Genomic DNA, 57,671 nt, shown 5'->3' with positions numbered 1-57,671 from the left:
GGCCAGCGTTCCGAGGTCGTCGGTCGGACTGGTGCTCTCGCTCATCTGCGCCTTTGCTGTCGTTCGGCCCCGGGCATGGGACTCTCAGTAATCCATAATGCCTTGTATGGGGGTCCCGAGCAGACTAGGACGTTACGTCGTACGCCGACGCCTGGGCTCGGGCGGTTTCGCTACGGTATGGCTCGCTCACGATGAGCAACTGGACGCCGAAGTCGCGATCAAGGTGCTGGCCGACAACTGGGCCCACGATGACTCCGTCCGGCGTCGGTTCCTCGAGGAGGGCCGATTCCTGCGCCGGGTCGAGTCCGAGCACGTGGTCCAGGTCCACGACGTCGGCGAACTCGAGGACGGCCGCCCGTTCCTGGTGCTCACGTACGCCGACCGCGGCACGCTGGCGGACCGGCTGAAGCAGGAACCGCTCCCGCTGGCCGAGGCGGTCAACGTCGTCGTCCAGGTCGGCCGCGGCCTCGAGGCACTGCATCGCCGGGGACTGCTGCACCGCGACGTGAAGCCGGCGAACGTCCTGTTCCGGAGCACCGACGAGGGCGAGCGCGCCGTACTGTCGGATCTCGGCCTCGGGAAGTCGCTGGACGAGGTGTCGCGAATCACAATGCCCGGCGGCACTCCGTCGTACGTCGCCCCTGAACAGGCGATGGGTGAGCGGCTGGATGCGCGCGCCGACCAGTACTCGCTCGGAGCCGTCGCGTACGCCGCTCTGACCGGACGTTCACCGCATCAGGTCGACGGGCTTGGCGCGGCCAGCCGGGTCGAGGTGGCGCCGCCGCCAAGCTCGCTCGGGTTCGACCTGCCGGACAAGATCGACGCGGCGATCGTCCGCGCCCTCGACCCGGACCGCGAGAAGCGCTGGCCGGACGTCCAGACCTTCACCAAGGAACTCGTCGGCGCCCTCGACGAAACCACCCATGACTTCGCTCCGCCGAAGTTCGCGCCGCTCGTCGCGACGACGGACGACGGCGAGAAGACCGCGCTCAGCGACGCCAACAAGCCGACGATCGTCGGGGCCGAGCCTGCTTCGGTCGAACCAGAGCCAGAGCCGGCAGCGCCTCCCAAGCGCCGCCGTGGCCGCTGGGCGATCGCCGCCGTACTGGCGCTGATCGTCAGCGGAGGCGGCGGCTACGCGGCCCAGCGGTATCAGGCGGCCCAGGAGGTGACGACCTTCGCGTACGGCGGGATCTCGGTAGAACTTCCGCGCGGTTGGGCAAAGTCGGTGGCCGAGTCCACCTGGCAGCCGCCGGGCAGCGCCAACTCGTACCAGGCGCTCCGGATCAGCCGCGGTGGCTGGCCGGCCACGACCGCCGGCGTGTTCGTCGGTACGACGGACTCGCGCGTAGCGAAGCTGGCGCTCGGGAAGGGCACGGACCTCGGCTGCAAGCACGACGGGGACGTGAAGGCCGTCCCGCGCACAGACGGCACCAAGGTGACGGAGCGCTACTCCCAGGACTGCGGCAGTGATGGCAGTAGTACTCTCCTCCAGCGGGTTGTGGACACGGGGACCACGAACTCGCAGCTCATCCAGGTCCTGGTGCCCGGCGACGACGAAGGCCGCGCCGCCGATATCGCTGACTCGGTGAAAACCAACGCCGGCTGAGCACCCCCTGCCCAGTTGTCCAGCATGTTTGAGGAAGTTCTGGTGCGTATCCCGACGGAACGGCTCCGGCCGTCTCCTGCCCTGATCCAGTCCACCCGCCGCCGGTTCTACCGCCTGCGGTCCACCATCTTCCGAACCATCTGGCCGATCGACTAGCCGACCGTCAGCCAGGTGATGGCGAGGCCCAGCACCCACAGGCCGCTGCCGACCCAGGCCAGCGTGTGGAGTCCGGCGACCATGCCTGCTGGTTGCCCGACCACAGCGCCGTACACAGCAATGCCGACGGCTCCGACCGCCTGGCGGCACGTGTTGTTCACACCGCTGGCCAGCCCGGCGCGGTCCGGCGGCAACGACGCGACAGCCGCGCTGACCACCGCAGCCGTCAGCAAGCCCATCCCGACGCCGAGTCCGATCTCCACCGGTACTACGGCCGCATAGCCACTGCCATCCCGCACGGCGAGCAGCGACACGGACCCGGCTGCGCCCAGCGCCAGTCCGACGGTCATCGGCAGTCGAGGGCCGTAGCGAGCGGTGATCCGCCCGGAGATCGGTCCGAGAACGGCCAGCGGCAGGAACAGCGGCAAGAGCTCCAGGCCAGCCAGTAGAGCGTCATGGCCGAGGTGTTCCTGGAGGTAGAGCGTCATCACGAGCACTGTGCCAAGGCCGACCAAGTTCATCAGGCCGGCGGTGACGTTCGCGCCGATGAAGTCTGCTCCGATCCTGAGCCTGGTACGCGCGGTCTGGTGAGCAGGCTGGTGTCGCGGAACCAGCCGCCACGCCAGCGGTAGCCCGACGGCGATGATCGGCAGGTTGATGAGGAACACCGCACGCCACCCGAAGCCGCTGACCAGCGCACCACCCAGCAGCGGGCCGGACGGTAGAGCTAGCGCCCCTGCGCCTGACCAGATCCCGACCGCACGTGCTCTCGCCGCGTTGTCGTCGTACAGGTCGGTGATGACGGCCAGGGTGCCGGGGAGGAGCAGTGCGGCGCCGATGCCTTGTACTGCGCGTGCTGCCACGAGTAGCTCGATGGTTGGAGCTGCGCCGCAGGCCAACGATGCGAGGCCGAAGACAGTGAGCCCTGTGAGCAACACGCGCCTGTGGCCGATGCGGTCGCCCATTGCGCCGCAGACGAGCAGCAGGGCAGCGAGCGTGATCATGTACGCGTCCACAACCCACTGCTGACCGGCCAGGGTGGTGTCGAGGTCCACGCGGATGGTCGGCAGCGCCACGTTGACCACCGTCACGTCCAGCTGAACCAGGAAGATCCCGACGCAGAGCAGTGCGAGCAACATGAGTTCCACGTTCCCACCGGAAAACCTCGGCTTGTGTCGAAGTGCGCCGTAGACCTGACTCCGGCCGGTCGGCAAGCTCTGGCGGACCTGCTTGCTTAGAGAGGGCTGTCTTCGCGGACGACGCTGCTGGTGGCGTGGTCGAGCACGTCGATCAGAGCCTTGGCGTCCTGAGGCAGGCCGGTGGAGCCCATCTCGACCGCGCAGTTGCCGGTGGCATCGGCGACCCAGCGCACGATGACATAGCGCAGTACCGCCTCAGGCGCCTGCGACTCCGGCGGCACGTAGGAGTAGATCAGTGTGGCGTAGTTGTCCTCGGTGACGCTGGAGATGATCGTCAGCATCTGGCTCGGATCGAGCTTGTCGAGTTGCTCGATCCGCTCTGCCATCGAGTCGGCCGGTGGGCGCCGGATGGTGAAGCCGGCCTCGATCCGGATCCAGCGCTTCGAGGTCGGATCGGTGAAGCGGGCGTTGATCGGCGGATCGGGCTGGGTCATCCGCCAATCGCCGGGCACGCGGACCGTGACGCGCGACTTGTACACGTACTTCACGGTGAACGAGCGGGTCTTGTAGCTGAGGCCGCCCGGGTCGAGGGCCGGTGCGTTGTCGCGCTTCACCGGCCTCGGTGTTGCGGTCGGTGCCGAGGGGGTCGGCGTGACTGGTTTCACCGTGCCGAGCGGAGCCGCCGTACCGAAAGCTGTCGAGGACCCCTCGACCTCGGTCAGCAGTCCCACGCCGTATCCGCCCGCGGCGCCGAGTGCCGTGATCGCCAGTAGACCCGATCCCAGCAGCGCACCCACAGTCCCCCGACCAGCCACGCCTGCCCCACCTCCCCAGAGTTTCCCTACTCCCGCAAAAGACACCGTAGAGCGCCGAAAGGTTGCATCAGCCGCGTAACAATTTCACTTCCGGGCAGCTGACAGGCGGCTGTCAGTCCTCCGGAGTCACCGATTTGGCGGCCTGGTCGGCGATGTAGTTCAGCGCCTTGGCGTCCTGCGGGAGACCGGTGATGGACATCTCCACGTTCGCCAGGTTGTCGCCCCCGGTGGCGACCCAGCGGACCATCACGTAGCGGGTGGTCTCGTTCGGGATGTAGGTGTAAATGAGCGTGGACGTCATCCGGCTCTGGCCGTCGGAGCCGGTGATCTCGGCGTCGGACTGGTCGAGGATCTTGAAGTAGTCCTCGTACGGGATGCTCGACTCGAGTTGCCGGATCAGGTTCTCCCGCTGCTGCGCCGTGGTCAGCTCGACCTTGAACCCGGATTCGACCCGGACGCCGCGTTCCCGCAGCGAGTCGAGGAACTTCACCTCACCGGGCGCCTTCTTGTTGACCGACTTCTGCCACTCGTCCGGCACCCGGATCGACAGCCGCACCGAGTAATCCTCGTGCACGGTGAAGGTCTGCGTCCGGAAGTCGAGGTCGCCCACCAGCAGCGGCTCCAGGTCGCTCGGAACCGGCGTCTTCCGCGGCAACGGTTGCCCGGGCGTGGACTCACCGAGCGGTGCCGCCGAACCGGTCGCCACCGGCTGCCCAGGCTCCAACCGGTCGCCGGCCAGATAGCCACCGGCAACCCCGAGGAGAGCGATCAGCAGCACACCGCTGACCAGAACCGGACGTTTCACCCGCGCACCACGAATCTGCCCGCCATCCCGTCGTACGACGGACTAGGCGGAAGGCGGCGGATGGTCACGTGCACGCGGCCATCTTCTCAGGACACCCGGGCACCGACCCAAAAATCGACTTGCCGGCCGCTCGGACTGAATCCTTTCAACGAGGTCTTGACACCCTCTCGGGCCGTCCGTAGCGTCCCGCGTGAAGTAGTTAACACGATTTTCCGCTCAGTTCACAGTGACAAGCGGTAACTAGGGGCGGCGTTCGCCTCAGGGCTCAGGAGGAACTCATGGCACTCGATCAGTCCGTCAGCAGAAGGCGTCTCCTGCAGCTGATGGGCGGGGCCGCCGCCGTCGGCACGCTAGCGGCCTGCGGTGGCAACAGCGGCTCGTCGTCGTCATCCGGCGGCCAGCTGAAGGTGATCGGCGTCGGCGACCAGGAGGCCGGTCTGCGGAAGGCGCTGGACGAGTACAAGAAGGCGCACTCCGACTTCGACTTCAACCTCTCGTTCGCGCCCGCCGACCAGGTGCAGACCGCACTCCGGACCCAGCTCGCGGGCGGCAACGCACCCGACATCCACGTGGTCTACCCAGGCAACGGCAGCGCGATGTCGATGGCTCAGCTGAGCAAGGCCAACCTGCTCACCGACCTCAGTGACCAGTCCTGGACCCAGAAGATCCCGACGGGCTTCAAGGGTGCGTTCCAGAACGACGGCAAGACGTACATCTTCTCGCCCGGCTCGAGCATGCTCGGTGCGATCTACAACAAGAAGGCGTTCGCCACCGCCGGCGTCGAGCCGCCGACCACCTGGTCGGAGCTGCTCGCCGTCTGCGAGAAGCTGAAGGCGAAGGGCATCGTCCCGATCGCCCTCGGCGCCCAGACGCCGTGGATCACCCAGCTGATCCCGTACGCGCTCGTCCCCGGCACGGTCTACGCGAAGACGCCCGACTTCGACGACAAGATGATCGCCGGCCAGGCGTCGTTTGCCGACTCCGGCTGGGTCGACGCGATGGACAAGTACCTCGAGCTGCAGAAGAAGGGCTTCTTCAACGCCAACCCGAACGGTACGACGTACGAGCAGGCCACCTCGCTGGTCGGCACCGGCAAGGCCGGGATGGCCGTGCAGGTGTCCGCCGTACTGCCGGCCTTCCGCAAGGCGTCACCGTCGCCGGACGACCTCGGCATGTTCCCGTTCCCGGCCACGGATGTTGCCGCCGACAACTGGATTCCCGGTGGCGTTGTCGTCGGCATCGCGATCAGTGCCAAGAGCAAGAAAGCCGATCAGGCCCGCAAGTTCTTCGAGTACTGCGGCCAGCCGGACACCCTGAGCGCCTGGGCCGAAGCGGTCGCGTGCGTACCGTTGTACTCCGACGGCGAGCCGAAGGTGGACCCGGTGCTCAAGCCGTTCCTGCCCTACCTCAAGGACAACAAGGCGGTCCCGTTCATGGATCAGCGCTGGCCGAACGCCGAGGTCCAGCCGACCCACTTCGCCGTCGTCCAGGAGCTCCTCGGTGGCAAGACCACGGTCCAGGACGCCTTGAAGAAGATGGACGAGGCCTACCGGAAGACGGCATGACAACAGTTACTGCTGCGGTTGGGCGGGGTGCGGCGAAGGCGACGCGGCGTCGCGGCGGCATTGCGCCGCCGTGGTACTTCGCCGCGCCGGCGCTGATCGTCTATGCGCTGGTGATGCTGTACCCGGCGATCGCGGGTGCCGGATCGGCCTTCACGGACTGGTCCGGCGTCGGCGATCAGCGGTCGTTCGTCGGGCTGGAGAACTTCAAGCAGCTCTTTTCCGACGATCAGGCGATCGGTGCCTTGCGCAACACTCTGTTCCTGACGGTGGCGATCGTCGTCGTACAGAACGGGATCGGTCTGCTGCTCGCGCTCGGCGTGCATACGACCATCAAGAGCCGGATGGCGCTGCGGGTGGTCTTCTTCGCTCCCGTCGTGGTCAGCCCGGTGATGGTCTCGTTCCTGTGGAAGTACGTCTACAACCCCGCGCCGGATGCGGGACTGAATGCCGCACTCAACGCGATCGGGCTCGGGTCGCTCCGGCAGGACTGGCTCGGCAATCCGTCGCTGGCGATCTGGTCGGTCGCGTTCACGGTGATCTGGCAGTGCGCCGGGTACTCGATGGTGATCTTCCTGGCCGGCCTGGAAGGTGTGCCGCAGGAGCTGCACGAGTCCGCGATGGTCGACGGCGCCGGCACGGTCGCGCGGTTCCGGCACATCACCTGGCCGCTGCTCGCGCCCGCGGTGACGATCAACGTGATGCTGTCGACGGTCGGCGGCCTGACCTTGTTCACCCAGATCATCGCGATGACGAACGGCGGTCCCGGCTACGCCACGGACACGTTGTCGACCGTGCTGTACAAGCAGGCCTTCGTGTACGGGAAGTTCGGCTACAGCACCGCGGTCGCGCTCGTCCTGGCGATCTTCGTCGCGGCGGTGTCGTTCATCCAGATCGGCTACCTACGTTCCAGGGAGACGACCGCATGAGGACCGGCTACCGTCCCCGGACGTTCGTTCGCGAGCTCGTCATGATCGTGGTCGCGATCGCGTTCCTGTTCCCGGTCTATGCCCTGGTGACACTGGCCTTCAAGGACTCGACGCAGGTCGCCAACAAGCCGCTGTCGCTGCCGGATCCGCCGTCGGTCAGCAACTTCGGCGAAGCGTGGCAGTCGGCGTCACTCGGATCCGCGTTGCTGAACAGCACGGTGATCACGGTGTCGAGTGTGGTGATCCTGATCGTGCTCGGCTCGCTGGCGGCGTACTTCCTCGCGCGTACGGCGTCCCGGTTGAGCTACAGCCTCTACATCCTGTTCCTGGTCGGCATCATCCTGCCCTTCCAGCTCGGGATGATCCCGCTCTACCAGCTGGTCAACGATCTGGGTCTGCTCGGCACGTACCAGGGGATGATCCTGTTCTACAGCGGGATCCAGTTGCCGTTCACGGTGTTCCTCTACACCGGGTTCATCCGCTCGCTGCCGGCCGACTACACGAACGCAGCGCTGATCGACGGCGCTTCGCATCTGCAGGCGTTCGGGTATGTGATCTTCCCGCTGCTGCGGCCGATCACCGGCACGGTGCTGATTCTCAACGCGGTGTTCATCTGGAACGACTTCTTCACCCCGCTGCTCTATCTGGGCGGCTCGGGCCATGAGACCGTGCCGGTCCGGGTGTTTGCCTTTGTCAACGAATACACCTCGAACTACGGCCTCGTCGCGGCCGGGCTGGTGCTCGCGGCGCTTCCCATCCTGCTGGTTTTCCTGATCCTCCAGCGCTACGTCATTCGCGGCTTCTCCAGTGGCCTGAAGGGATAACCGTGGCTCTCCCCGAGCGCCTGGCGTCGGTACTTGCCGATCCGCCCAGGGCCTTCTCGCCCGTGCCCATCTGGTGGTGGAGCGGGGAACCGCTCGACCCTGCTCGGTTGCGGTGGCAGCTGGAGCGGTTCGTCGAAGGCGGCGTGTACCAGCTCGTCGTACTGAATCTGGCGCCGGCCGGGTCGGATCATGGGTGTGATGCGGATGATCCGCCGTTCTTTTCGGAGCAGTGGTGGTCGATCTTCCTGGGCGTGTGTGATGACGCTGCCGAGCTTGGGGTCTCGCTGTGGTTCTATGACCAGCTCGGGTTCTCGGGTGCGGACATTCAGGCGCGGTTGGTGGCTCGCCAGCCGGTGTTCGCCGGTCGGCGTCTCGAGCGGGTGACGGTCTCGGGTACAGGTCGGCTGGTGCTGCGGTGTCCGGCTGGTGGTCGCGCGGTCGCAGCGCTGCTGGAGCCTGTGGATGGTGGCTTCCAGTCCGTGACTGTGCTGGGTGACGGTGCTGAGTGCGAGGCGCCGATGGAGTCGCGGCTGTCGTTGTTCTACGAGGTGGATCATGGGTTCGACTACCTGAGCTCTGCGGCGTGTACGGCGTTGCTGGACCAGGTGCATGGTGAATTCGAGCGACGGCTTGGTGATCGGCTCGGTCGCGTGGTCGTCGGGTCTTTCCAGGATGAGCTGCCGTCGGTGCCGACCTGGTCAGCTGACTTCGCATCACGCTTTCTTGCTCGGTACGGGTACGACATCCGCGATCGACTGGGTGCGTTGTGGGATTCCGCCGTACCTTCGGCGGCTTCTGTGCGGCGGGATTACCACGCTTTGCGGGCTGCGCTGGCAGAGGAGGCGTTCTTCCAGCCGCTGCATGCGTGGCATGAGAAGCATGGGTTGATCGTGGGCTGCGACCAGCAGGATCCGGCGCGGGCCGGGCAACCTGTCGAGGGCGTTCAGTTGTACGCCGACTACGCGCGTACGCACCGGTGGTTCAGTGCGCCGGGGTCGGATCATCATGGTGATGCGCGGATTCATTCGTCGCTGGCGCATTTGTACGAGCGACCGCGGACGTGGATCGAGGCGTTCCACTCCACTGGGTGGGGTGGGACGTTGGAGGAGACGTTCGACTGGTTGTTGCCTTGGTTGCGGACCGGGGCGACGCTTTACAACCCGCACGCGGTCTACTACACGACGCGCGCCGGGTGGTGGGAGTGGGCGCCGCCGTCGACGGACTGGCGGCAGCCGTACTGGCGGCATCACAAGCTCTTCGCAGATGCTGTGGCTCGGTTGTGTGCCGCGTTGTCGTTGGGGCGGCATGTGTGCGAGGTCGCCGTACTGTTCCCTTCAACGACTGCGCAGGCCTCGACCGGGCTGGACGGTCCTGGGCCTGAGGCTCTCCGTGCGCAGGAGGTCTATCGGGAGCTGATCGGGGATGCGACGTGGTTCGCGCCGGTGCTGGGGGTGCTGGATCGGGCGCGGATCGACGCGGATGTGATCGACGACGATTCACTGGCCGGGGCGGAGGTGGGGGACGGGCCGCGGTTGTACATCGCCTCCGAGGAGTACGCGGCCGTTGTGTTGCCAGCGGCAACTGTTCTGGAAGATGCGGTGGTCGAGAGGCTGAACGAGTTTGTTGCCGCAGGCGGCTTGTTGGTTGCTGTGGGCGCCATTCCGGCCGGGTTGGAGGGCTCGGTGGTGTATGTTGCCGAGGCCTCCGATGTGCCGGCCGCTCTGGGCCGATTGGAGCGTCGAGTCGAGGCTGACGTACCTGTGCTGACGCGCGAGGTCGACGATTCGCTGGTCGTTTTCGTGACTCCGACCGATTGGAGCGCCACAGAAATCGCGGGGGATGAGGCGGTGGAGCGGGGGATCAGCCACGCTTGGGCGAGTGTGGGATATTCGTTTGATCCGTCGCGCTATCGATCGTCGGTGACGCTGCGGGTCCGGGATGTGCCTGGGCCGCCGGTGCTGGTGGATCCGTTCGGTGGCTCCCCTCGGCCCCTTGGCTATGAGACTTCTGGAGATGTTGTCTCAGTCGAGGTGCCGTTCGACGCCGGCCCGGCTGCTTTGGTAGTGTTTGCTGTGGGCAACGATGCTGCTCCGTCTGCGGTGTCTCCGGAATGGCGAGTTTCGAGCCTGGATGGTGACTGGGAGACGGAGCTGATCCCGACCCTCGACAACACCTGGGGCGACTTCGCCTGGCCCGCCTCGGCGCCGTCTTCGGAGGTGGTGGTTGAACGCTGGGCTCTCGACCACCGCGTCGAGGGCTCGGACGAGTGGCGCCCGGCGCACGCCACCTTCGGGCCGCACGGCCTCATCGACGGTCAGCCGATGGAGTACTCGGAGCGCCTCGGCATCCACAAGGACCCGATCCACCACCACGCCCTCGGTCCCAAGGGACACGTTCCAGAGGACTTCCTCGATTTCGGTACGGTCGCTGCCGGTCAGACCGTCACCTTCACCGCTACCTTCACCCTCGCCGCTTCGCTCGATGCAACGGTTGTGGTTGGCGCTCCCGCGGCCAAGGAACTGCTGATCGACAATGCACCGCTACCGCTTGTGGACGCGGGTGGCACCTTCGGTTCCGCTCCGGTGATGCTCGAGGCCGGTACGCATCAGCTCGAGCTTCGGCTCACACCGTCCGAGGAACTGGACCTCCGCGCCCATGTGGCCTTCGTTCGCGACCTGGCGTCGTACCGGCGTCCCGAATGGATCGCGGCCGACTCTGGCACCGCGATTCGCTACAGCACGACCGTCGTACCAGGTGATTGCACCGAGCTCACGCTGACCGCATGGGGATCAGCACGGCTGTACGTGAACGGCCACGAAGTCGGTCGGCAAGGCGGCTTCATGCCGTACGAGCGTCCGACTCCGCGCGTACGCCGGTACGACGCAGCCGCTGCGCTACGAGCCGGTGTCGAGAACGAGATCGTCGTGGAGGTGACCCAGCCGACGCCGATCCTGGTCGACGGCCTGGCGATCTCCGACCACGACTGGCAGGCGACGGCCGACGGCTCGGCGGTGCCCGTCTCGCGACGCCGACCGTGGCATCGCGCCCTGGCCGACCTGTACCTCACCCGCCGGCCGCATCCCCTTCCGGCCGCAGCTTGGCTCGACGGCACCTCTTCTACCGCGGTCGAGCCGGTCACCTTCGCGGTGCCTCGCCCGACGTCGGAGCGCATCGAACACCTACGATTTGATCTACCCCCAGGGACTGTGCAGCTCGACATCGACCTGGTGGGCGAGGCCGTGTTGGCGGTCGACGGCGAGCAACTCGCAACCGGCTCGGGTCACATAACTGCCGCCATCCCTGCCGACGCGAAGACCGCCGTGCTCACCGTGATGACCACCCCCGGCCACGAGGCCGGCGCCGCCCTCACCGCCCCCATCCGCGCGACCGTAGGCCCCGGCCGCCTTCCCCTGGGCAAGTGGGAAGACCACGGCCTGGCCGAATACAGCGGCGGCATCCGCTACACCCGCGAACTCGACGTCCCCGCCGCCCAGGCACTCCAACTGGACCTAGGCCAAGTCCGAGGCACCGCCGAAGTCTTCATCGACGGCACCCCCCAAGGCGCCCGCTTCTGCTCCCCTTACACCTTCAACCTCACCACCACCCCCGGCCCCCACACCCTCACCATAGAAATCTTCAACACCGCCGCCCCCCACCTGAACGCCACCAGCCCCACCCACTTCATCTTCCCCGGCCAAACCACCTCAGGCCTCTTCGGCCCGGTAACCCTCAAGACCTCCTGAACCCTCCACTTTGTGCATGAGATCCGTATGCCACGGGTCGCGACGTACAGATCTCATGCACAAAGTCGAGATCGGGGGAAGGAGGTCATAGACCTCGATGCGGTCGAGGCGCCAGCTCACCCACGCCAGATACGGCGCCCATCTCGCCCACCCCGGCGGCGCGTGTACAGGCCGGTTGCGCTTGCTTCGAATATTGCGGATACTTCACTTGTTGGTCACCGATGAACGTCGGGTGGCCACCGGGAGGAGTGACCATGAGCAACGCAGATTTTGCCGGCGTGCGTCCTGACGCCGCTGAAGTCCGCACGGCTGATGTCGCCCTGCGCCGCGTCAAGCGCTACCTGGCCGATCACCTCGAAGAACGCGACATCCAGGTGGTGGTGGGTGGCGACCCTGATGACACCTTGGCGATCCCGCGAAGCGCCGTGGAGCTTTTGGCGCGCGTGCTCGCGCATATGGCCGCAGGGCAGGCAGTCTCGGTCGTTCCAGCTCATGCGGAGCTGACGACGCAGCAGGCGGCCGACCTTCTCAACGTTTCGAGGCCGTACCTCATCGGTCTGCTCGATCACGGCAAGATCGAGTACCGGCGGGTTGGAAAGCATCGTCGGGTGCGTGCGGATTCGCTGATGGACTACAAACGCCAGGACGATCAGAAGCGCCGTGAAACGGCAGACGAGCTGACCCAGCTCGACCGGGAGATGGGCCTGTACTGACGTGCCCTTCATCGTTGTCTACGACGCAAACGTGCTCTACTCCAACAACGTACGAGACCTTCTGATCCGAGTCGCGCAGGCAGATCTCGTCCAGGCGAAGTGGACCGAGAAGATCCTCGATGAGACATTCCACAATCTCAAGACCAACCGCCCCGATCTCGATCCGGTCAGGCTCGATCGCACCCGCGCGTTGATGAACGGGGCGATTGCAGACGTTCTCTCGTCACCGGCTACGAACCTTTGATCGAAGGCCTGTGCCTTCCTGATCCCGACGACAGGCATGTTCTGGCTGCCGCTATCAAGGCGCATGCACAGGTCATCGTCACCGAGAATACGAAGGACTTCCCGGAAGCGATGCTGTCGGACTGGAGCATCGAAGCTCAGTCGGCGGACGACTTCGTGCGCGATCTGATCGACCTGAACCGGCAGGCGGTTTACGCACAGGTGCAGCGCATGGCAGACACCTGGCAAAACCCACCCGGAACTGTCGAGGACGTCCTCAACGGCCTTGAACACAACGGCCTGATGGGAAGCGTGGCAGCACTGCGAGGCTGAAACGAAACGGCGATGAGGTTGAGTCGAGCGACTGCCCGGCGACGATGCGCTTGACGGGAGTCGCTCGGCGCTGTCAATGAAGCGGGCGATAGCACGCACACGGTTGTCCGTCGTCTTTGCCAATGTTGTAAAGCCCTCATGCCGGGATCCCCGGAACCGGCGGTTTGCAGGGGGCGTCGTAGGGGGCGTGAAGCTCAAGGTGCGCGTCGTGCACTACCGGCACGACTGCTGGTACGCCGATATCGACGACGCCGAGGATCGGCAGCCGGACGACCCGTACTGGTACGCCGACGGCTGCGGCTCGCAGGCCGAGGCGATCACCCTCGCGTGCGCGCAGTTGGCCGCGCTGGACCAGGCCGTTGCCGCCGGCACCCGGCTCACCCGGATCAGTGAGGTCCTGCCACTGGCCGGGTGATCCGGCCGACCGGCATCATAGGGCGATGCTCGGGGAATCGGACGGCACCAAAGGCGACGCCACGATCGAGCAGATCGGCCGGCGCCGTACGTTCACCAGGACACTCCAACTGGCTGTGATACTCGCGGTCGTCCAATGGCCGATGCGCGACGCGGTCCACGACGCGGCCGGTCTTGCGGCAGACTGCGAAGTGCCGGGCCGGTTGTCGCTGCTGCTCGACGCGATGTTCATCATGGCCTACGTCTACGCGGCGTATCGCGCGTACAAGTACGTCAAGTTCCTCAACCGGCAGTCGTGGACGCGGGTCGCGGCGATCGGGTCCTGGCTCGTCTGCGTCGCGGCGGTGCTCGACGTGGTCGAGGACATCCGGCTGTGGCGGGACTTCGGCACGGGGCCTTGCGCCGATCTGTCGACCGGGTGGTTCAGCTGGCTGATGCGAGCCGTCGCGCTGATCGGCGTACTGATTCTGGCTGGCTGCTACTTCGCGACCAGCCGCTACGGACAGCGGAAGTTGTACGGCGTTCAGCTCGAGCAGCCGGCGACCTTCCGGCGGATCCTGGACGACGGCAAGGACTCCGGCCGGCTCGTGATCACGTGCTCGGGCGGCGGCATCCGGTCGGCGTCGTTCTGCCTCGGTGCGCTGCAACTCCTGCGGGAGAAGGGTTTGTACGACAAGGCGTCGACGGTGATCGGTGTCAGCGGCGGTGGCTACATGGCCGCCGCGTTCCACGTCTTGCGTCGTACGTGCGCTGACCCGTTCTCACCGGGATCGCCCGAGCTCGCGAGGCTGCGGCGTCAGACTCGATACCTGCTGCAAGGCGGCCGGGCGATGTTCCGCGCGGCGTTGTCGGTGCTGTTCGGCTTGGTCGTCAACCTGCTGCTGATCGGGATCGTGCTGCGGGCGATCGCGTGGGTGCTCGGCTGGTTCCTCGCCGACCAAGGCGTGATCCTGCCCGGCGACCAGGACATCCAGGTCGACTGGCGACCGAACGGCTCGTGGTTCTTCGTCGGCTTGTCGGTGTTCCTGATCGCGGTCAGCGCGGCAATGTTCCTGCTCGAGAAGGTCTGGGATCGCTGGGCGCGAATGCCCGACGGCGTGCGCAAGGTCCTCACCACGATCGGGAACGCGAGTCTCCTGTACGGCGTCCCCGTCGCCGTACTGCTGCTCGGCGTACCAGGAGGCCTTTATCTATTGGGCCAACTGCCCGGTGACTCGTCCGATCAGCCAAGTCTTCCGTCGGCCTTGCTGGCGTTGGTCGACCCCACGAAACAAGGTGTCGCCTCCTTCGGCGCGCTGGTCGTCGTACTGATCGGGCTCGGCAAGTCGGTGTGGAACGGGCTCGCGGTCGAGGGCAAGGAGGCGACCGGTCTGCGGGCACGGTTGCTTGCGTTCGGCCGGACCAAGCTCGCGCCGTGGGCGGCCAGTGCGATCATCGTGATCGCGGCCGTCATCGTCCTGCTCCGCTGGACCGGCGGCTATGCGACCGACCGCTCGTACCAGGAAGACTGGAACGTCGCGCTGGTGCTCGCGCTGATCGCGGTCGCCATCAAGGTGCTCACCGATGCGAACCGTACGTCGTTGCACTCCTTCTACCGCGAGCGGTTGTCACGGGCGTTCCTGGTCAAGCGGCAGGACAACGGAGCCGCGGTCGCGCTGGACTACCACCTGCGGCTGCGGTACTCCGACTGGGCGAAGCCAGTGGACGGCGGGCCGCAGTTGGTCATCGCGGGGGTGGCGAATGTCGACGATGCGGACTTCGTGCCGACCCAGCGCGGCTGCGTGCCGTTTGTCTTCGACGCCGAGCAGATCGGGATCGTCGGCGACCGGTCGCTGCCGGACGGCGGACGTCGTACGACTGACGATTACGAGCGCGAGGCCGACGTACTCAAGCGTGAGGTGACGGTGCCGGCAGCGATGGCGATCAGCGGGGCCGCGCTCAGTCCGCTGACCGGCCGGGTGAACTCGCGGACCAGGCCGGTGCGGCTGCTGCTCGCCGTCCTGAACGCCCGCCTCGGCGTGTGGCTGCCGAACCCATACTGGAACAACCGTCCGGAGCCGGCGTTCCCCGAGGTGCGTGGCTTCTTCCCGCGCGTACGGCGGTACGTCGGCAGCGTGATCGACAAGCCCGGGCCGTACCGGCTGCTGCGGGAGGCGATCGGATCGCCGTCGATGTACGACCGGCGGATCTACGTCACCGACGGCGGGCACTACGACAACCTCGGCCTGGCCGAGGCGCTCCGGCGGGAGCCGGCCCAGGTGATCGTAATCGACGCGTCGAACGACGCCGAGGACCGGTTTACCGCGCTGGCCGAGGCGATCGCCACCGCCCGGATGGACCACGGGATCCGGATCGACATCGACCCGTCCCCGATGGTCCGCGGCGCCAAGCCCCGGGCCGACCGGGCCTGGGCGTACGGGATCGCGACCCATCCGCTGAAGGACGGCGAGGAGAAGCCGTACAAGACCGAGATCTTCTTCGTAAAGGCGGTGCTGGCGGGTCACCTCGGCTGGGACATCGAGCAGTACGCCGTGCAGCACCCGGACTTCCCGCGTCGTACCACCGGAGACCAGTTCTACGACGAGTGGGACTTCGAGGCGTACCGCGCGCTCGGCTACTCGCTGGCTGAATCGCTCACCGAGCATCACCGGGTCCGGCATCGGCTCGCGGATTTGTAACACTCAGTCACGGTTACCGGATGTAACCAGTGAGGGAGGGGGACCTCATGGCTACCTTCAATTCACCGCCGGGCTGGCCTGAACCGCTGGAGCCCGACTGGGAACCGCCACCGGACTGGCTGCCGGATCAGTCCTGGCCGGCCGCGCCACCTGGCTGGGCCTTCTGGCTGAACTCGCGCGGCACCCGGTCCCGCGGCCCGAGCGGCGGGTACGGCGCCGAGCCGCCACTCAAGCTGGTCGCCGGCTGCGTCGCGGGCGGGATCGCCTTCATCGTGCTGCTGACCGCGATCAGCGGGGGCGACAACAGCGGCGCGACCTTCGCATCGGTGCCCGGGTCAACCATCACGACCACGGTCACCGTGCCTGGGCCGACGGCAACAATCACAGTGACCGAACCCGTGGGTGAACCTGTGGATAACCGGCCCTGCCTGTGGATAGGTCTGGGTTGTCTGTGGACAAGGCAACCAATTCCGATGCCGATGCACGTGCAGTCCGCCTGGTGAGCGGATGGTTGCCTCCCCCTCCGATGCCTGGTGGGATGGGTGACCGCGCTGGAATCTTTACAAAGATTTAGTCGTGACGTCCGGCGCGTCAGATCGTTGATCTGTCAGACAGTTCGCGATCAGCGGATCGCTGGGGAATCCGGAGAGGTGTGCCTGTGCATCGATTCAACCCGCCGCCCAGTTGGCCCGAGCCGCCGAGCGACACCTGGCGCCCGCCGCCCGGCTGGGAGCCTGACCCCGAATGGCCGGACGCCCCGGCCGGCTGGGGCTTCTGGCTCAACCGCCACGGTCGCCCCGCCACCGGCCCCATCGGAGCGTACGGCGCCCTCGCCGCGGGCCGCGTCGAGTTCGCCACCGTCGATCCGTCCCTGGTCCTGATGCACAGCTAGTACTCTCCCCCGAACCACCTGCCGCCAGGCGCAGTGGCGGGCGGCACCCGGCTCCCGAGGCTCCCAGCCCCGGGAGCCGAGTCGCGTCTAGCGCCCGCCTCGGTGGACCTCTGCCACTCACCAAGCCGTCCGCGGTTTGGATCCCCACGCTCAGTGTCAGGCCTGGGTCGTCCGCCGGTGGGGCTTGATGAGTGGCGCAGGTCCGCGCACGGTGAGAGATGGCCGGGTTCGGCCGAAGGCTGGCATTTTCTTACCGTCTTCTGGTGTTATGTTACCAACACAGATAACACACCCTCGCTCCGCTCGGGTGGGGAGGAACTTCCTCGCTCCGCTCGGGCGGGGGAGGACTGACCTGGGAGGCGTTACGTGGGAGGACCGGCCTGGATCGGCGTCGACCTCGGCACGCAGAGTGTGCGCGCCGTTCTCGCCGATGCCGATGGCGCCGTCCTTGCCCGCGCCGCCCGCCCGCTGACCAGCCACCGCGACGGTCCACGCCACGAGCAGGACCCGCAGAGCTGGCTCGACGCCGTCGACGCTGTCCTCGCCGAGGTCACCACCGGCGACATCGCGGGCATCGCGATCTGTTCCACCTCCGGCACCTTCCTCCTCACCGACCCGCAAGGCCGCCCGGTCACCACGGCCCTGATGTACGACGACGCCCGCGCGGCCGAACAGCGCGATCGGATCGTGGACGCCGACCCCGACCGCTGGTCGACCGCAATGCAGCCGACCTGGGCCCTCCCCAAGATCCTCTGGCTGGCCGCGGAGGGAATCCGCCTCGAGGATCACCGCGTCGTCCACAGCGCCGACTTCGTCGCGGCCCACCTCGTCGGCCACCCCGTCGCGACCGATACCAGCCACGCCCTCAAAACCGGCTACGACCTCCAGGCCGACACCTGGCCCCAAGCCTTCGGCAAACTCGATCTGCCCCCAACAGCCTTCCCCGACGTCGTCCTCCCCGGCGCCGAACTCGGCCGCACCCCATCCGGCCTCCCTGTCTACGCCGGCATGACCGACGGCTGCGCCGCCCAACTCGCCGCCGGCGCCCTCACCCCAGGCGCCTGGAACTCAGTCCTCGGTACGACGCTCGTACTCAAAGGCGTCAGCAAAGAGCTCCTCCACGACCCCACCGGAGCCGTCTACAGCCACCGTCACCCCGACGGCGGCTGGCTGCCCGGCGGCGCGTCCAGCACCGGCGCCGGCGTACTCACCGAACTGCTTCCGAACGCAGACCTGGATGCCCTGGACAAGGCGGCCGGTCCGATCGACGCAGTCATCTACCCGCTCACCAAAACCGGTGAGCGCTTCCCCTTCGTCGCGCCCCAGGCTGAGCGCTTCACCCTCGGCAAGCCGGCGACAGACCTGGAAACGTACGCCGCCGTCCTCCAAGGCGTCGCATTCATCGAGCGACTCGCCTTCGAGCACCTGGTCAGCCTCGGCGCCGACCCGGTCCGATCCGTCTCCCTCACCGGCGGTGCCGTCCGCAGCGGCTACTGGAACCAGCTCCGCTCCGACGTCCTCGGCGTACCAGTGGAACTCCCGGCTGCACCGGACCCGGCGTACGGAATGGCGGTACTCGCGGCGTCGGCCGGAGGCTCGCTGACTGAGACGGCGCGCAGGATGGTCAAGACGGACCGCATCCTCGAGCCGCGACCGCATCCGCTCGAGGACCTGTACGGCGAGTTCGTCGCCGAACTGGATCGCAGGGGGTACCGCGGATGAAGACCACGATCGTGCTGGCCCGGCACGGCCGGACCGAGTGGCATGACGGCAACCGCTACACCGGCTCGACCGACCTCCCGATCGACGAGGTCGGCGTACAGCAGGCGCTGCAACTCAAAGAGTGGGCAGCCGGCTATGCGCCCGACGCGCTCTGGTGCTCCCCGATGCTCCGGGCGCGGCAGACCATCACGCCGACCGCGGAAGCGCTCGACCTGACACCGACTCTCGACGCGCGGTTGCGGGAGGTCGACTTCGGCTCGGCCGAGGGCAAGATGCTCAGCGAACTCCCGCCGGCGGTGGCCAAGGCCTTCCAGCTGGATCCGGTGCGCGACCACTTCCCAGGGGGTGAGGATCCGGCCGCCGCCGCGGACCGGGTGCACGAGGTCTTCCAGGAGATCGGGCAACGGCATCAGGGCCAGAAGGTGCTCGTCGTCGCTCACAACACGCTCATCCGGCTGCTCGTCTGCCGGGTGCTCGGACTGCGGCTGAACGACTACCGCAGACTGCTACCTGCTCTCGGTCCCGCGGCGTTGGTGCGTTTCCGCTGGCAGAACGGCACAGTGGGTCTCGAGGCGTACAACCTTCCCGCAGTCCGAATGGAGACCCTGGCATGACATCCGACGTCGACGGTGACACCACCGAACTGAGTCGCCCGGCCCGGCGGCAGGCCGAGATCGCGGCGTACGTCGTCGAGCACGGCTCGGTCTCGGCCAACGATCTGGTCGAGGCGTTCGGCGTGAGTGTGATGACGGTGCACCGCGACCTGGACGAGCTCGAGCGGCAGGGCGTGGTGCGCAAGTACCGCGGCGGGGTCAGCGCGCAGCCGACCAGCGTGTTCGAGAGCAACGTCGCGTACCGGCTGAACACCGCGCAGACCGAGAAGGCCGCGCTGGCCCGGCACGCCCGGGCGATGATCGAGCCCGGCATGTCGGTGATGCTCGACGACTCCACCAGCGCGCTCGCCCTGGTCGACCTGTTCGAGGACATCACCCCGTTGACGGTGGCAACGAACTTCCTGCCCGCGATCACCAAGCTGGCCGCGCTGCGTGACATCACCCTGCTTGCCCTCGGCGGGATCTACTCCGCGACGCACGACTCGTTCGGCGGGATGCCGTGCGCCGAGGCGGTCGAGGCGCTGCACACCGACCTGCTGTTCTGCTCGGTGTCCGCGGTGTCGCCGACGCACGCGTTCCACCAGGAGGAGGAGATCGTCCTGGTGAAGCGGGCGATGCTGCGGGCCGCGAAGACCAAGGTGCTGCTGGTCGACCACGGCAAACTGCAGCGCACCGCCCTGCACCGGCTCGCCCCACTGACCGACTTCGACGTCGTAGTGGTGGACGAGAAGACCCCGAATGACTTGATTCAGCCGCTCCGTGACCACGGCGCGACCGTGGAGGTAGCCAAACTCTGAGTGGCCCCGGTCGCCGGGGCCGATAGGAGGGGAGTATGGACGTCGGCGTCGATGTCGGCACCACCGTCACCAAGGCCGTCGCGTTCGACGAGGCGGGGCGGCAGGTGGCCGAGGCGTCCCGGCCGACCAGGCTGGTCCGGCCGTCGATCGGGCGGTTCGAGCACGAGACTGCCGAGATCGTTGCTTCGGTCAACGAGGTGGTCGGTGAGCTGGCCGGCACGGTTGGGGACCGGCCGGACGTCCTGGCGATCACTGCCCAAGGCGACGGCCTCTGGCTCGTCGACGACGGCGGTGCCGCGGTCCGTCCGGCGATCTCCTGGCTGGACGCCCGTAGCAGCGCGATCCTCGAGCGCTGGACCACCGACGGCGTTGCCGAGAGCGTCTTCCGGCGCTCCGGCAACCGGATGTTCCCCGGTGCCTCCGGTCCGCTGCTGGCCGCCGTACTCGCGGAGGAGCCCGACGTAATCGCGCGCGCCGGAACAGCGGCGTACTGCAAGGACGTGGTGATGCAGCGGCTCACCGGCGTACGTGCGACGGACGTGTCGGACGCGTCCGCGCCGTTCCTCGACCCGCGGACGAACCAGTACGACGACGAGGCGCTGGCGACGACCGGCCTGTCGGAGCTGCGGCATCTGCTGGCTCCGGTGGAAGCAGCCGGGCCAGTGGGTGAACTCCGCGACGACTCGACCGGGATGGCCCCCGGCACCAGAGTCTCCGCCGGTCCTTACGACCTCCCGGCAGCCGCCGCCGGCGCGGGTGTCTCGGAGGTCGGCGACGCATTACTTACTGTCGGTACGACGCTCGCCTGCCAGGTGGTGACGCGGGAGCTGCCGGTGGACGGCGAGCCGGCCGGGTTGTTCCTCGGAACTTGGACACCGGGTGTCTGGCTGCGCGCGATGCCCGCGATGGTCGGCACGGCCGCGCTGGACCGGGTGCTGGCGCTCGTCGGTGTGGGAACCGATCGCCTGCCGGCGTTGCTCGCGGAAAGCCCGGTCGGCGCGCAAGGCGTCACCGTCCTGCCCTACCTGTCGGAGGCGGGCGAACGCGCGCCGTTCGTGGATACTCGGGCCCGCGGAACCATCGATGGGATCTCGTTGTCCACGACGACGGCCGACGTGGTTCGCGCGACCTGTGAGGGGATCGCGTACGCCGCCCGCCACTGCCTCGAGGCAGCCGGGTGGTCCGGCCGAGTGACCGTCTGCGGTGGCGGTGCCCGCAGCAAGGAATGGACGCAGATCCTCGCGGACGTGCTGAACGCACCGCTGCACACCACCGATGCGGAACAGGTCGCCGCGCGAGGTGCGGTGATCTGCGCGCGGCGTGCGGTCGATCCGGACAGCGCTGGACCCGAGTGGATCGCCGAGACCCGCCAGGTCGACCCCGACCCGGCCCGTGCAGCCTTCTATGCCGAGGGATACGCCCATTACCTGCGCCGGATCGAGTCGGCTCGGCCGCGCTGGTCCGACCCCGCACCGACCTTCGACCAGCCGCGCTGACCCGCGCTCCACCGTTGAAACAGGAGTTCGATGAGAACCGTCAAGACTCTGCTCGCCGGCGACCACTTCGTCCGCAACGACCTACTCGCCAGGGCCTTGTCCTCGATCAAGGGCGTGGAGTTCGACCTCCGTGAGGTCACGCTGCCGTGGCCGTTGACGCCGTACGGGCGGGTGGCCGAGGTGGATGAGGCGAGCGATGCCGAGGATCAGTTGGTCGAGGCGCTGCCCGGCGTCGAGGTGGCGTTGACCCAGATGGGCCCGTTCACCGAGCGGGTGCTCGACGCGGCGCCGGACCTGCGCTTCCTGGTCGTCTGCCGCGGCGGCCCGGTCAACGTGAATGTGCCGGCGGCAATCAAGCGCGGCATCATCGTTGCCTCCACCCCCGGTCGCAATGCCGTCGCCGCCGCCGAGCACACAGTCGCCCTGATGATGGGTGCCCTACGCAACCTCCCACGCTTGCAACGCACCCTGGAGCACGGCGAGTGGCGCAGCGACCTCTACGCGTACGACGAATGCGGCCTGGAACTGGACGGGTCGACAGTCGGCCTGATCGGATACGGCGCGATCGGGCAACGAGTGGCGCGGGTGATGCTTGCCTTCGGCGCCCAAGTGCTGGTTGTCGACCCCTTCATCGAGCAAGCTCCTGCAGGCATCGAACTGGTTGAGCTCGACGAGCTGCTGCGCCGGTCGGACGTGGTCAGCCTGCACGCCCGGCTGACTGACCAGACCCGCGGCATGATCGGCGCCGACCAGCTCGCTCTGATGCCACGAGGCGCCGTACTGGTGAACACCGCACGCGGCGGGCTGCTCGACTATGACGCAACCGTCGACGCCCTGGAGTCCGGTCACCTGGGCGCGGCCGCCTTCGACGTCTTCCCCGAGGAGCCGGTCCCCGCGGGTGCGCGCCTACTCACCGCCCCCAACGTCGTCATGACTCCCCACCTGGCCGGCGCAACCCGCCAAACCGCCCTCCGAGCCGGCACCATCGCCGCTGAGGCCGTCGCCGCGTACCTGGCCGGGAAAGACCCCGCAGGCCTGGTCTCGGCGTAGATCCTCCAACCGCCCGCCAGCCCTAGCCCGCATCGGACCGCTTCCGGACGACCTTGAGCACGCACCAACCACGGTCGACGTCGCGAAATGGTTGGCGGGTGCTCAAGGTGGGCTTGGGGGCAGGTGGGCGACAGGTTCCAACGTCTGAATATGTTCTTTCGCAGAAGATAAATGTGTGATTGCCTAGTCGGCATGAGCTTGAGCATCGGTGTGGTTGGAGCTGGTCAGTTCGCGCCTTCGTTCCTGCGGCTGTGGTCGGCGCACCCGGACGTGTCCGACGTACGGCTGACCGACGTACTGCCGGAACGGACGGCCGCGATGGCCGCGCAGCAGGGGATCTCGATCACCTATCAGTCGTTCGAGGAGATGCTGACGTCCGACGTGGACGCGATGGCGATCTTCACTCAGCGCTGGTTGCACGGCGAGATGGCGATCAAGGCGCTCGAGGCCGGCAAACACGTGTACTCGACGGTGCCGATGGCGATCGAGGCGGACCAGATCGCCCGGATCATCGAGCTGGTCAAGGAGACCGGCCTGACGTACATGATGGGCGAGACGAGCTACTACTACCCGTCGTCGGTGTACTGCCGGCAGAAGCTTGCCGCCGGTGAGTTCGGCCGGATCTTCTACAGCGAGGGCGACTACGTCCACGACATGGACCTCGGCTTCTACGCCGCGTACCAGTACAGCGGCGGCGAGGAGTGGAAGAAGACGGCCTCGTTCCCGCCGATGCTGTACCCGACGCATGCCGTGGGCAACGTTCTGTCGGTGACCGGGCAGCACGCCACGCACGTGTCCTGCATCGGGGTGCAGGACAATCGCGGCGACGGCGTCTTCGACAAGGAAATCAGCCAGTTCGACAATGACTTCAGCAACGCGACCGCGCTGTTCAAGCTGGCCGACGGCGGCGTGATGCGGACGAACGAGATGCGTCGCGTCGGCTACCCGTCGCACATCCGGGAATCGCGGCTGCGGGTGTTCGGCACCGAGGGAAGCTTCGAGCAGCTGGCTACGACGACCGTCTGGCAGACCAAGGAAGGCGTCGAGGACATCAGCCACCTGATGGAGACCAAGCCGAGCGGTTCGCTCGAGGACGTCGACCTGGCAAACGTGGACCCGGCGCTGCGGGACGCGTTCCGCTCCGGCCTGTCCCCGGTGCACGACCGCAGCCGGCTACCGGCCGAGTTCGACGGCCTGCACAACGGTCACGAAGGTTCGCACCACTACCTGGCCGACGATTTCGTACGCGCGATCGCCGACAAAACCCTCCCACCCGTCAACGCCTGGGTCGCCGCCCGCTACACCCTCCCCGGCATCTACGCCCACCAGTCCGCCCTCCAAGGCGGCGTACAACTAGAAATCCCCGACCACGGCGACGCCCCCGCCTGATCGCCGAGCGGACCTCTGCCACTCACCAACCGCACCTAGCCCACGCGGTTGACGCTCAGCGGGGGCTTCCGACCCGTCATCGGCGAGGCTTGGTGAGTGGCACAGGTCCGTGGCTCAGAGGTAGGTACAAGCTGATCCAGCCGGTTCACCGCACGGCACCACGCTTCTCATACGATGCGGTATGACTCTGGATCTGTTTGCGGAGAACTCGGTCACCGACTACCCGGCGGCGCTGGAGTGGTACGAGCGTTTGCTCGGTGGGCCGCCGGCCTTCTTTCCGAACGACATCGAAGCGGTCTGGGAACTGGCTGAGCATCGGTACCTCGTGGTCGAACTGCGGCCCGAGCACGCCGGCCATGACCAGGTAACGATCTTCGTCGACGACCTCGACACCCGGATCGCCGCGATCAGCGAGCGCGGCATCGAGCCGGCGCATCGGGAGACCTACTCCAACGGCGTCCGCAAGGTCATCTACCACGACCCCGATGGCAACGAAATCGGCTTCGGCGGCGGCCCGGCGGAGTAACGTCGTGCCACGCTGCGGCACGGTGGCTTCACTCGCGCCCGCGCGGCGGTCAGCGGCCGGCCGGCCGGTACGAACTTGACTAAGGCTCGTGGTCTGAGCGGTAGCGGAAGAGGTCGGGGAGGAAGTTTTCCAGGTTGCCGATCTCTTCGACGTGGTGGCGGATCCAGGCGGCGAGTTTGTGTGGTGGAAAGGCGCGGTTGTGCGCCACCCGGTTCAGGAACAGCCGGGCCGCGGGTGTGGTGTCGCCGATGGTCAGGCGGGTCACGTACGACGTACCGCCGTGAACCGGCTCGAATTCGTTCTCCAGTCGTACCAGCGCGGCTCCTAACACGCGCTTGGAGATGATGGCTGCGGTGCTGTCGATCTGCTCGACCCTGACGTGGATGTCGATCAGTTTGTCGAGGTCGCGTCCGGGTGCCTCGGTAATGCGCAGCTCAACGCCAGGCTGTACGGCGCCATCCGCCTCGTAGGAGATGTGGTCGAGCGGATGCCAGACGAGGTACCGCGGCAAGGTCTGACCGGCGTACTTCATCGTCCCCGGCACATGGCCGTACCACCAGGCCAGCATCTCGGGCGTTACCTGGGGCAAGTGCGCATGCCGGATGGTGACGACGGTCTGTCCCGCGTCCGACGAGGTCCACACCGCGGCGGACCCCACTGGGCGCAGTGGCCAGAGCACCGGGCGGGGAGCAGGCAAGTCCATGTCCTCCGGCGTGCCCCACACGCCATAGCCCAAACAAGCGTTCAGTCGTAGATACGCCGGAGCCGCAGTGACATGGAGTTTTCGATGTGTTGGTTCATTGCGGCCTCGGCGGCGGCTGGGTCGCCGGAGCAGATGGCTTCGACCAGGTTGCGGTGTTCGGTGAGGACCTCTGGGCCGATGTCGCGGTCGTAGTGCAGGCGGAAAATGTGCAGGTGACAATGGGTCCGTTCGAAGGCGAGCCGGACCTGTTCGCTTCCCGACAGTGACGCGATCAGCAGGTGGAAGCGGTTGTCGTGCGCGGTCAGTGACTTGTAGCCGGCGTAGTCGATCGATGTCGGCTCGACCGCGTTCGCCAGTTCCGCCTTCAGCCGCGCCCGCCCGTCGTCGTCGATCAGCTCGGCGGCCCGCCGTGCCGCCCACGGCTCCAGCAACCGCCGGAATCGGTAGAGGTCGTCGAACTCCTCCAGCGTCAGCAGCGGCGTCGCCCGGTACCCCTTCAGCGGCTCCTTGTCCGCGAGCCCCTCCGACTCCAGCCGTGCCAGCGCCTCCCGCACCGGCGTCGACGACACCTGGAACTCCCGCGCCAGCCCGTCGATCGAGATCCGCGCGCCGGGCGTGATGACGTGGTCCATCAGCATCGTCTTGATCGCCTCGTACACGTCGTCGGCGAGCATCTGCCGCCGGAGCAACCGCCGGTCCTGTGGCTCCACGATCTCCGCCATCAGCTCTTCTCCGGATCCTGGTCGCGGCCTTGACCCCGGCCGGTCGTCTTCGGCAGGGTGGCACTGGTAATCATGCATCATGCACGATTCCCGGCCGGTCAGCCAGAGAGCTCGACAATCGGTGAGGTTGCCGGTCGCATCTGGTGAGGAAAGGCGGACGCATGCTGAGGTTCGACGAGGTCGGCGTACTGCCGGAGCCCGAGGACAACGCGGCGATCTGTTCCCGACGCCTGGAAGCCGGTACGACGGTCGACTTCGACGGCACGGTGGTCACGCTGCCGCACACCGTGATGGAAGGCCACCGTTTCATCGTCCGCCCGGTCCGTGAGGGCGAGGCCATCACCTCCTGGAACACCCCGTTCGCCCGCGCCACCCGCGATCTCGCCGTCGGGGACTACGTCTGTACGCCGACCAGCCTGGCGGCCATCACCGCGCGCGGAGTGGAAGGCCTCCCGCCCGAGCCGTCGGCCGTCAACGAACCGCTGGACCCCTATCAGCTCGATGAGTCCGCGCTGAACTTCGGCGCACAGGTGACCAGCGTCGAGCAACCCGGCACCTTCCTCGGCTACCCCCGCGAGCAGGGTGCGGCCGGCACGCGCAACCACGTGGTGATCATGGCGACCAGCTCGCGCAGCAGCGGCTTCGTCACCGAGCTCGCCCGTCGTTTCGATGGTGCGGACGCCGGCGATGGCGTCGTACCGGTGGCGCACACCGAGGGTGGCGAAGACGAGGTCCCGAACAATCTGCACTTCCTGCTCGCCACCCTGGCCGGCTTCACCTTGAACCCGAACGTCGGCGCGGTTCTGATCGTCGACACCGAGGACGACGTGGTGTCCGGTCAGGCGATCAAGGACTTCATGGCGGAGCACGACTATCCGTCGATCAAGGTGCCGCACGCGTACTTCACCCGCCGCGCCGGTTTCGAACACGACCTCACGTCAGCAGGCGCGCTGGTCGAGCCGTGGCTGCCGGTGGTCGATGCACAGGAGCGTGTCGAGGTCCCGCTGACGGACCTGAAGATCGCCTTGCAGTGCGGCGGTTCGGACGCGTTCTCGGGGATCTCGGCCAACCCGCTCGCCGGGCTCGTCGGTGCCGAGGTGATCAAGCATGGCGGCGCCGCCGTACTCGCGGAGACGGACGAGCTGATCGGTGCCGAGGGCTACGTTCTGAAGAACGTGCGCGACCTGGCGACCGCGAAGCGCTTCCTTGCCACCGTCCGTTCGTTCAAGGAGCGGGTTGGCTGGCACGGTCACACCGCCGAGGGAAACCCGTCCGGCGGCAACGTCTACCGCGGCCTCTACAACATCGTGCTCAAGTCGATCGGTGCCGCGCGCAAGCTTCCGCGCGAGGTGCGCCTGGATCACGTGATCGACTATGCCGAACCGCTGCCGGGCAACGGCTACATCTTCATGGACAGCCCCGGCAACGACCTCGAATCCGTCGCCGGCCAGATCGGCAGCGGCTGCAACCTGATCTTCTTCACCACCGGCAACGGCTCGATCACCAACTTTCCGTTCGTCCCGACCCTGAAGTTCGTCACGACCTCAGCACGGTACGAGCGCTTGCACGCCGAGATGGACGTGGACGCGGGCCGCTACCTCACCGGTACGCCGATGGCCGAGCTGACCGCGGACACCTTCGACCTGACCGTCCGGGTCGCGTCGGGCGAGCCGAGTGCGGGGGAGCGGGCCGGCCACAGCCAGGTGTCGATCTGGCGCAACTGGCGGCAGAGCGGGCCGCGCGAGGGCATCTCGATCAGCACCGACGGCCGGATGAGCCGCAAGCTCACCGACCTTCCGGCCGAAGACCGCGACGCTCCACTCGACGGCCTCCCCTTGAACGGTCTCAGGGATACCGGGCGGACTGTGGCAAGGCTGCTACAGGTCGACGACAGACTGGTCCCCGAGGCAGTCGGCCTGATCTTGCCGACCAGCCTTTGCTCCGGCCAGATCGCGCTCAGGCTCGCAGCCCAAGCAGAGTTGGAGAAGTGGGCCGGCGACGCCGTCACCAGGATGGTCGCCCTCCCGCACACCGAGGGCTGTGGCAGCAGCGGCGGCGCCTCTGAGGAGACCTTCGCCCGCACCATGCTCGGCTACCTGCTGCACCCGAACACCCGGATAGCGCTGCTGCTCGAGCACGGTTGCGAGAAGACCCACAACGACTACTTCCGCTCCCGCCTGGTCGAGGCCGGCGCCGACCCGTCCCGCTTCGGCTGGGCCAGCATCCAGGCCGACGGTGGACTCGATGCCGTCGGCAACAAGGTGAAGGAATGGTTCACCGGCTTCGAAGACCTCCCGGCCCCGGTCGAGTACGACGGCTCGGTCGGCGAACTCACCGTCGGTCTGGAAGCCCGCGGGCCGTTGCCGGACGAGACCGCCGAGGCGCTGGCGCTGATCGGCCGCGAGATCGTCGGCTCGGGTGGTTCCGTCGTACTGTCGTCGCGCGGTGCGCTGCTCGGGCACGAACGCTTCCGTTCCACAGCGCTTGGATCGTCGGAGGTCCCACCGTCGACGATTGCGCACGGGCAGCGGTTCGCCGAGCCGGGCTGGCACGTGATGCGGATGCCGGGCACCGACTGGATGGAGACCGCGACCGGTTTCGGCGCCGGCGGTGTTCAGCAGATCCTCGCCCACGTTGCCGGCGGCACCTTGTCGGCCCAGCGCTTCGTGCCGGTGATTGAGTTCAGCAACGATCCGGAGACAGTCGCAAAGTACGGCGACGACCTTGACGCGGTTGCCACCGGCAACGCGGTGGAACAGGCCCGAACTGGTCTCGACACGATCGCCGCGGTCGCGAGTCGCACGCTCGTTCCGAAGGCGGTTGCGTCCGGCAACGTCGGCTTCCAGATCACTCGCGGGTTGCTCGGTACTTCGATGTGAGAGGTGGACATATGCACTTGGTCCGTTACCAGTCCCCTGGTGGGCCGGTGGTCGGTGTGCGCACCGGCGACACGGTGGCCCCGATCGAAGGAGTCGGCAGTTTCGCCGAGCTGCTCCGGCTGACCGTCGACGAGCTCCGAATCGCGGTCGCGAAGCTCGGCGAGCCGGTGCCGGCCGACGGCGTACGGTTCCTGCCGCCGCTCGACGGGCGTGGCGAGGTCTGGTGCGCGGGTGTCACCTATGAGCGGTCGATGAGTGCGCGGATGGAGGAGAGCACCGAGCAGTCCGTGTACGACAAGGTCTACACCGCCGATCGTCCAGAGCTGTTCCAGAAGGCACCGGCCTGGCGCGTGGTCGCGGACGGTGAGCCGGTCGGCATCCGGGTCGACTCCGGGCACGACGTACCCGAGCCGGAGCTGGCCGTCGTCGCCAACAGCCACGGCCAGATCGTCGGCTTCACGGTCTGCAACGACATGAGCTCGCGCTCGATCGAGGGCGTCAACCCGCTGTACGTGCCGCAGGCCAAGCTGTTCGCCGGCGGATGCGCGCTGGCGGCCGGGATTCGCCCCGCCTGGGAGGTCGCGAACCCGAGGGACCTCACCATCGACCTGGTGATCAAGCGCGGCGACGCCGAGGTCTTCAGCGGTACGACGTCCACGGCGAAGCTGGTGCGCGACTTGCAGGAACTGATCGACGTGCTGTTCGTGCCGAACGACTTCCCGGACGGCGTGATCCTGGCGACCGGCACCGGCATCGTGCCCGAGCTGGACTTCGCGCTGGCCGAGGGCGACGTCATCACCATCACCATCGCCGAGGTCGGCACGCTGACGAATACGGTGGCAGTAGGCCGGGAACCCTTCCGCTTCCTGGCAACCGAGAACCTGGAGGAGAAGCGATGACCCCCGACACCACGCCCGCCGAGCTCGAGCAGGCTCTGGCCGATGCGGCGGCTGCCGCGCCGGCGCTGGGCGCTTCGGAGCCCGCCGTACGGGCCGGGTGGATTCGTGCCGTGGCGGACGCGCTGGATGCGGCCGCCGACGAGCTGGTGCCGATCGCGATGCGGGAGTCGTCGCTGCCGGAGCCGCGGCTGCGCGGCGAGGTCGCGCGGAGCAGCGGTCAGTTGCGGATGTTCGCGGACGTGCTCGCAGAGGGCTCGCTGCTCGAGGTGGTCATCGACACGGCCGATGCGAACGCCAAGCCGGTGCCGCGGCCGGATCTGCGTCGCGTGCTGGTCCCGCTCGGGCCGGTGCTGGTGTTTGCTGCCAGCAACTTCCCGTTCGCGTTCAGCGTCTGCGGTGGTGACACCGCGTCCGCCCTGGCCGCCGGTTGCCCAGTGATCGTCAAGGCGCACCCCGGTCACCCAGAGCTGTCCCTGCGCACTGCCGAGGTGATGATCGAGGCGCTGCGCGTCGCCGGCGCCCCGGCCGGCACACTGAACCTGATCCAGGGCTTCGACGTCGGTGTCACCGCGCTGAAAGACCCGCGCATCACCGCGGCCGGCTTCACCGGTTCCGTCCCCGCCGGCAAGGCGCTGCACGAGATCGCGGTCACCCGGCCCGAGCCGATCCCGTTCTACGGCGAACTCGGCAGCCTGAACCCGGTCTTCGTCACCCAGGCGGCGGTCGATGCCCGCGGCAAGGACATCGCCACTGGGTACGTCGGCTCGTTCACGCTCGGCGTCGGCCAGTTCTGCACCAAGCCCGGCCTGCTCTTCCTGCCGGCGGGTCACGGACTCCAGGACCAGCTCACCGAGGCGGCCGGCGGTGTGGCCGAGGCGCCCATGCTGAACGACCGGATCAAGGAGGGCTTCGCCTCCGGCCTCGACCGGCTGCAGAAGGTCGAGGGCGTCCGCGTCTGGGCCTCCGGCGGTGCGACGTTGCTGCAGACAACGGTCGCCGAACTGCTGTCCCGCCAGGACGAGATCCTCGAGGAGTGCTTCGGCCCAGTCTCGATTGTTGTTGAATACAACGGCGTTGACGAGCTGAGGGCCGCTGTCGAAGCCTTCGAGGGCAATCTGACCGCCACGCTGCACGCGGAGTCGTCTGACACCAAACTGGCCGGGGAGCTGCTTCCGTTGCTGACGGCAAGGGCCGGTCGCGTGCTGTGGAACGGCTGGCCGACCGGCGTCGCCGTTTCCTGGGCGCAGCACCACGGCGGCCCGTTCCCCTCGACCGTCGGGTCGATTCACACCAGCGTCGGCGTGACCGCGGCCCGCCGGTTCCAGCGGCCGGTGGCCTACCAGGACACGCCGGATGCGGTGCTGCCCGCCGTACTGAAGGATTCGAACCCGGCCGGGATCAGCCGGCGGGTGAATGGTGTTGTCACAACAGGCGAGGTGTCGCGATGACCGATCTGCCACCTACCAACGATCCTCGCGAGGGTGAAGTCCTCCCCGATGCCAGCGAAGGGCCGAAGACCGGACGGCGCAGTTTCGACCATTGGTTCGGCGAGGAAGGCCGGAACGGGTTCATCCACCGGTCCTGGATGCGCTCGCAGGGCTTCTCCGAGGAGGCGTTCGACGGGCGGCCGGTGATCGGCATCTGCAACACCTGGTCGGAGCTCACGCCGTGCAACGCGCACCTGCGCCGGGTCGCCGAGGCGGTCAAGCGCGGTGTCTGGCAAGCCGGTGGTTTCCCGCTGGAGTTCCCGGTGATGTCGCTCGGCGAGACGTTGCTCCGGCCGACTGCGATGCTGTTCCGCAACCTGCTCAGCATGGACGTCGAGGAGTCACTACGCGGCAACCCGCTCGACGGCGCCGTCCTGCTGACCGGCTGCGACAAGACCACCCCGGGCTCGATCATGGGCGCCGCGAGCGTCGACCTCCCCACCCTGGTGGTGACGGGTGGCCCGATGCTGAACGGCAAGTTCCGCGGCTGCGACATCGGCTCCGGTACGGCGGTCTGGCGCTTCACCCAGGACCTCAACGCCGGCCGGATGTCGCCCGAGGACTTCGCGGCCGCCGAGTCGGGTCAGTCGCGCAGCAACGGCCACTGCATGACCATGGGTACGGCGTCCACGATGGCATGCATGGCCGAGTCGCTCGGCCTGCAGCTCACCGGTGGCGCGGCGATCCCAGCGGTTGACTCCCGCCGCTACGCGATCGCGCAGAAGTCCGGTCAGCGGATCGTCGAGATGGTCAAGGAGGACCTCAAGCTCAGCGACATCCTGACCCGGGACGCCTTCGCGAACGCGGTCCGGGCGAATGCGGCAATCGGCGGCTCGACGAACTTCGTGATCCACCTGATGGCGATCGCCGGCCGGGTCGGGGTCGAGCTGACCCTGGACGACATCGACGAGTGGGCCCGTGGCGTGCCGTGGCTGGTGGACCTGCAGCCGTCGGGCAAGTACCTGATGGAGGACTTCTACTACGCCGGCGGTCTGCCCGCGGTGCTGAAGGAGATCGAGCCGCTGCTCAAGACCGACGCGATCACGGTCACCGGCAAGACGATGGGTGAGAACATCGCGAACGCCCAGCGGATCGAAGCCACCATCCCGGGTGGTACGGCGAACCAGACCTATGCGGTGATCCGGCCGGTCGGCGACCCGCTCGGCAGTGGCGCCGGAACCGCCGTACTGAAGGGGAATCTGGCGCCGGACGGTGCCGTCATCAAGCAGTCGGCGGCGTCCGAGCGGTTGTCGCAGCACCGTGGCAAGGCGCTGGTGTTCAGCAGCATCGAGGAGTACGACAAGGCCGTCGACGACCCGGATCTCGACGTCGACGAGGACACCGTGCTGGTGCTCCAGAATGCCGGGCCGCGGGGTTACCCGGGCATGCCGGAGGTCGGCAACATGACGATCCCGCGCAAGCTCGCCGAGGTAGGTATCGACGACATGGTGCGGATCTCCGATGCCCGGATGAGCGGTACGGCGTACGGCACCGTCGTACTGCATGTGACGCCGGAAGCGGCGGTCGGCGGTCCGTTGGCGCTGGTGCGCACCGGTGACTGGATCGAGCTCGATGTACCGGCACGGCGGCTGCACCTGGACGTGTCCGAGGAGGAGCTGGAGAATCGGCGAGCCGACTGGCAACCACCGGCACCACCGTCGGACCGCGGCTGGGCCCGCCTGTACGTCGACCACGTCACCCAGGCCAACCAGGGCTGCGACCTGGACTTCCTGGTCGGCCGCACTGGTTCGGCCGTAGCGCGGCAGAGCCACTGATGAACACCCCACCCCCGCCGGGCGAAGCGAGGCGTGCTTCTTGGGGACCGTTTGAAGCCATCCGGGGGCTGCGGCCGGTCGGCGTGATCCCGCAGGTCACGCCGATTCGGCGGCTGCTCTCGGATCTGCCGACCTCGGCTGATCCGTACGCCGACGCTCAGGCTGCGTTGGAGCCGCTGCGGGAGCGGATCCTCCCCGGCGCACGGATCGCGGTGACCGCCGGCAGTCGTGGCATTCACGATCTGGTGCCGGTGGTGAAGGCTGCGGTGGACTGGCTGAAATCCGTCGGCGCGGAGCCGTTCGTGGTCCCCGCCATGGGATCGCACGGCGGCGCCACCGCCGACGGACAGCGGGAAATGCTGGCCGGCCTCGGCATCACTCCGGAGTCGGTTGGCTGCCCGATCGAGGCAACCATGGAGACCGTTGTCGTAGGCACCTTGGACGACGGTACGCCGGTCCACCACGACGCCCTGGCTGCCAAGGCCGACGGCGTACTGCTGGTGAACCGGATCAAGCCGCACACCGACTTCCGCGGTCCGATCGAGAGCGGCCTGGCGAAGATCCTGGCGATCGGCCTGGGCAACCACGCCGGCGCGGCTTCCCTGCACGCCGGCGGGATTCCGTCGCTGGGCGCTTCGATCGAGGCCGCGGCCCGGATCGTGATTGCCCAGGGCAAGATCCTGGGTGGTCTCGGCATTCTCGAGAACGCGCTGGAGCACACGGCCGCGGTCGAACTGGTGGATGCCGACGGCATCGCCGGCCCGGCCGAGAACGCGTTGCTGCAACGCGCCGGCAGTCTGCTCGGCCGGCTGCCGTTCGACGAACTCGACGTACTGGTCGTGGACGAGCTGGGCAAGGACAAGTCCGGCGCCGGGATGGACACGAACGTGATCGGGCGGTGCTGGGTGCACGGCATTCCCGAGTTCGAATCACCGTCGATCGCGGCGATCAGCGTGCACTCGCTGTCGCCGGCCTCGCACGGGAACGCGTCCGGCCTCGGCCTGGCCGATGTCATTCCGGCGCGGATCCTGGAGCAGATCGACCTGCACGCGAGCTACGTGAACGCCCTGACCTCGGGCGCCGGGGGAGCACGCCGCTCCCGGCTGCCGATGGTGATGGAGGACGACGAGACCGCCGTCCTCGCCGCCGCGACGATGTGCGGCCGGCGCGACTGGTCCGAGCTCAGGCTGGCCCGGATCAAGGACACCCTGTCCCCGAACGAGCTGATCGTGTCACCGGCACTGCTGAACGAGGCGAGCGACCGCTTCGACCTGGAGATCACCGGGACGGCGCGGGACCTGACGTCGGGTGGCCGGCTCGGACCCTGGAGGGAGTGAGCATGAACCTTCGCGAGGCACGCGCGCTGCTGGCCGATCGTGGCTTCCGGCCCGGCGCGACGTCGACGGCGACGTTCCCGGACGGATCGCCGTACAAGGTGGAGATCCCCAGCTGTGAAGGGCCGCGGGTGATGGCGGCTGTCCTGGAGGAGGCGAAGACTCGCGGCGTGACAATCGATCGCGTGTCGCAGGGCAGCGGGGTAATGATGCTGACCGACGGCGAGATCGAGGAGATGCTCTCGCTCGGCGCCTCGTCCGGCGTCGAGGTCTGCCTGTTCCTCGGCCCGCGCGGAGCGTGGGACATCGGCGGTCAGGCCAAGGTGTCGGCAGCCGTCGGCGGCGTTGCGCGGGGCAACGAGATGGTTGCCGCGTCGCTGTGTGACGCGTTCCGGGCGGTCGAGCTGGGAGTGCGCAGCCTGCTGGTCGGCGACATCGGCGTACTGGAGATCCTTGGTGAGTTGAAGATCGAGGGATCGTTGCCTTCGGACCTGGTGCTGAAGACATCAGTGCTGATGCCGTTGCCGAATGCACCGACCGCGCGCTTGTACGAGCGTTTGGGCGCGACCAGCCTGAACGTGTCGACGGATCTGCCGGTGCCGGTGCTGGCGGAGATCCGATCGGTGACGACGGTCCCGATCGACATGTACGTCGAGGTGCCGGACGACCAAGGCGGACACGTACGCTTCTACGACGTTCCGGAGATCGTCCGGGTAGCCGCGCCGGTCTACCTCAAGATGGGCCTGCGCAACGCGCCCAACATCTACCCGGTCGGCGCCCACCTGGCCGGCACCGCGGAGGCCCTCGGTCGCGAACGGGTTCGCCGGGCCGAGTTGATCCTGCGACTGCTCGCCGAGCAGGATGAAGGATGACTGTGCTTTTGGCCGGGCCTCCGGCGCCGGCGTGGTCATGGGGCCTTGGCTCCCGGCCTTCCCTCGTCACTCCAGTCGCTTCGCTCCCTCCGCTCCTCAGTCCAGGCCGGGAGGCCCCATGACCTCTTCAGATCCGCTGGTCGCTCGGCTGCGGGCGGCGCTGGGTGACAAGGCCGTGCTGGACGATCCCGACGTACTGGATGCGCATCGCAACGATCACGCGACCTTCTGCACGGCGGGTGTCCCGAGGGTGCTGGTTCGGCCGTCGTCGACGGCTGAGGTTGCTGAGGTTTTGAAGGCCGCTGGTGCGTTTGGCGTGCCGGTGGTGACGCAGGGCGCGCGGACCGGGTTGTCGGGGGCGGCGAACGCGATCGACGGGTGTTTGTTGCTGTCGACCGCGCGCCTCGACCGGATCCTGGAGGTCTCGGTCGAGGACCAGGTCGCGGTGGTGCAGCCCGGTGTGGTGAACGCCGAGTTGTCCCGTGCGGTCCTGGCGAAGGGGTTGTTCTACCCGCCGGATCCGTCGTCGTGGGAAATGTCCACGGTGGGTGGCAACATCGCCACCAACGCAGGCGGCCTGTGTTGTGTGAAGTACGGCGTGACGTCGGATTTCGTCCGCGGATTGGAGGTGGTGCTCGCGTCGGGCGAGGTGGTCCGGACCGGACGCCGGTCGGCGAAGGGCGTCGCCGGGTACGACCTGACGCGGTTGATCGTGGGATCCGAGGGGACGCTCGGTGTCGTCACGGAGGCGACGCTGGCGCTGCGTCCCGCACCTGAGGCTGCGTTGACCGCGGCCGCGACCTTCCTGTCCATCGAGGACGGGATCGCCGCAGCTGCCGCGGTGATGGAAGCGGGGCTGCAGCCGTCATTGATGGAGTTCCTGGACGGGCCGACCGCCCGCGCGATCCAGGACTACCGGGACATGGGCCTTCCCGCCGACATCGGCTCGCTGCTGATCGCCCAGTCGGACCGTGGGCCGCGGGCTGCTGAGGACGTCGCGCGGATCGCGGCCATCTGTTCCGAGCACGGCGCCGTCGAGGTCGCCGAGGCGTCCGACGCCGAAGAGTCTCGGATGCTTCTCGAGGCACGCCGGCTGGTCAACCCTGCCCTCGAGCCACTCGGCACCACGCTGGTCGACGACGTCGCCGTACCCCGCTCGAAGCTGGTCGCATTACTGCGCGGCATCGCCGAGATCGGCACGAAGTACGACGTACTGATCTGTTGCCCAGGGCACGTAGGCGACGGCAACATGCACCCGACCGTGGTCTTCGACCGCAACGACGCGGCCGCCGAGGCCCGAGCCCTGGAAGCCTTCGGCGCTGTGATGGAGCTAGGCCTCTCCCTCGGCGGCACCATCACCGGTGAACACGGCATCGGCACGTTGAAGGCTCGCTGGCTCGAACAGGAACTGGGCCCGGTCGGCCTCGACCTGCAACGCCGGATCAAACAAGCCTTCGACCCCGGCAATCTGCTCAACCCCGGGAAGGTCCTGCAACCCTTCTGAACCGCATGGTCCAGACAGTCGGCGCGAGCTCGAGCCGGTACGCCGGGAGCGCACCGGGACCGCAGGACGCGGAGCCGAGGCCGTAGTGCCCGACATCCAGGTGAAGGTACAACCGGTCGGACGGGACGAGCTCGTCGGTGTGCTTGGCGGCGGCCAGTGCCTCGGTCGACCAACGCCGTACGGTCATCGACAGCTCCGGCCCGTCGACGGCTTCGATGCGTAGCCCGGTCCCGTCCGCCCGGGTCAGCTCGGCCCAGCGGATGCCGGCCCGGGCACCATTCTCCTGAGGTACGACGTACGGCGTCTGAAGCTCGTCGACCGTCGCGCGGTAACGGCCGATCCGGGAGGCCGTCCTGCTGTCCGGATACGCCTCACCCGGCCCGAGCCCGAACCACTCCACCTGATCCAAGTCACTCGGAAGCTCCAGCACGATGCCGAGGCGCGCGATCTCAAGTGGTCTGTCCGGCTCGATCCGCACAGTGAACTCTTCGGACGCCCAGCTGTAGTCGGCCGTCAGCAACGGCGGATGAGGCGCCGACCCGACCCGAGTGCGCAGGTGTCCATTCCGCGTCTCAATAACCCGATGCTGCAGCCGGTGCAGTCCCGCCTCCCGCCACTGCTCGGCTACCGGGACCGCGCCGGGCTCGGTCATCGCCGCCTGCAGATCGTTGGAGGTCGGCGCCCGCCACAACTCGACCCGCGGTATGCTAACGAACTCGTCAAACGTCACAGGCTCAGGAACCCTGGTCTGCAAGGGTTTACGCACCTGCCGCTGCGTCCACGCGATCTCGTGCCCGGCCGTCGCCCACGGTTCATCCGTTGCCAGCAGCGCCCGGACCGTCAGCCATCCCTCGCCATCCACCTCGGGCAGGCTCGGGAGTCCCACCTCCACCGTCTCGCCGGGCTCGACGATGGGTACGTCGATCGCCTTCGACAGCACAGGTACGCCGTCCGAGGACAGCTCCAGCTCGAAGCGCAGCGAGCTGAGGTCGCGGAAGCCGTAGAGATTGGTGACGGTCAATCGGTCTCCGTCGACGGACAGCCGCACCGGCTCGATGACTTTCTTTAGTTCGATCAGGCCGGGGGACGGCCTGCGATCGGGGAACACCAGCCCGTCGATGACGAAGGTGCCGTCGTGGTACGGCTCGCCGAAGTCGCCGCCGTACGCGATCCGCTCGCCTTGCCGCAGCCCTTGGTCGATCCACTCCCAGAGGAAACCGCCCTGCAACCGCGGATAGCGGTCGAACAGTTCCTGGTATTCCGCCAATCCACCCGGACCGTTGCCCATGGCATGCGCGTACTCGCACAGGATGAACGGGCGACCGGCGGACCGGCCGATCGCCTCGACTTCGGCATGCGGCAGATACATCCGGCTGTAGACATCGCTGTGCCGGCCTTCGTGATCGCCCTCGTCGTGAATCAGCCGGCCGGGATCACGCTGCCGGGTCCACTCGGCCATCGCGTCCAGGTTGCGGCCGCTGCCGGACTCGTTGCCGAGCGACCACACGATGATGCTCGGATGGTTCTTGTCCCGCTCGACCGTACGGCGGATCCGGTCCAGGCACGCGTCGGTCCACGCCGGGTCGTCGGCCGGATTGCCCTGCCAGTCCGAGAAGCCGAAGCCGTGCGTCTCCAGGTCGCACTCGAGGATCACCCACATCCCGAGCTCGTCGCAGAGGTCGAGGAACTCCGGATGCGGCGGATAGTGGCTGGTACGCACGGCATTGATGTTGTGCCGCTTCATCAGCAGGAGGTCTTCGCGGGCGGTCCCGGGCGGCAGTGCACGGCCGTGATCGGGATGGTGCTCATGCCGATTGACCCCGCTCAACCGCAGCGGCGTCCCGTTCACCCGCAGCAGATCATCACTGACTTCGACAGTCCGGAATCCGATCCGCAACGCGACCCGTTCGGTCTCGGTCGCCAGCACCGCGTCGTACAGCCTCGGTGTCTCGGCAGTCCATGGATCCACCTGATCAAGGACGAGCTCAATACCTGCCGGCACGCCTTCGATTCCCAGTGACGGCACGCTCAGACGAGCAACCGCATCGTCTCGAGTCAGCGCCTCCACGCGCAGCTTGCCGCGGCCGGCGTCGAAATCCGCGTGCACAAAGACGTCCTCGATGCCACCGGCGGGGCGAGCGATCAGGCTGACCTCACGAAAGATCCCCGGCAACCACCACATATCCTGGTCCTCGAGATAACTGCCCGACGACCACTGATGGACCCGAACCGCCAGCATGTTCGTCCCGGCGCGCAACCACGGACCGGCGTCGAACTCGACCGGCAACCGGCTCCCGCGGCTCACCCCCAACTCATGCCCGTTGAGCCACACCCGTGCGCACGAGTCCACGCCCTCGAAGCGCAGCACGGCGCCCGGCCAGGATTCATCCAGGTGGAAGCGCAGCCGGTGATCCCCGGTCGGGTTCTCGTCCGGCACGTACGGCGGATCAAGCGGAAAAGGAAACCCGATGTTCGTGTACGTCGGGATGCCGTACCTATGGAGCGGCCAGTGCGAGGGCACCGGCAACACGTCCCATGAGCTGTCGTCGAAATCGAGAGACCAGAAGCCGTCCGGAGCCAGCGCCACGGTCGGCGCCAGGTGGAACCGCCAGTCTCCGCTCAGGTCGAGCGTCGGTGCGTCCGTCGACAGCCGGGCTCGGGCCGGCCGAGCGCCGTACCCGGGTGAATGGTCCTCGTAGTACGACATCGGGCGGTCCCCTCGTGAACGTTCACGGATCGGCGGACCGATCCCTTGGCCGAGCATGGTCATGCGATCAGGCCGACGCCCGTACGACGAGATCCGGCCGGACCCAGGCGCCGTCGCTGGTCGGCGGGTCCTGACCGGCCAGCATCCGGGCCACCTGGTCGACTGCCAGCCGGCCGACCTGGCCCTTGTCGATCCGCACTGATGTCAGCGTCGGGGTGATCAGTTCGCCGAGGGTCAGCCCGTCGAAGCCGATCACGGCGATGTCGTCCGGAACCCGCAGGCCGCGCTGCTGCGCGGTCCGGATCGCGCCGACCGCGATCAGGTCGTTGAACCCGACCACGGCAGTCAGGTCAGGATGCGCGTCGAGCAGCTCGGCCATCGCCACCTCGCCGCCGGCGACGTCGTGTGAGCTCCAGGCCACCCAGCCTTTGTCGACGGGCAGGTTGTGCGCATGGATCTGGTCGAGGAAGGCCAGCCGCCGCAGACTCGGGTTGTCGGCCGGGGCACCGTCCAGCATCCCGATCCGTTCATGGCCTTGGGCAACCAAATGGGCGACGGCCTGCCGCATCCCGTCCGTCACGTCGATGCCGACCGAGCCGAACCGGGTCTGGTCCGGTCCGCGTTCCAGCAGCACCAGCGGAAGTCCGGTCAGATGCTCGGCCAGCAGCTCGTCGCCGCTGTCGAAGTAGCCCACGATCGCGTCGACCTGGTGCGACAACGTGTCGAGTGCCTCGATCTCGGCGTCGGCGCTGCCGTGGGACTCGGCGACGATCACCTGCCAGCCGCGTTCCTTGGCGACCTCGAGGACGCCGGCAGCGACCTCGGGGAAGTACGGGTTGGTCAGGTGGGAGATGACCAGGCCGACGGTCACCGCACCGCGCCGGCGCAGCCCGCGGGCGAAGCGACTCGGCCGGTAGCCGAGCGTGCGGGCGGCCTGCAGGACGCGTTCCTTGGTCTCCGGATCGATCTCGTCCTTGTCGTTGATCGCACGGGACACGGTCTGCCGCGACACACCGGCGAGGGCGGCCACGTCGTGAATGGTGGCCCGCCCTGCCTTGATCTGCTCGCGTCCCGGCACTGCGCCACCCGTCCTGGTCTCGTCCGTCCCCGCCGCATCATACGGCCGGCCTCCTTTGCGGAGCCCTCCTGTCGAATCATCGGAGGACTTGAGGCTGACATTCGCCAACCCGCCCTGTCAAGGCTGCTGTCGCCGTCCTGATTCCGGTCTATCGCTGAAACGTGCGCAAAACAAGGCGAAGACGAGCTGTTGACATTCCGGATCGCCGGTGGCCATAGTGTCGAGCAGTGGCCGGGAACGTTCACGTGATCGTGCCCGTCGCCGAAAAATTCGCCTGCATTCGGCCGAGACATCCGATGTCTCGCCGTACTGTGGCACGCCCGCCTCTCCCCGAAAGGCCGACAAGCATGAGGAAGACCCTGTGGCTGGGTGCGGTGACGCTCGGCCTGACCCTGGTGGCGGCCGGCTGCACCAGCGGCGCCACCCAGCCGAAGAGCGCCGCGGCGAGTGGCACGCTGACCGTCCAGGCGCCGAACAGCCCGCCGACCTTCGTCGACAACTTCAACCCGTTCACCGGCGAGGCGCCGGGGCTGAACATCATCTACGAACCGCTGGTCGCGTCGAACCGGGCCAAGGGCGGCCAGCTGGTGCCCTGGCTGGCGGAGTCCTGGACGTGGTCGGCCGACGGCCGGACGGCGACATTCAAGCTGCGGCCGGGCGTCAAGTTCTCCGACGGCTCGCCGCTCACCGCCGAGGATGTGCGGTGGACGTACGACCTTCGACTGAAGAACCCGAAGGTCGGCGGAGCATCGTACCGCGCGGTCGCGATCACCGGTAAGGACACCGTCGCGGTGACCTGGAAGGACCCGGCGTACCAGCAGCTCGGCGACCTCCAGGACATCCCGATCATCCGGCAGCAGCTGTGGGCGAACCGCAACCCGATCACGTACGTCGACAAGTCGCCGGTGGGCACCGGTCCGTTCAAGCTGACGAAGTTCTCGCCGCAGGGCGTGACGATGACCGATCGCGCCGACTACTGGGGTGGCGCGTTCCAGGTGCAGAACCTCAAGTACGCCGCTGCGACGAGCGCCAACATCCAGACCCAGTTGCAGAACGGCAGCATCGACTTCTGCACGTGTGACGTCGACGCGAAGAGCTACGTCGCCGGCGACCCGGGCAAACGGAAATTCCTCATGGCCTGGGACGGCGCGGTCGTGTCCGTGCTGCTGAACAACGGCAAGGCGCCGTTCGACGACGTCGCGGTCCGCCGGGCGTTCGCACTCGCCGTGGACAACGAGGCTGTGGCGAAACTGAGCTCGAGCAAGCTGCCGATCATCCAGGCACCCGCCAGCCCGTCCGGCCTGAACCACCACGTGTACGACGGCTGGATCGCGCCGGACCTCTCGGCGCCGCGCAAGCAAGACGTGTCGGCGGCCAAGCAGGCTCTGGCGACCGCCGGGTACACCGTGCAGAACGGCGTACTGACCAAGGCGGGCAAGCAGTACCCGGTCCGCTACGTGGCGCCGAGTGATACGCCGTTCCTGAAGACGGTCGCGCAGTTGGTGGTCGAGCAGATCAAACAGAGCCTCGGCATCAACGTGCAGCTGGTCGGCGGGCCGGGATCGAACATCTCGGCCGCGATCAGCAAGGGCAACTACGACATGGCCGGGAACTGGCTGTCCAGCGGTCGTGGCATCTATGCGGCGATGAACCAGTTCAACGGAACTCTGACCGCACCGGTCGGGACCGATGCCGCCAGCAACCCGATGCGGTTCAAGAACGCCGCGTTCGACAAGTTGCTCACGCAGATGTCCGGCACTGACGACGAGGCGACCCTGAAGAAGCTCGGTCTGCAAGCGCAGGCGATCTTCGCCGACCAGGTGCCGACGATCCCGCTGTTCGACTCGGGTGCGGCCGGAGTGGCCAACACCGCGCGGTGGACCGGCTGGCCGGACGCGGAGAAGCCCGACTATCTGGCGAACACCGGCTCGGGCACCGAGTTCATCACCACGCTGAAGAACCTCAAGCCCGCCGGCTGATCAAGAAGGAGGTCGGCGTGACCGATCCGATGATGGCATCCGAGGCCGCGCTCGCCGAACCGGCCGCAAAGGAGCAGACGGCCAGGCCGCGGCGGCGTACGTCGTACCTGGGCAAGCGGCTGGGGTTCTACCTGCTGGTCACCTGGGTGGCGGTCACGCTGAACTTCTTCATCCCGCGGCTGATGCCGGGTGATCCGGCGACGGTGATGATCGCCCAGATCACCCAGCGGACCGGGCAGCCGCCGAACCCGGCGACAGTGGAGTCGATCCGGTTGCTGTTCGGCAGCCCGGACCAGTCGCTGATCACGCAGTACTGGGGTTACCTCGGCCAGCTGATCCACGGTGACCTCGGGCTGTCGATCAGTCAGTACCCGGTCCCGGTCGCCGATCTGGTGATGTCGGCGCTGCCGTGGACGCTGATGCTGGTCGGCAGCGCGACGGCGCTTGCCTTCGTCATCGGTGTCGGGCTGGGGATCCTGGTCGGCTGGCGTCCGGGCCGCGGGCTGGACTCGGTCGTGACGCCGCTGTCCACCGTGGTCGGCGTCGTACCGTACTTCTGGGTCGCTCTGCTGGCGGTCTGGATCTTCGCGGTGAAGTTGCGCTGGGCACCTGTCTCGGGCGGTTACGCGCCGGATGCGACGCCGGGCTTCAATCTGCCGTTCATGGCAAGCGCGCTGGGCTACGGGGCGTTGCCGGTAGCAACGATTGTGTTCTCGGCTTTCGGCGGCTGGGTGTTCGGGCAACGGAACATGATGGTCACCACGCTGAGCGAAGACTACGTGCTGCTGGCCCGGGCCAAAGGGCTCCCCGGCTGGACGGTGATGCTCAGGTACGCCGCGCGCAACGCCCTGCTCCCGAGCGTGACCAACTTCGCCCTGGCGATCGGCGGACTGGTCGGTGGGTCGCTGCTGACCGAGATCGTCTTCTCCTATCCCGGGATGGGGTTCCTGCTCTTCGACGCCGTCTCGAACCGCGACTACCCGACTATGCAGGCGGTCTTCTTGCTGATCACCCTGACCGTCCTGCTCGCGAACTTCTTGGCCGACTCGCTGTATGTCCTGCTCGACCCGCGGACCAGGGAGGCGAGCTGAAACATGGTGCTCCGATTCCTCTCCGGCTGGAAGGTTCGCGCCGGACTGACTGTGTTCCTGCTCTTCTGCCTGCTCGCACTCCTCGGTCCGTGGTTCTGCAGTTCCGTGCTGCACATCAGCCCGACCGCCCTGGACGTCGACTCGGTCAGTACGCCGCCGAGCGCCGGCCACCTTCTCGGTACGACGGCCTCGGGTCAGGACGTCCTCGCGCAGCTGATCACCGGTGCGCGGCAATCGATGATCGCCGGTCTGGTCGCCTCTGTCCTGGGCACTTCGATCGCTGTCCTGGTCGGTGTCACGGCGGGCCTGGCCGGCGGTGTCGTGGACTCGGTGCTCACGGCACTGACGAACGTCTTCCTGACCATGCCGGCGTTCGCGTTGATCTTCGTCATCAGCGGCTACACCCAGGGCGGCGGTCCGGTGGTGATCGGCATCATCATCGGCATCTTCGGCTGGGCCGGCGGCACCCGGGCGCTTCGCTCGCAGACACTGAGCCTGCGCAACCGGGACTTCGTCGTCGCGATGCGGATGCTCGGGGAGAGCCGGGTCAGGCTGGCACTGGTCGAGGTGCTGCCGCATCTGATCGGCTGGATCTCCGCGATGTTCCTCGGTGGATTCGTCGGCGGCGTGCTGGCTGAGGCCGGGCTCGCGTTCCTCGGGTTGTCGTCGGCGTCGACCGTCAGTTGGGGAAGCATGATCAGCGAGGCCCAGCAGGGCAACGCGCTGCTCGGTGGCATGTGGTGGTGGTTCGCGCCGCCCGGCCTGTGTATCGCGTTGCTGGGGGCATCAGTGACGCTGGTCAACTTCGGCATCGACGAAATCTCCAACCCACGGCTGCGCAACGCTCGCCGCACACTGGTCCGCCGCGCCCGCCAGGCCGCGGTGAAGGGGGCTGACTCTGATGAGTGACGACTTGCTGGAGGTCCGTGGGCTCACGGTCGAGTACGTCGCCGAAGGCGGCTCGGTGCGGGCGTGTGACGACGTCTCGTTCACGGTCCGGCGCGGTGAGATCCTCGGTGTCGCGGGGGAGTCGGGGTCGGGCAAGTCGACGCTGATCACTGCGCTCACCCGGTTGGAACGGCCGCCTGCGGTGACGACGGCCGGCCAGATCCTGTTCCGGCCGCACGGTGTCGCTGAGCCGATCGACCTGGTGCCGCTGACCGAGAAGCAGTTGCGGAAACACCGCTGGCGTGACCTGGCGATCGTCATGCAGAGCGCGATGAACGCGCTGAACCCGGTGCTGCGACTCGGTGCACAATTCACCGACGTACTCCGGCACCACGACCGAGGACTCGGTCGCGCCGGTGCGGAGCGTCGTACTGAGGAATTGTTGTCGTTGGTCGGACTGACCGCGGCGCAAGCTCGGAGCTATCCGCATGAGTTGTCCGGAGGGACACGACAGCGGGCGACCATTGCGTTGGCGTTGGCATGTGGTGCGGATCTGGTGGTGATGGACGAGCCGACCACCGCGGTGGATGTGGTGATGCAGCGGCAGATCCTGGCCAACGTGCTGCGACTGCGTGACGAGCTCGGGTTCGCGGTGGTGCTGGTCACGCACGATCTGTCGTTGCTGGTCGAGCTGGCTGACCGGATCGCGATCATGTACGCCGGGAAGATCGTCGAGGTCGGTACGGCGCACGACATCTACCACCGGCCCTCGCACCCGTACACGGCCGGGCTGCGGGCGTCGTTTCCCCCACTGCATGCGCCGGTCGAGCGCTTGCACGGCATCCCGGGCACGCCGCCGGATCTGCGCCGGCTGCCGTCCGGGTGTGCTTTCCATCCGCGCTGCCCGAAGCGGTTCGAGCCGTGCGACAGCGTCGTACCGCGGCTTTCGGCGGTGGGCGATCAAGAGGTCGCCTGCCATCTGCATTCTCACGATCGGTCGGAGGTTGTCGATGCCTGATCCGGCGGTACTCGAAGCGGTGGACGTGAGCATGCGGTTCACCGTGCGCGGTGGGCTCGGACGGACCGCGACAGTACGGGCGCTCGAGCACGTCAGCCTGCGGCTGCATCGCGGCCGGACTGTCGCGCTCGTGGGTGAGAGCGGCAGCGGGAAGACTACGCTCGCCCGCCTCTTCGCGCTGATGTATCAGCCGACCTCGGGGGAGATCCGGCTCCGGGGCGAACCGGTCGGAGTACGGCGGGGCAGTACGGCGCGGGCGTACTACTCCGAGGTCCAGATGGTGTTGCAGGATCCGTTCGCGTCGCTCAACCCGATGCACACGGTCCGCCACAACCTCCGGCGGGCACTGCGGCTGCACCATTTCGACGGTGATCTGGAAGAGCGGATGCACGAACTCCTGCGCCGGGTCAGTCTGACGCCGACGCAGGACTTCATCGGGAAGCTGCCGCACGAGCTGTCCGGCGGGCAGCGCCAGCGAGTCTCGATCGCCCGGGCGCTGGCCGTGGCGCCGAAAGTGCTGCTCGGCGACGAGCCGATCTCGATGCTGGACGTGTCGATGCGGCTCGACCTGCTCAACCTGCTGGCTTCCTTGCGAGACGAAGAAGGGCTGGCGCTGCTGTACATCACCCACGACATCGCCAGCGCGCGGTATCTCGCCGAGGAGATCTGCGTGATGTACGCCGGTCAGCTCGTCGAGGGCGGCCCTGCCGAGCAGGTGATCCAGAACCCGCAGCATCCGTACACGAAGTTGTTGCTCGAGGCATCGCCCGATCCGGCGCGCACGGTGTCGGCGGCCGGCCAGTCGTCGTTCCTCCCGATTGCGGATGCGGGAGAGCCGCCGAGTCTGATCGATCCCCCGGGTGGTTGCCGCTTCCATCCCCGCTGCCCGGTCGCCAAGGCCGAGTGCCGCACCGCCTTCCCGGCTCGTACATCGGCCGCGGATGGCCACTGGACCAACTGCTGGCTCTACACGTCAGAGAGTGAGGCTTCATGAAGCGCAGACTGCTGGTGGCGATCACCGGCTTGGCAATGGCATGCAGTGCTCTGGTACCTGCGACTGCCTCAACGACTGCTCCCGCGGCCGCTGTCGCCTTGCCGCAGGGCACTTCGTTGCGGTCGCTGGCCGCCATACCGTCCGCCAATCTGACCGGTCGCGCCGATGGTGTGCTGGTCGCGTCGTTGCAAGGCCTGGTGGCGAAATCCTCGCCGGACCAGATCTTCATCGACGAGGGTGGGCCGGGTGCTGCCTGGCTGAGCGACCTGCAGACGACGTACGGCATCACGGTGTCCGCGGCGACCTCCTCCTCCGACCTGCTGCGCAAGTTCAAGAAGTACGTCCGGGGCTACCTCCTGTACGACTACGCCGCGAATCCTCAGTCGGTGAATGTGGCAACTTCTTTGAGTGGACCGCTGCATGCGTTGCCGGTCGATCGGTCGCAAGAGGCGCAAGTACGTGCCCTGGGCATCACGTCAGAGCTGATGGATGTCTCGGACAAGACCGAGAAATGGGCCTACAGCAACTACAAGTCCTTGTTCTCGACAACCATCGCGGCTGAGCTGAACCCGGAGATCTCGTACCACCTGCGCGACTACGCGACGCTGACGAATGCGTTCACGTTCTACGACGGTGTCACCTCATGGCGTCGCAAGGTGCTTGCGGACCTCGCGCCGGGCGCGACGCTGATGGGGTACGGCAACAGCGAGTCCGACATGATCAAGCAGGCCTCGGAGCAGGGTGTCACGTCCATCCCGTCGGATGTCGCGCCGAACCTGGCCGCGTTGAGCTCCGTGCGCGGGGTGGACCTGCGACAGAAACCGTTGCCTGCTGCCACTACTGCCAAGAAGCACTATGTCTCGTTCGTGATCAGCGACGGGGACAACGTTGCCTACAACCTGTGGAGCATGAAGGAGTACCGGGACAGCCCGGACCGCGGCTTCTCGGACGTCGGCTACGGCATCAGCCCGTCACTCGCCGACCTCGCTCCGTCCGCGATGGCGTCGTACTATCGCGACGCGTTGCGCGGGGCAACGTCCGAGGACTTCATCGCCGGGCCGAGCGGTACCGGTTACACCTATCCCAGCCGGATGCCGTCGGCCGACCTCGATCGCTACGTCACCCGGATGAACTCCTACCTCGGCCGGGCCGATCTGGGCATCGTCGAAATCCTCGAGGACCAGAACGTCTTCAACCGCGGCTCGTTGTGGACGAAGTTCCTCAGCCAGCCGAACACGGACGCGCTGTTCTACTTCGGTCCGGACGCCAACGGCGGCATCAACTGGTACGACGGGAAGCCGGTCGTGGCCCAGCGCGACGTACTGTGGCAGGGCCTGACCGAGGAACAGCAGCTGATCGACAACATCAACTCCCGGCCGGCGGATCCCACCTCGGCCGACGGCTATACCTTGGTCCTGGTGCATGTCTGGACCAAGAACCTGACCGCGATCAAGACCGTGGTCCAAGGGCTCGACCCCGATGTCGAGGTGGTCACTCCGACCGAACTCGTCCAGCTGATCAAGGAGAACAAGGCTCGATGACTGACAACCTGTGGGTCGAGGTCGGCCCGGACGACAGCCCGGAGGAGCTGCGTCACAAGGCGTCTCTGGTCCGGCCGGCGCCACGTCAGGTGGCCTGGCAGCGGCAGGAGCTCATCGCCTTCGTGCACTTCGGTCCGAACACTTTCACCGGTCTGGAGTGTGGCACCGGGCTGGACGATCCGGCGGTCTTCAACCCCACGTCGCTGGACTGCGATCAGTGGGCACGAGCGCTGGTGTCGGCCGAGTTCAAAGGGGTGATCCTGACCGCGAAGCACCACGACGGATTCTGCCTCTGGCCGAGCCGGTATCTCCCGCACACGGTCACCGCCAGCCCGTTCCAGGGTGATGTGGTTGCCGAGTTGGCCGCCGCGTCGAAGGCGCACGATCTGGCCTTTGGTGTCTATCTCTCTCCGGCCGACCTTCACCAGGCGAAAGCTGGTTGCTATGGAAACGGCAGTGCGGTGGTTGAGTCGGTCATCCCGACTCTCGTCCCCGGTGACGACCGTGCTGCGCTGGTGGAGTCGGGTGAGCTGCCGTCGTTCTCGTACGCCGTTGACGACTACAACCGGTTCTACCTGAACCAGCTGTACGAACTGCTCACGCAGTACGGGCCGATCTCCGAAGTGTGGCTGGACGGGGCCGACCCGACCGGGACCGCGCAGACCTACGACTACGACGCCTGGTTCGATCTGGTCCGGCGGTTGGCGCCGGAGGCAACGATCGCGGTCGGCGGGCCGGATGTGCGGTGGGTGGGCAACGAAAGCGGCTACGCGCGGTACTCCGAGTGGAGCGTCGTACCGTTCACGGGGACGCCCGGTGAGTTGCGGAAGAGCCTGGTCACTTCCGATGAGGCGGAGGATCTGGCCGGCCCGGACGTGCTGGCCAAGGCGGACTATCTCAAGTGGTATCCGGCCGAGGTCGACGTCTCGATCCGGCCGGGATGGTTCTACCACCCTGAGCACGACGACTCGGTGAAGTCGGTCGCGCAACTCCTGGACATGTATCGCAATTCGGTCGGGCGCAACGCGGTGCTGCTGCTCAACATCCCGCCGGATCGACGCGGTCTGATCGCCCCGCCGGATGTCGAGCGGCTCGCCGAGTTCGGCTCGACGCTCCGGTCGGCGTACGGGAGTGGGGATGCGAGCACCTTCAACGTGGTCGGGTTGCAGGAGGACATCACCCACGGTCAGCAGGTCGAGGCCTTCGCGGTCGATGCCTTGGTCAACGAGTCGTGGGTGCAGATCGCCGCTGGTACGACGGTGGGGCATCGGCGGTTCGTCGTACTGGACGAGCCGGTGACGTCACCTGAGGTTCGGGTTCGGATCCTGGCTGCTCGGGGTGATGCGGAAGTGTCGGTGTCGCGCCACTTCGACCCGACCGTGCCGGTGGCTCGGACTTTCGAGAGCTTCGAGGCGGCGTGCGACAAGGTCGGAGTCAGTGACGACGCGGATCCTGGTGCCGCTGATCTGGACGGTGCCGGGATGAGTCTGTCCGCGCAGGCGCTCGCGGCTGTGGGCGTCGTACCGGGTGGGGTCATCGAGCATGCGGGATTCAGCTTCCGCTGGACGGCCCGGCATGTTGCGGCGGACGGTCAGCGGATCAGCTTGTCGGGCAGCGGTAGCCGGATCGGCATCTTGCTCGCGGGTACGGCCGATCGGAGCTACGGACCGGGGCTTGTTCGTTACACGGATGGCACTTCTGCCGAAGTTCCGTTCCTGGCGTTGGACACCCTGGGTCAGGGCGTCTACCCGCCCGGCGCCGAGGAGGTCATCGTGATGCCCTACTACAACTCATCGGCGGGACGCGTGGATCGCCCGGCTCGGGTCGGGTTCTGCCAGGCTGCGCTCGATCCGTCCAAGACGCTCGCGTGGATCACGCTGCCCCGGTACGGCGATGGTGGCCCGACGCAGCCCCGCGCCCACATCTTCGGAATCGCCATCGCCTGATCGTCCCCCTGCCTGGAGTGGAACCCGGCCTTCGGAGGGCCGGGCGAGAATCCGTCACCAGGGTCGTACGCCGCGGGACCCGGCCCGCGGCGTACGGCGTACTACTCCTCGACTGAGACGACGCGGACCCAGTCGGAGCAGTCGGCTTCGCACCAGACGTGATCGCCGCGGTGGGCGATCCGGTCGCGCTGTACGTGCCCGCAGGCGAGCCGTACCCGGCGCAGCGCGTGACCTTGGCTGACCGGAGCACCGGTCCTACCGCCGGGCACTCGCTTTCTGTTCCTGAGGTCGGCCATGGCCGGTCCTCCTCTCTAGTTGTGTTGAGCTTGTGTTGAGTGCAGGAGGCAGGATTCGAACCTGCTCAGCGCGTGGCAACGGCTTTACAAACCGCCCCGCCTCTCCCACGGCGGCGCTCCTGCTCATCGCGTGGGGACGTACCGGCCGACCTTTGCGGCGTAGCGCTCGTACTCGTCCCCGAAGTGCTGTTCCAGCCGACGTTCCTCACGTACGACGTCCAGGCGCAGCCCGGCGCCGACGGCCGGCAACGTCGCCAGCATCCACCCGGAGCCGGTGATCAGCCCGATCCCCAGTTGCAGCAGGCCCCATCCGACATACATCGGATTCCGGCTGACGGCGTACGGCCCACTGGTGACGAGCCCTTCGGGCTTGGCGAGATCCGTATTCCCCGCTGCCTTCAACGAACTCGCGATCACCAGACTTCCCGCGGCGACCAGCGCCCACCCGGCTCGTGGCCGGCTCTTCAGCCTCCACCGGCGGACCTGCTCAAGCGCGACCCCAGCCGCGATCCCGGCCAGGCTCGCCTCCGGTACCGGGATGTTCCGAGCCCTCATGCTCTCCAGGTACCCAGTGCGGTGAGAGCGAGATTCGAACTCGCGAGCCGGGCGCACCCGACCGACGGTTTAGCAAACCGCTGCCCCTGCCCACAGGCGGACCTCACCAGAACATGTACCGAACAACGGGTAGTAGTCCCCCGACTCGAGCGTCCAGCCGCCCAGCCACGCTGGACGACTCAGCCACCCGCCCACTACTACCCGTTCGTCGGTACGTCGGCGGCCGCCGTCTCCCCTGACGACGGCGGCCGCCGTACTGCTAGCCCTTGACGCAGATGACCTGCTTCAGATGGGCGACTACCTCGACCAGGTCGGACTGGGCGGCGATGACGGACTCGATGTCCTTGTACGCCGCGGGGATCTCGTCGATCACCCCGGCGTCCTTGCGGGACTCGACCCCGGCAGTCTGCGCGACCAGGTCGTCGACGGTGAACCGGCGCTTCGCCTCGTTGCGGCTCATCCGCCGGCCTGCCCCGTGCGAGGCCGAGTAGAAGGACCGCTCCGAGCCGAGACCGCGGACGACGTACGACCCGGTGCCCATCGACCCCGGGATCAGCCCGAGATCCCCGAGCCCCGCCCGGATCGCGCCCTTGCGGGTGACGAGCAGGTCGAGCCCGTCGATGTGCTCCTCGGCCACGTAGTTGTGGTGGCACGAGATCGGCTGCTCGAACCGCACCTCCTGCGCGAACGACTCCCGCACCGCCTGCATCACCAGGGCGAGCATCACCGCGCGGTTGCGCGACGCGTACTCCTGCGCCCAGGTGAGGTCCCGCCGGTACGCGTCCATCTCCGGCGTACCGGACAGGAAGACGGCGAGGTCACGGTCCGGCAGGTCCGCGTTGTGCGGCAGGGCCCGCGCGATCCGCATGTGCCGCTCGGCGAGTTCCTTGCCGATATTGCGGCTGCCCGAGTGCAGCATCAGCCATACGCGGTCCTCGTCGTCGAGGCAGACCTCGATGAAGTGGTTGCCGCCACCCAGCGAACCCATCTGCTGCTTGGCCTTCTTCTCCCGGTCCTGCACCCCGTCGTGCAGGCTGGTGAAGGCACCCCACAGCTTGTCCCACCGCTGCGGGTCGAGCCCGAGCTTGCGGACGCCGACCAGGTGCTCGTGCGCCCGGAACCCGACCGGTACGGCGGCCTCGATCCGCGACCGGATCGCCGACAGGTCGTCCGGCAGGTCCGCGGCCGTGAGGGACGTGAGTACGCCCTCCATGCCACACCCGATGTCGACCCCGACCGCGGCCGGCGACACCGCCTGCTTCATCGCGATCACCGACCCGACGGTCGCGCCCTTGCCGAGGTGGACATCCGGCATCACACGTACGCCGTGCACCCACGGCAGCGCAGCGATGTTCCGCAGCTGCTGCCGAGCCTGCGCGTCCACCTCATGCTCCCGAGCCCACATGAGCGTGGAGCTCTTCGCCCCACTCAGCTCCACCGGAAACTCCACGTTCATCTCCTCACTCTCCTCTATTGATCTGCGGCAGAGCAGGGTCTTGAACCCTGACGCCCCGTTGAGGGACAGACCGTTTTCGAGACGGTTGCCGATAGGCCGAAACTCGGCTTACTCTGCCCGGCTGGCGTGAACCAGCTGCCAGGGCAGGGGTCGAACCTGCGGGGCCTCGGGTCAGAACCGAGGGTGGGTCACCGGCGCCCACCTGGCATCGCGCTGACGCGGCACCGGGAGGGTGACGCGTCAGAGCGCTAACTCAGCACGCGAGGGGATCCACGGCTGCCACCGCAGCGGCATACCGGCCTCCTCGGGCGTGCGTGAGCCCTTCTTCTCGTTGCAGGATGCGTGCGCGGCCACAGCGTTCAGCCATTCGCCGCGTCCGCCGCGGGACCGCGGTACGACGTGGTCCATCGTGGTGGCACCCGATTTGCCGCAGTACGCACAGGTGTACTTGTCACGCTTCAGTACGCCGGCCCGCGTGTACTGCAGTCGACCGGAGGCGTAGCGCCACTTGGTCACGACGTACCGGACAAGACGCAGTACGCGGGGGAGAGGGAACGGGCCGATGCTCGCGCCGTCGTGGGCTTCCTCGACAACGGCGACCTCCCGGACGAGCATCCGGATGGCGTGCGGGATCGACACGACATGCAGTTGCTCGTACGAGGCGTTGAGCACGATCACACCGCTCATGTGGTTCCTCCTCCCCTCCAGTGTGCCTGACAGCGCGCCGCCAGGTCGGTGATCTCGGTGTCGGTCGTGACGGCCGTCGTACCGGATGTGGGGTGTCCGGCGGGGCTCGAACCCGCTTCCTCCGGGGCCACGTCCCGGCGCATCGCCCGCTTCCGCTTCGGACACAGCACGCCCGGCAGGACTCGAACCTGCACTCCCCGGCTTCGTAGGCCGGTGCTCTCTCCTGTTGAGCCACGGGCGTCCGGTGCCCTGCGCCGGATGTGGAGCGGATTTCCGTCGCAGGGCACGTTCGTGGCGCCCGCTCGGCCGGTAGCAGAGCATCCTGCGGGCGCCTGGTCCAGCTGGAGGGACTCGAACCCCCGTCGTCCTCATCCCAAATGAGGCGGCCTAGCCACTGGCCCACAGCTGGTCGACGTCCCCGGGGATTTGCGAGCCCCCGGGGACGACGGTCTGCCCGGGCGTCCCCGGGCGTCTTCCCCGGCGCACGGGCGGCGCCGCAGGGAAGGTCTCCCGGACCGTCCGCGGCCCGGGAGAAAATGCGATAAATGTCCAGTTGTCAATTGTTCGAGCCGGTATCCGTGAATACCGGAAAAAGCATCGGTGGAAGGAATCGAACCCTCGCGACGCGGGTTTGGAATCCGGTCGGCAACCAGTGCGCACCGACAAAACCGGAGTGGGGTAAAAGAAAAGAGCCGCCTGGCGCCGGATGCCCGGCTCAGACGGCTCCTGGGATGATCTCCCGCTGGAGATCACACAGGTGGGCCGCCCGCACTCGGGCTCAGCTCCTCGTCGAGCTGGTGGTAGAAGACGCTTTCGGGCACGGATCGCAGGCAGGCCGACAAGGCCATGGTGGCTTGCCGCCATGCCTTTCTCGGGTCCCGTCCGCCGTACACGATCTCTCCTCAGGTCAGTAGTCCTTGCGGGCATTAGTCTCACCCATCCCGCACAACCAAGTCAACGCATTTCCCACATTAATTGTTCCCGCCGCCATTTCTTCGGACGTACGACGCCGACGGCCGGTTCCGCGGCCTGCTATCCGGGACGCACCTCGGGCTGGTCGCCGCCTTCACGGACTTCGTCGACAACGCGGCTGACCATGCGCTTGTCCTCGACGACGCGCAGGCCCCACAGAGTCCGGATCGGGTGCGCATCGGCGTAGATGTCGAGTTCCCGGTGGATGGTGCGCTCCAGTTCGTCGAGGAGCGAATCGCGCCACCGGAACGGCACCAGCGCCGCCGGCCGTTCGGCGAGGATGCAGCTGAGCAGTTCCTCCTCCATCGTGAGCTTGGCAGCGAGCTTGGCCCGGGCCTGAACGGCTTCGTCCTTGGCGAGTTGCTCGTCCGGGTTCCGTGGGGTGGTGAGACGCCCTTCGAGCTCGGTCAGGTAGATCGTCGGCCGCAATCACGCGCCGGGCCCGTCCGAGGGCGGTGAGAGCCAGCTTCTCCCGGCGCTCCTCGTCGGCGATGTCGAGGCCGGCCAGGATCGCGCCGCCGCGAGCCCGGCCTGGGTGGCCGCCCACGCGAGTGCCTCACGCTCTGTGGTGGCGCCGTACTGCTCGACCACGTACTTGACCCCCTTTTTCGGGTCCAGCGAGGCCTCCGCGCTGAGCTCGACCGTTCCTTTGAAGTACAGCGTCTCGCCGGGGAACTCGACCGCCTTGGACACGCCGACGGTCAGCGCCGACAGGGAGACCGACTTGCCCTTGGCCAGGTCGTGCTTCACCTTCCAGGGCGCGTACTCGATGCGCAGGACCATTCCGCCGACCCCGATCGGGCCGCTGAACTCGACGGACGGCGTGACTCTGCTCGGCGTCACATCCAGGCTGCCCTTCAGTTTGGTCTCGTGGGCGAACTTCTGCTCCGGCTCCGCCTTGGCGACGCTGATACTCCCCTTCTTGGCATCAGCGTCCCGCGCTCGGTGTCGAGCTTGGTGCCGCCGAACGCGCCGGAGACTTTGGTGTCACCATGGCCGAAGCGTTCGCCGAACTCACCCTTGAACGTCAGTTTTCGGCTTGACCGAGATGCCTGGCGCGAGCTCCGCCTCACCGACCGGAAAGCCATAGTCGATCGACGCATTCTTCACCTGACCGGCGACCCCGTCGAAGAGCGAGGCGGCCGCCTGATTGCCGGCCGACCGCTGAAGATCGAGTACGGCGGGCTGAGCGGCGGGCTCGTTCGTCTCGGTGCGCGTCACCGGCACCGTCCGATCCGGAGCATCCTTCGAAGCCAGCGCGGGATCATCCACCCGACAACCTTGGCTCGCCCCCGCCGCCCCCACCGCCATCCGCGCCGCCCTTGGCGACACATCCCCTGCACAACCGGGCACTTCTCGGCGTACGACGTACTGGCATCAGCCCATCGACCGGCGCCAACGTGAGCCCGATCACGCCTGCCGGCGCTATCCGATTCGGAATCACCCCCACCCAGCCGCTACACTCTTGCCTCGGCCCCCGGGCCACCCGCCGCCTTAGCTCAGTCGGCAGAGCGTCTCACTCGTAATGAGAAGGTCGTCGGTTCGATTCCGACAGGCGGCTCCACCTCTGACCTGCGGAAACGCAGGTCGGACCCCTCCTCCGGGCAAGCTCCGTGGAGCCATTCGTGGATCCAATGCCCTTTACGATCCGGCTTGTGCAGAAGAAGACCAGCCCGAAGAAGCACCAACCGGGAGGGATTCACCCGTTGCCGTCCGGCTCCCTCCGGGTCCGCGTGTACGCCGGCATCGACCCTGTCAAGAAGAAAAGCTGTACTTGGAGGAGACGGTCCCGGCCGGGCCGGACGCCTGGGATAAGGCTGAGGCGTTGCGGGCAGAGTTCGTCGCAGAGGTCTACCAGCGGCGTCACCCTCGAACCGATGCCACCGTTGAGCAGTTGATCGAACGGCACATGAAGGATGGGACCTTCGGTACGAAGACGCGAAGAACTACCGCAGTCAGGCCGATAAGCACATCTTGCCTTGTATCGGATCCGTGAAGGTTCGCCGAGTCGATGCTGAGGTCATCGAGTCGTTCTACTCCGAGCTTCACCGCTGCAACGATCACTGCGATGGGAGACCTCGCACCGATCACCGAACGGAGCGCCCGCATGACTGCGATGGCCGCTGCAAGCCGCACAAGTGTGGCCCGCTGAAGGAATCCAGCATCCTCTATATTCACCAGATCCTCAGTGGAGCATTCCGACGCACGGTGCGCTACAAATGGATTCCGATCAACCCCATGGGCTTCGCCGAGGCGCCTGCCGCGCCGAAAGCTCGGCCGCCGTCTGTATCCGAGACTGCACGCATCCTTGCCGAGGCATGGAAGGACCCGGACTGGGGGACGCTCGTCTGGCTGACAATGATGGGCGGCAATCGGCGGGGCGAGCTGTGCGCCATTCGCTGGAGGCATGTGGACCTCGACCGGGAGGTGATCCATGTTCAGCGGGCCATAGGGCAGTACGCAGGCGAGACCTGGGAGAGCGACACCAAATCAGAGAGCGACCGCCGAGTTGTGCTGGACCCGGAGACCGTCGCCGTCCTCGAAGAGCACCGTCAGCGCTGCGAACAGCGCGCCGCAGCCATCGATGTCAAGCTTTCGGACGATGCGTTTGTCTTCTCGCGAGAGCCGGACGGATCTCGCCATTTGAGGCCCGACTCAGTGACTCAGCGCTTTAGTCGTCTGGTCGGTCGTCTGGGTATAGAGACGTCTATCCATAAGCTGCGCGCGTACAACGCGACCGAGCTGATCTCAGCCGGGTTTGACCTCCGGATCGTCGCTGGTCGCCTCGGGCACGGATCCGGTGGCGTCACAACGATGCGCCACTATGTCCCCTGGGTGTCGGAGGCAGACCAGCGGGCGGCCGGCCCTATGGCTGTACGGGCTCCAGCGCGCCCGCTGACCGGCGCGCTACCGCCTATGGTGCCTTTCGAAGCAAGGCATCCCTTCGAGTACATCGCGGTCCAGCTGCGCGACGACATCTACCAAGGACGGCTGCCGATCGGAACTGCGATTCCCTCAGTGAAGATCCTGGCGCAGGAGCTATCTGTCGCGCGGTCGACCATCCATCGCGCCCTGCACCTACTTAAGGAATGGGGACTGGTTCGAGTTGTGCCCGACCGGCCAACTCTGGTCCTTCCAACAGCACCACTCACAGACCAGCCACTAACTGCGGACGGGAGTGTGCCTGCGGAAGGACCGATTGCAGAGGATGACCGCCTCGCCAGGCAGGTCCTCGAGCTGGAGGTTCGCAGACTCGGCACTCTGGTGACGACTCTCAGGGCGAAGGTCGCGGCGGATGATGACGATTCGCTTCACCGACTTCTGGTGGGCGCTATCAGACGGCAAGGGGGACTCCCAGCCGAAATCGAGGACTATGAGCTCGTTGTTCGGCTGCCGGGCGAGGCCAAAACCCTGGCTACCTATGTCGCGCTAGCTCCCTGACCTCCGTCGACAGATGCGCGACACTAGGCCGCGAGATGATCTGCGACAGCCGAAAGCTCGAATCGCGGCATGTCAGGATGCTCTGGCGGCGGAGAACCGATTCGTGATTGGTCCGCGGTTGCCCGACGGTTCGTTCCGACTTTTGCGCGTGCCGGACGGTCTGGCCCTGAGTGCTCGATCGTGGGATGACGTGTGGGCTGCATGTCCCGAGTTCAACGTCCCGTGGCGTGCCGTCGGCTTCAGTGACTTGGTCGTCCGCCAGCAGGCGCTCGACGTGTGGGGAGATCATCCCGACATGCCGTCATGAGCGTCAACGCGCGGAACGCGGCAGATGAGTGCGATTGAGGGGGACGGCCAACGGGTCCTGGTGGATCATTGGTCAGTAGACCGACTCATAGACCGGTGGCCGAAGTTGTCCA

At 67.2% G+C, this 57,671-nt stretch carries 49 protein-coding genes and 7 tRNA genes (1 of these 56 running past the window's edge); 34 read left to right on the top strand and 22 right to left on the bottom strand.

Annotated features, from left to right (window positions below; genetic code table 11):
* Positions 1-45: the 5' end (the start) of an RNA polymerase sigma factor gene (locus EV646_RS33950; RefSeq protein WP_132156014.1), read on the bottom strand. 516 nt of this gene lie to the left of the window's left edge; the window shows 45 of its 561 coding nt (coding positions 1-45); it begins with the start codon at positions 43-45; its stop codon lies off the left edge, out of view.
* Between the two features lie 61 nt (positions 46-106).
* Between EV646_RS33950 and EV646_RS33945 the strand changes: the two genes are divergently transcribed.
* Positions 107-1,609: a serine/threonine-protein kinase gene (locus EV646_RS33945; protein WP_241996502.1), complete on the top strand. Its 1,503-nt coding sequence runs from the start codon at positions 107-109 to the stop codon at positions 1,607-1,609.
* Between the two features lie 152 nt (positions 1,610-1,761).
* On the opposite strand, the gene EV646_RS33940 is transcribed toward EV646_RS33945, so the two are convergent.
* From EV646_RS33940 to EV646_RS33930, 3 genes are all read right to left on the bottom strand, one after another.
* On the bottom strand, positions 1,762-2,904 hold the full coding sequence (locus EV646_RS33940) for an MFS transporter (protein WP_132156012.1): 1,143 nt from the start codon (positions 2,902-2,904) through the stop codon (positions 1,762-1,764).
* Positions 2,905-2,999: 95 nt separating this feature from the next.
* On the bottom strand, positions 3,000-3,719 hold the full coding sequence (locus tag EV646_RS33935; RefSeq protein ID WP_132156010.1) for a hypothetical protein: 720 nt from the start codon (positions 3,717-3,719) through the stop codon (positions 3,000-3,002).
* A 112-nt stretch (positions 3,720-3,831) separates the two neighbouring features.
* Positions 3,832-4,524 carry a hypothetical protein gene (locus EV646_RS33930; protein WP_132156008.1) on the bottom strand — a complete coding sequence of 231 codons (693 nt, stop codon included), beginning with the start codon at positions 4,522-4,524 and terminating at the stop codon, positions 3,832-3,834.
* Between the two features lie 278 nt (positions 4,525-4,802).
* Here EV646_RS33930 and EV646_RS33925 point away from each other — a divergent pair, with 278 nt between their 5' ends.
* The 9 genes from EV646_RS33925 (at position 4,803) to EV646_RS33890 (ending at position 15,942) form a co-directional block, all read left to right on the top strand.
* Complete coding sequence (locus EV646_RS33925) at positions 4,803-6,089, top strand: ABC transporter substrate-binding protein (RefSeq protein WP_132156006.1); 1,287 nt, start codon at positions 4,803-4,805, stop codon at positions 6,087-6,089.
* Positions 6,086-7,015 carry a carbohydrate ABC transporter permease gene (locus tag EV646_RS33920; RefSeq protein WP_132156004.1) on the top strand — a complete coding sequence of 310 codons (930 nt, stop codon included), beginning with the start codon at positions 6,086-6,088 and terminating at the stop codon, positions 7,013-7,015. Before EV646_RS33925 ends, EV646_RS33920 begins: the two co-directional genes overlap by 4 nt.
* Positions 7,012-7,839 carry a carbohydrate ABC transporter permease gene (locus EV646_RS33915; protein ID WP_132156002.1) on the top strand — a complete coding sequence of 276 codons (828 nt, stop codon included), beginning with the start codon at positions 7,012-7,014 and terminating at the stop codon, positions 7,837-7,839. Before EV646_RS33920 ends, EV646_RS33915 begins: the two co-directional genes overlap by 4 nt.
* 107 nt (positions 7,840-7,946) lie before the next feature.
* Entirely contained in the window at positions 7,947-11,582 is a 3,636-nt protein-coding gene (locus EV646_RS33910) for a hypothetical protein (protein WP_132156000.1), read from the top strand.
* Positions 11,583-11,836: 254 nt separating this feature from the next.
* Positions 11,837-12,295 (top strand): excisionase family DNA-binding protein, encoded by a 459-nt coding sequence (locus tag EV646_RS33905; RefSeq protein WP_132155998.1) that lies wholly within the window; start codon positions 11,837-11,839, stop codon positions 12,293-12,295.
* A gap of 31 nt (positions 12,296-12,326) precedes the next feature.
* Complete coding sequence (locus EV646_RS39620) at positions 12,327-12,539, top strand: hypothetical protein (RefSeq protein ID WP_199237357.1); 213 nt, start codon at positions 12,327-12,329, stop codon at positions 12,537-12,539.
* On the top strand, positions 12,536-12,850 hold the full coding sequence (locus EV646_RS39615; protein WP_199237356.1) for a PIN domain-containing protein: 315 nt from the start codon (positions 12,536-12,538) through the stop codon (positions 12,848-12,850). Before EV646_RS39620 ends, EV646_RS39615 begins: the two co-directional genes overlap by 4 nt.
* 187 nt (positions 12,851-13,037) lie before the next feature.
* Complete coding sequence (locus EV646_RS33895; RefSeq protein ID WP_132155996.1) at positions 13,038-13,265, top strand: hypothetical protein; 228 nt, start codon at positions 13,038-13,040, stop codon at positions 13,263-13,265.
* A 25-nt stretch (positions 13,266-13,290) separates the two neighbouring features.
* Entirely contained in the window at positions 13,291-15,942 is a 2,652-nt protein-coding gene (locus EV646_RS33890; protein WP_132155994.1) for a patatin-like phospholipase domain-containing protein, read from the top strand.
* Between the two features lie 127 nt (positions 15,943-16,069).
* On the opposite strand, the gene EV646_RS33885 is transcribed toward EV646_RS33890, so the two are convergent.
* A complete protein-coding gene (locus tag EV646_RS33885) occupies positions 16,070-16,285 on the bottom strand; it encodes a hypothetical protein (protein ID WP_132155992.1) in 216 nt (71 codons plus the stop codon).
* 315 nt (positions 16,286-16,600) lie between these two features.
* Here EV646_RS33885 and EV646_RS33880 point away from each other — a divergent pair, with 315 nt between their 5' ends.
* The 8 genes from EV646_RS33880 (at position 16,601) to EV646_RS33845 (ending at position 24,428) form a co-directional block, all read left to right on the top strand.
* Positions 16,601-16,834 carry a hypothetical protein gene (locus tag EV646_RS33880; protein ID WP_132155990.1) on the top strand — a complete coding sequence of 78 codons (234 nt, stop codon included), beginning with the start codon at positions 16,601-16,603 and terminating at the stop codon, positions 16,832-16,834.
* 366 nt (positions 16,835-17,200) lie between these two features.
* Positions 17,201-18,556, top strand: coding sequence for an FGGY-family carbohydrate kinase (locus EV646_RS33875; protein ID WP_132155988.1), 1,356 nt, complete (start codon positions 17,201-17,203; stop codon positions 18,554-18,556).
* Positions 18,553-19,170 (top strand): histidine phosphatase family protein, encoded by a 618-nt coding sequence (locus EV646_RS33870; RefSeq protein WP_132155986.1) that lies wholly within the window; start codon positions 18,553-18,555, stop codon positions 19,168-19,170. The genes EV646_RS33875 and EV646_RS33870 overlap by 4 nt, the downstream gene beginning before the upstream one ends.
* The gene (locus tag EV646_RS33865; protein WP_132155984.1) at positions 19,167-19,967 is read left to right on the top strand and encodes a DeoR/GlpR family DNA-binding transcription regulator; all 801 of its coding nucleotides are present in this window, start codon (positions 19,167-19,169) and stop codon (positions 19,965-19,967) included. The genes EV646_RS33870 and EV646_RS33865 overlap by 4 nt, the downstream gene beginning before the upstream one ends.
* Before the next feature lie 35 nt (positions 19,968-20,002).
* On the top strand, positions 20,003-21,463 hold the full coding sequence (locus EV646_RS33860) for an FGGY-family carbohydrate kinase (protein WP_132155983.1): 1,461 nt from the start codon (positions 20,003-20,005) through the stop codon (positions 21,461-21,463).
* Positions 21,464-21,493: 30 nt separating this feature from the next.
* The gene (locus EV646_RS33855; RefSeq protein ID WP_132155981.1) at positions 21,494-22,513 is read left to right on the top strand and encodes a 2-hydroxyacid dehydrogenase; all 1,020 of its coding nucleotides are present in this window, start codon (positions 21,494-21,496) and stop codon (positions 22,511-22,513) included.
* A gap of 192 nt (positions 22,514-22,705) precedes the next feature.
* A complete protein-coding gene (locus tag EV646_RS33850) occupies positions 22,706-23,902 on the top strand; it encodes a Gfo/Idh/MocA family protein (protein ID WP_132155979.1) in 1,197 nt (398 codons plus the stop codon).
* A 181-nt stretch (positions 23,903-24,083) separates the two neighbouring features.
* Complete coding sequence (locus EV646_RS33845) at positions 24,084-24,428, top strand: VOC family protein (protein WP_132155977.1); 345 nt, start codon at positions 24,084-24,086, stop codon at positions 24,426-24,428.
* Positions 24,429-24,507: 79 nt separating this feature from the next.
* Here the strand turns inward: EV646_RS33845 and EV646_RS33840 are convergent, their stop codons facing one another.
* The gene (locus tag EV646_RS33840) at positions 24,508-25,131 is read right to left on the bottom strand and encodes a DAPG hydrolase family protein (protein ID WP_158291098.1); all 624 of its coding nucleotides are present in this window, start codon (positions 25,129-25,131) and stop codon (positions 24,508-24,510) included.
* A gap of 41 nt (positions 25,132-25,172) precedes the next feature.
* Complete coding sequence (locus EV646_RS33835; protein ID WP_132155973.1) at positions 25,173-25,853, bottom strand: GntR family transcriptional regulator; 681 nt, start codon at positions 25,851-25,853, stop codon at positions 25,173-25,175.
* Positions 25,854-26,014: 161 nt separating this feature from the next.
* On the opposite strand from EV646_RS33835, the gene EV646_RS33830 reads away from it, so the two are divergent.
* From EV646_RS33830 to EV646_RS33800, 7 genes are all read left to right on the top strand, one after another.
* Complete coding sequence (locus tag EV646_RS33830; RefSeq protein WP_132155971.1) at positions 26,015-28,732, top strand: UxaA family hydrolase; 2,718 nt, start codon at positions 26,015-26,017, stop codon at positions 28,730-28,732.
* 11 nt (positions 28,733-28,743) lie between these two features.
* Positions 28,744-29,631, top strand: a complete 888-nt coding sequence (locus EV646_RS33825) for a fumarylacetoacetate hydrolase family protein (RefSeq protein ID WP_132155969.1) — start codon at positions 28,744-28,746, stop codon at positions 29,629-29,631.
* Positions 29,628-31,079, top strand: coding sequence for an aldehyde dehydrogenase (NADP(+)) (locus tag EV646_RS33820; protein WP_132155967.1), 1,452 nt, complete (start codon positions 29,628-29,630; stop codon positions 31,077-31,079). Before EV646_RS33825 ends, EV646_RS33820 begins: the two co-directional genes overlap by 4 nt.
* Positions 31,076-32,893: an IlvD/Edd family dehydratase gene (locus EV646_RS33815; protein WP_132155965.1), complete on the top strand. Its 1,818-nt coding sequence runs from the start codon at positions 31,076-31,078 to the stop codon at positions 32,891-32,893. The genes EV646_RS33820 and EV646_RS33815 overlap by 4 nt, the downstream gene beginning before the upstream one ends.
* Positions 32,893-34,230, top strand: a complete 1,338-nt coding sequence (locus EV646_RS33810) for a nickel pincer cofactor-dependent isomerase, group 22 (protein ID WP_132155963.1) — start codon at positions 32,893-32,895, stop codon at positions 34,228-34,230. Before EV646_RS33815 ends, EV646_RS33810 begins: the two co-directional genes overlap by 1 nt.
* 2 nt (positions 34,231-34,232) lie before the next feature.
* Positions 34,233-35,099, top strand: coding sequence for a U32 family peptidase (locus EV646_RS33805; protein ID WP_132155961.1), 867 nt, complete (start codon positions 34,233-34,235; stop codon positions 35,097-35,099).
* 118 nt (positions 35,100-35,217) lie between these two features.
* Positions 35,218-36,603, top strand: a complete 1,386-nt coding sequence (locus EV646_RS33800; RefSeq protein ID WP_132155959.1) for an FAD-binding oxidoreductase — start codon at positions 35,218-35,220, stop codon at positions 36,601-36,603.
* Here EV646_RS33800 and EV646_RS33795 read toward each other — a convergent pair.
* Both EV646_RS33795 and EV646_RS33790 read right to left on the bottom strand, forming a co-directional pair.
* A complete protein-coding gene (locus EV646_RS33795) occupies positions 36,572-39,310 on the bottom strand; it encodes a glycoside hydrolase family 2 TIM barrel-domain containing protein (RefSeq protein WP_132155957.1) in 2,739 nt (912 codons plus the stop codon). The two genes, EV646_RS33800 and EV646_RS33795, sit on opposite strands and share 32 nt — an antisense overlap.
* Positions 39,311-39,377: 67 nt before the next feature.
* Positions 39,378-40,388, bottom strand: a complete 1,011-nt coding sequence (locus EV646_RS33790; RefSeq protein WP_132155955.1) for a LacI family DNA-binding transcriptional regulator — start codon at positions 40,386-40,388, stop codon at positions 39,378-39,380.
* Positions 40,389-40,735: 347 nt separating this feature from the next.
* On the opposite strand from EV646_RS33790, the gene EV646_RS33785 reads away from it, so the two are divergent.
* From EV646_RS33785 to EV646_RS33755, 7 genes are read left to right on the top strand one after another with little or no spacing between them, the layout of a single operon-like run.
* A complete protein-coding gene (locus EV646_RS33785) occupies positions 40,736-42,367 on the top strand; it encodes an ABC transporter substrate-binding protein (RefSeq protein ID WP_158291097.1) in 1,632 nt (543 codons plus the stop codon).
* Positions 42,368-42,384: 17 nt separating this feature from the next.
* Positions 42,385-43,458 (top strand): ABC transporter permease, encoded by a 1,074-nt coding sequence (locus tag EV646_RS33780; protein WP_241996501.1) that lies wholly within the window; start codon positions 42,385-42,387, stop codon positions 43,456-43,458.
* 3 nt (positions 43,459-43,461) lie between these two features.
* The gene (locus tag EV646_RS33775) at positions 43,462-44,367 is read left to right on the top strand and encodes an ABC transporter permease (RefSeq protein WP_132155950.1); all 906 of its coding nucleotides are present in this window, start codon (positions 43,462-43,464) and stop codon (positions 44,365-44,367) included.
* The gene (locus EV646_RS33770) at positions 44,360-45,364 is read left to right on the top strand and encodes an ABC transporter ATP-binding protein (RefSeq protein ID WP_132155948.1); all 1,005 of its coding nucleotides are present in this window, start codon (positions 44,360-44,362) and stop codon (positions 45,362-45,364) included. Before EV646_RS33775 ends, EV646_RS33770 begins: the two co-directional genes overlap by 8 nt.
* The gene (locus EV646_RS33765; RefSeq protein ID WP_132155946.1) at positions 45,357-46,358 is read left to right on the top strand and encodes an ABC transporter ATP-binding protein; all 1,002 of its coding nucleotides are present in this window, start codon (positions 45,357-45,359) and stop codon (positions 46,356-46,358) included. Before EV646_RS33770 ends, EV646_RS33765 begins: the two co-directional genes overlap by 8 nt.
* Entirely contained in the window at positions 46,355-47,899 is a 1,545-nt protein-coding gene (locus EV646_RS33760) for a GxGYxYP domain-containing protein (protein WP_132155944.1), read from the top strand. The genes EV646_RS33765 and EV646_RS33760 overlap by 4 nt, the downstream gene beginning before the upstream one ends.
* Positions 47,896-49,845: an alpha-L-fucosidase gene (locus tag EV646_RS33755; protein WP_132155942.1), complete on the top strand. Its 1,950-nt coding sequence runs from the start codon at positions 47,896-47,898 to the stop codon at positions 49,843-49,845. The genes EV646_RS33760 and EV646_RS33755 overlap by 4 nt, the downstream gene beginning before the upstream one ends.
* A 101-nt stretch (positions 49,846-49,946) precedes the next feature.
* Here the strand turns inward: EV646_RS33755 and EV646_RS33750 are convergent, their stop codons facing one another.
* The 13 genes from EV646_RS33750 to EV646_RS33700 all read right to left on the bottom strand — a co-directional run bounded on the left by EV646_RS33750 (position 49,947) and on the right by EV646_RS33700 (position 55,083).
* Positions 49,947-50,141, bottom strand: coding sequence for a hypothetical protein (locus tag EV646_RS33750; RefSeq protein WP_132155940.1), 195 nt, complete (start codon positions 50,139-50,141; stop codon positions 49,947-49,949).
* A 40-nt stretch (positions 50,142-50,181) separates the two neighbouring features.
* Positions 50,182-50,264, bottom strand: a tRNA-Tyr gene (locus EV646_RS33745).
* Positions 50,265-50,696, bottom strand: coding sequence for a methyltransferase family protein (locus EV646_RS33740; protein ID WP_132155938.1), 432 nt, complete (start codon positions 50,694-50,696; stop codon positions 50,265-50,267).
* Positions 50,697-50,715: 19 nt separating this feature from the next.
* Positions 50,716-50,804, bottom strand: a tRNA-Ser gene (locus EV646_RS33735).
* Positions 50,805-50,955: 151 nt separating this feature from the next.
* Entirely contained in the window at positions 50,956-52,152 is a 1,197-nt protein-coding gene (locus tag EV646_RS33730; protein ID WP_132155936.1) for an RtcB family protein, read from the bottom strand.
* Between the two features lie 25 nt (positions 52,153-52,177).
* A tRNA-Ser gene (locus tag EV646_RS39110) sits at positions 52,178-52,270 on the bottom strand.
* A gap of 122 nt (positions 52,271-52,392) precedes the next feature.
* Positions 52,393-52,839, bottom strand: coding sequence for an HNH endonuclease (locus EV646_RS33725; protein ID WP_132155934.1), 447 nt, complete (start codon positions 52,837-52,839; stop codon positions 52,393-52,395).
* A gap of 88 nt (positions 52,840-52,927) precedes the next feature.
* Positions 52,928-53,004, bottom strand: a tRNA-His gene (locus tag EV646_RS39105).
* A 2-nt stretch (positions 53,005-53,006) separates the two neighbouring features.
* A tRNA-Arg gene (locus tag EV646_RS33720) sits at positions 53,007-53,080 on the bottom strand.
* Between the two features lie 92 nt (positions 53,081-53,172).
* Positions 53,173-53,248, bottom strand: a tRNA-Pro gene (locus EV646_RS33715).
* 623 nt (positions 53,249-53,871) lie between these two features.
* The gene (locus EV646_RS33710; protein WP_132155932.1) at positions 53,872-54,240 is read right to left on the bottom strand and encodes a hypothetical protein; all 369 of its coding nucleotides are present in this window, start codon (positions 54,238-54,240) and stop codon (positions 53,872-53,874) included.
* Positions 54,241-54,654, bottom strand: coding sequence for a hypothetical protein (locus EV646_RS33705; protein ID WP_132155930.1), 414 nt, complete (start codon positions 54,652-54,654; stop codon positions 54,241-54,243).
* Positions 54,655-54,825: 171 nt separating this feature from the next.
* Positions 54,826-55,083 (bottom strand): hypothetical protein, encoded by a 258-nt coding sequence (locus EV646_RS33700; RefSeq protein ID WP_132155928.1) that lies wholly within the window; start codon positions 55,081-55,083, stop codon positions 54,826-54,828.
* Positions 55,084-55,299: 216 nt separating this feature from the next.
* On the opposite strand from EV646_RS33700, the gene EV646_RS33695 reads away from it, so the two are divergent.
* Positions 55,300-55,375: transfer RNA gene (locus EV646_RS33695), tRNA-Thr, on the top strand.
* A gap of 428 nt (positions 55,376-55,803) precedes the next feature.
* The gene (locus EV646_RS33690; protein WP_199237355.1) at positions 55,804-57,252 is read left to right on the top strand and encodes a tyrosine-type recombinase/integrase; all 1,449 of its coding nucleotides are present in this window, start codon (positions 55,804-55,806) and stop codon (positions 57,250-57,252) included.
* Positions 57,253-57,671: the final 419 nt, after the last annotated feature.

Origin of the sequence: Kribbella antiqua (genome assembly GCF_004345665.1) — a bacterium.
GTDB lineage: Bacteria > Actinomycetota > Actinomycetes > Propionibacteriales > Kribbellaceae > Kribbella > Kribbella antiqua.
The sequence above is the reverse complement of the archived record's forward strand: the minus strand, read 5'-3'. Positions and strand labels throughout refer to the sequence as shown.

Bases quoted from the DNA above. Each gene is read 5' to 3' on its own strand.
- EV646_RS33945 (WP_241996502.1), top strand. From the start codon at position 107: ATGGGGGTCCCGAGCAGACTAGGACGTTACGTCGTACGCCGACGCCTG.
- EV646_RS33940 (WP_132156012.1), bottom strand. From the start codon at position 2,904: ATGTTGCTCGCACTGCTCTGCGTCGGGATCTTCCTGGTTCAGCTGGAC.
- EV646_RS33925 (WP_132156006.1), top strand. From the start codon at position 4,803: ATGGCACTCGATCAGTCCGTCAGCAGAAGGCGTCTCCTGCAGCTGATG.
- EV646_RS33920 (WP_132156004.1), top strand. From the start codon at position 6,086: ATGACAACAGTTACTGCTGCGGTTGGGCGGGGTGCGGCGAAGGCGACG.
- EV646_RS33915 (WP_132156002.1), top strand. From the start codon at position 7,012: ATGAGGACCGGCTACCGTCCCCGGACGTTCGTTCGCGAGCTCGTCATG.
- EV646_RS33905 (WP_132155998.1), top strand. From the start codon at position 11,837: ATGAGCAACGCAGATTTTGCCGGCGTGCGTCCTGACGCCGCTGAAGTC.
- EV646_RS33890 (WP_132155994.1), top strand. From the start codon at position 13,291: ATGCTCGGGGAATCGGACGGCACCAAAGGCGACGCCACGATCGAGCAG.
- EV646_RS33885 (WP_132155992.1), bottom strand. From the start codon at position 16,285: ATGGTTGACCCGGGCACCGATGCGAAGGTCGCGCCGCTGTTGTCGCCC.
- EV646_RS33870 (WP_132155986.1), top strand. From the start codon at position 18,553: ATGAAGACCACGATCGTGCTGGCCCGGCACGGCCGGACCGAGTGGCAT.
- EV646_RS33865 (WP_132155984.1), top strand. From the start codon at position 19,167: ATGACATCCGACGTCGACGGTGACACCACCGAACTGAGTCGCCCGGCC.
- EV646_RS33860 (WP_132155983.1), top strand. From the start codon at position 20,003: ATGGACGTCGGCGTCGATGTCGGCACCACCGTCACCAAGGCCGTCGCG.
- EV646_RS33855 (WP_132155981.1), top strand. From the start codon at position 21,494: ATGAGAACCGTCAAGACTCTGCTCGCCGGCGACCACTTCGTCCGCAAC.
- EV646_RS33850 (WP_132155979.1), top strand. From the start codon at position 22,706: ATGAGCTTGAGCATCGGTGTGGTTGGAGCTGGTCAGTTCGCGCCTTCG.
- EV646_RS33845 (WP_132155977.1), top strand. From the start codon at position 24,084: ATGACTCTGGATCTGTTTGCGGAGAACTCGGTCACCGACTACCCGGCG.
- EV646_RS33840 (WP_158291098.1), bottom strand. From the start codon at position 25,131: ATGGACTTGCCTGCTCCCCGCCCGGTGCTCTGGCCACTGCGCCCAGTG.
- EV646_RS33835 (WP_132155973.1), bottom strand. From the start codon at position 25,853: ATGGCGGAGATCGTGGAGCCACAGGACCGGCGGTTGCTCCGGCGGCAG.
- EV646_RS33830 (WP_132155971.1), top strand. From the start codon at position 26,015: ATGCTGAGGTTCGACGAGGTCGGCGTACTGCCGGAGCCCGAGGACAAC.
- EV646_RS33825 (WP_132155969.1), top strand. From the start codon at position 28,744: ATGCACTTGGTCCGTTACCAGTCCCCTGGTGGGCCGGTGGTCGGTGTG.
- EV646_RS33820 (WP_132155967.1), top strand. From the start codon at position 29,628: ATGACCCCCGACACCACGCCCGCCGAGCTCGAGCAGGCTCTGGCCGAT.
- EV646_RS33815 (WP_132155965.1), top strand. From the start codon at position 31,076: ATGACCGATCTGCCACCTACCAACGATCCTCGCGAGGGTGAAGTCCTC.
- EV646_RS33810 (WP_132155963.1), top strand. From the start codon at position 32,893: ATGAACACCCCACCCCCGCCGGGCGAAGCGAGGCGTGCTTCTTGGGGA.
- EV646_RS33805 (WP_132155961.1), top strand. From the start codon at position 34,233: ATGAACCTTCGCGAGGCACGCGCGCTGCTGGCCGATCGTGGCTTCCGG.
- EV646_RS33800 (WP_132155959.1), top strand. From the start codon at position 35,218: ATGACCTCTTCAGATCCGCTGGTCGCTCGGCTGCGGGCGGCGCTGGGT.
- EV646_RS33795 (WP_132155957.1), bottom strand. From the start codon at position 39,310: ATGTCGTACTACGAGGACCATTCACCCGGGTACGGCGCTCGGCCGGCC.
- EV646_RS33785 (WP_158291097.1), top strand. From the start codon at position 40,736: ATGAGGAAGACCCTGTGGCTGGGTGCGGTGACGCTCGGCCTGACCCTG.
- EV646_RS33775 (WP_132155950.1), top strand. From the start codon at position 43,462: ATGGTGCTCCGATTCCTCTCCGGCTGGAAGGTTCGCGCCGGACTGACT.
- EV646_RS33770 (WP_132155948.1), top strand. From the start codon at position 44,360: ATGAGTGACGACTTGCTGGAGGTCCGTGGGCTCACGGTCGAGTACGTC.
- EV646_RS33765 (WP_132155946.1), top strand. From the start codon at position 45,357: ATGCCTGATCCGGCGGTACTCGAAGCGGTGGACGTGAGCATGCGGTTC.
- EV646_RS33760 (WP_132155944.1), top strand. From the start codon at position 46,355: ATGAAGCGCAGACTGCTGGTGGCGATCACCGGCTTGGCAATGGCATGC.
- EV646_RS33755 (WP_132155942.1), top strand. From the start codon at position 47,896: ATGACTGACAACCTGTGGGTCGAGGTCGGCCCGGACGACAGCCCGGAG.
- EV646_RS33750 (WP_132155940.1), bottom strand. From the start codon at position 50,141: ATGGCCGACCTCAGGAACAGAAAGCGAGTGCCCGGCGGTAGGACCGGT.
- EV646_RS33740 (WP_132155938.1), bottom strand. From the start codon at position 50,696: ATGAGGGCTCGGAACATCCCGGTACCGGAGGCGAGCCTGGCCGGGATC.
- EV646_RS33730 (WP_132155936.1), bottom strand. From the start codon at position 52,152: ATGAACGTGGAGTTTCCGGTGGAGCTGAGTGGGGCGAAGAGCTCCACG.
- EV646_RS33725 (WP_132155934.1), bottom strand. From the start codon at position 52,839: ATGAGCGGTGTGATCGTGCTCAACGCCTCGTACGAGCAACTGCATGTC.